This is a genomic window from Glaciimonas immobilis, assembly GCF_011947285.1.
Taxonomy (GTDB): Bacteria; Pseudomonadota; Gammaproteobacteria; order Burkholderiales; family Burkholderiaceae_D; genus Glaciimonas; species Glaciimonas immobilis.
This window is the reverse complement of sequence record NZ_JAAOZT010000009.1, coordinates 288,356-346,026: the sequence shown is the minus strand read 5'-3', so window position 1 is coordinate 346,026 and position 57,671 is coordinate 288,356. Positions and strand designations below refer to the sequence as shown.

General features: G+C 50.0%; 49 protein-coding genes and 1 pseudogene (2 of these 50 running past the window's edge). 19 read left to right on the top strand and 31 right to left on the bottom strand.

Annotation, left to right across the window (positions count from 1 at the left end; genetic code table 11):
- The 3 genes from metH to rocD form a co-directional block, all read right to left on the bottom strand.
- Window positions 1–3,221, bottom strand: the 5' portion of a protein-coding gene (gene metH / locus HAV38_RS15845) for a methionine synthase (RefSeq protein WP_168056338.1). Its footprint begins 538 nt before the window's first position; 3,221 of the gene's 3,759 nt are visible here — the first part of the coding sequence; its start codon is at window positions 3,219–3,221; its stop codon lies off the left edge, out of view.
- A 243-nt stretch (window positions 3,222–3,464) separates the two neighbouring features.
- Window positions 3,465–4,406 carry a dimethylarginine dimethylaminohydrolase family protein gene (locus HAV38_RS15840; protein ID WP_168056337.1) on the bottom strand — a complete coding sequence of 314 codons (942 nt, stop codon included), beginning with the start codon at window positions 4,404–4,406 and terminating at the stop codon, window positions 3,465–3,467.
- Entirely contained in the window at window positions 4,403–5,638 is a 1,236-nt protein-coding gene (rocD, locus tag HAV38_RS15835) for an ornithine--oxo-acid transaminase (protein ID WP_168056336.1), read from the bottom strand. Before rocD ends, HAV38_RS15840 begins: the two co-directional genes overlap by 4 nt.
- Before the next feature lie 117 nt (window positions 5,639–5,755).
- Between rocD and HAV38_RS15830 the strand changes: the two genes are divergently transcribed.
- The 3 genes from HAV38_RS15830 (at window position 5,756) to HAV38_RS15820 (ending at window position 7,355) form a co-directional block, all read left to right on the top strand.
- A complete protein-coding gene (locus HAV38_RS15830) occupies window positions 5,756–6,223 on the top strand; it encodes an Lrp/AsnC family transcriptional regulator (RefSeq protein WP_168056335.1) in 468 nt (155 codons plus the stop codon).
- A 201-nt stretch (window positions 6,224–6,424) separates the two neighbouring features.
- A complete protein-coding gene (locus HAV38_RS15825; RefSeq protein ID WP_168056334.1) occupies window positions 6,425–6,565 on the top strand; it encodes a hypothetical protein in 141 nt (46 codons plus the stop codon).
- 22 nt (window positions 6,566–6,587) lie between these two features.
- Entirely contained in the window at window positions 6,588–7,355 is a 768-nt protein-coding gene (locus tag HAV38_RS15820) for a class II glutamine amidotransferase (protein WP_168056333.1), read from the top strand.
- Between the two features lie 121 nt (window positions 7,356–7,476).
- Here HAV38_RS15820 and HAV38_RS15815 read toward each other — a convergent pair whose 3' ends face one another.
- Window positions 7,477–8,250, bottom strand: coding sequence for an exodeoxyribonuclease III (locus HAV38_RS15815; RefSeq protein WP_168056332.1), 774 nt, complete (start codon window positions 8,248–8,250; stop codon window positions 7,477–7,479).
- A gap of 135 nt (window positions 8,251–8,385) precedes the next feature.
- On the opposite strand from HAV38_RS15815, the gene HAV38_RS15810 reads away from it, so the two are divergent.
- Complete coding sequence (locus HAV38_RS15810; protein ID WP_168056331.1) at window positions 8,386–8,982, top strand: IMPACT family protein; 597 nt, start codon at window positions 8,386–8,388, stop codon at window positions 8,980–8,982.
- 130 nt (window positions 8,983–9,112) lie between these two features.
- On the opposite strand, the gene HAV38_RS15805 is transcribed toward HAV38_RS15810, so the two are convergent.
- Window positions 9,113–9,418: a DUF2917 domain-containing protein gene (locus tag HAV38_RS15805; protein ID WP_168056330.1), complete on the bottom strand. Its 306-nt coding sequence runs from the start codon at window positions 9,416–9,418 to the stop codon at window positions 9,113–9,115.
- Between the two features lie 189 nt (window positions 9,419–9,607).
- On the opposite strand from HAV38_RS15805, the gene HAV38_RS15800 reads away from it, so the two are divergent.
- Window positions 9,608–10,522 (top strand): transcriptional regulator GcvA, encoded by a 915-nt coding sequence (locus HAV38_RS15800; RefSeq protein ID WP_168056329.1) that lies wholly within the window; start codon window positions 9,608–9,610, stop codon window positions 10,520–10,522.
- A gap of 79 nt (window positions 10,523–10,601) precedes the next feature.
- Here the strand turns inward: HAV38_RS15800 and HAV38_RS15795 are convergent, their stop codons facing one another.
- The 6 genes from HAV38_RS15795 to HAV38_RS15770 all read right to left on the bottom strand — a co-directional run bounded on the left by HAV38_RS15795 (window position 10,602) and on the right by HAV38_RS15770 (window position 16,092).
- Window positions 10,602–10,892: a DUF493 family protein gene (locus HAV38_RS15795; protein ID WP_168056328.1), complete on the bottom strand. Its 291-nt coding sequence runs from the start codon at window positions 10,890–10,892 to the stop codon at window positions 10,602–10,604.
- 100 nt (window positions 10,893–10,992) lie between these two features.
- Complete coding sequence (locus tag HAV38_RS15790; RefSeq protein WP_168056327.1) at window positions 10,993–11,862, bottom strand: D-amino acid aminotransferase; 870 nt, start codon at window positions 11,860–11,862, stop codon at window positions 10,993–10,995.
- 328 nt (window positions 11,863–12,190) lie between these two features.
- Window positions 12,191–13,345 (bottom strand): D-alanyl-D-alanine carboxypeptidase family protein, encoded by a 1,155-nt coding sequence (locus HAV38_RS15785; RefSeq protein ID WP_168056326.1) that lies wholly within the window; start codon window positions 13,343–13,345, stop codon window positions 12,191–12,193.
- Window positions 13,346–13,653: 308 nt separating this feature from the next.
- Window positions 13,654–14,289: an alpha/beta hydrolase gene (locus tag HAV38_RS15780; protein WP_168056325.1), complete on the bottom strand. Its 636-nt coding sequence runs from the start codon at window positions 14,287–14,289 to the stop codon at window positions 13,654–13,656.
- A 235-nt stretch (window positions 14,290–14,524) separates the two neighbouring features.
- Window positions 14,525–14,893, bottom strand: a complete 369-nt coding sequence (locus HAV38_RS15775; protein ID WP_168056324.1) for a (2Fe-2S) ferredoxin domain-containing protein — start codon at window positions 14,891–14,893, stop codon at window positions 14,525–14,527.
- A 47-nt stretch (window positions 14,894–14,940) separates the two neighbouring features.
- Window positions 14,941–16,092: a VanZ family protein gene (locus HAV38_RS15770; protein ID WP_168056323.1), complete on the bottom strand. Its 1,152-nt coding sequence runs from the start codon at window positions 16,090–16,092 to the stop codon at window positions 14,941–14,943.
- Window positions 16,093–16,254: 162 nt separating this feature from the next.
- Between HAV38_RS15770 and HAV38_RS15765 the strand changes: the two genes are divergently transcribed.
- The 4 genes from HAV38_RS15765 (at window position 16,255) to HAV38_RS15750 (ending at window position 19,215) form a co-directional block, all read left to right on the top strand.
- Window positions 16,255–16,479, top strand: a complete 225-nt coding sequence (locus HAV38_RS15765) for a hypothetical protein (protein WP_168056322.1) — start codon at window positions 16,255–16,257, stop codon at window positions 16,477–16,479.
- 227 nt (window positions 16,480–16,706) lie between these two features.
- Window positions 16,707–17,636 carry a biotin--[acetyl-CoA-carboxylase] ligase gene (locus HAV38_RS15760; protein WP_168056321.1) on the top strand — a complete coding sequence of 310 codons (930 nt, stop codon included), beginning with the start codon at window positions 16,707–16,709 and terminating at the stop codon, window positions 17,634–17,636.
- An 11-nt stretch (window positions 17,637–17,647) separates the two neighbouring features.
- On the top strand, window positions 17,648–18,445 hold the full coding sequence (locus HAV38_RS15755) for a type III pantothenate kinase (protein WP_168056477.1): 798 nt from the start codon (window positions 17,648–17,650) through the stop codon (window positions 18,443–18,445).
- A gap of 26 nt (window positions 18,446–18,471) precedes the next feature.
- Window positions 18,472–19,215: an SPOR domain-containing protein gene (locus HAV38_RS15750; RefSeq protein ID WP_168056320.1), complete on the top strand. Its 744-nt coding sequence runs from the start codon at window positions 18,472–18,474 to the stop codon at window positions 19,213–19,215.
- A 98-nt stretch (window positions 19,216–19,313) separates the two neighbouring features.
- Here HAV38_RS15750 and HAV38_RS22320 read toward each other — a convergent pair whose 3' ends face one another.
- Window positions 19,314–19,523 (bottom strand): cysteine-rich CWC family protein, encoded by a 210-nt coding sequence (locus tag HAV38_RS22320; protein ID WP_375791668.1) that lies wholly within the window; start codon window positions 19,521–19,523, stop codon window positions 19,314–19,316.
- Between the two features lie 76 nt (window positions 19,524–19,599).
- Between HAV38_RS22320 and HAV38_RS15745 the strand changes: the two are divergent.
- Window positions 19,600–19,983 (top strand): annotated as a pseudogene (locus HAV38_RS15745) (polyhydroxyalkanoate depolymerase); the annotation flags it as partial.
- Window positions 19,984–20,244: 261 nt separating this feature from the next.
- Entirely contained in the window at window positions 20,245–21,147 is a 903-nt protein-coding gene (gene argB, locus HAV38_RS15740) for an acetylglutamate kinase (RefSeq protein WP_168056318.1), read from the top strand.
- A gap of 135 nt (window positions 21,148–21,282) precedes the next feature.
- Here the strand turns inward: argB and HAV38_RS15735 are convergent, their stop codons facing one another.
- Window positions 21,283–22,005 (bottom strand): pseudouridine synthase, encoded by a 723-nt coding sequence (locus HAV38_RS15735; RefSeq protein ID WP_168056317.1) that lies wholly within the window; start codon window positions 22,003–22,005, stop codon window positions 21,283–21,285.
- 495 nt (window positions 22,006–22,500) lie between these two features.
- Complete coding sequence (ycaO, locus tag HAV38_RS15730; protein WP_168056316.1) at window positions 22,501–24,222, bottom strand: 30S ribosomal protein S12 methylthiotransferase accessory factor YcaO; 1,722 nt, start codon at window positions 24,220–24,222, stop codon at window positions 22,501–22,503.
- A 438-nt stretch (window positions 24,223–24,660) separates the two neighbouring features.
- Between ycaO and HAV38_RS15725 the strand changes: the two genes are divergently transcribed.
- A complete protein-coding gene (locus tag HAV38_RS15725; protein ID WP_168056315.1) occupies window positions 24,661–25,848 on the top strand; it encodes an acyl-CoA dehydrogenase in 1,188 nt (395 codons plus the stop codon).
- A 233-nt stretch (window positions 25,849–26,081) separates the two neighbouring features.
- On the opposite strand, the gene HAV38_RS15720 is transcribed toward HAV38_RS15725, so the two are convergent.
- The gene (locus HAV38_RS15720) at window positions 26,082–26,660 is read right to left on the bottom strand and encodes a DNA-3-methyladenine glycosylase I (protein ID WP_168056476.1); all 579 of its coding nucleotides are present in this window, start codon (window positions 26,658–26,660) and stop codon (window positions 26,082–26,084) included.
- A gap of 489 nt (window positions 26,661–27,149) precedes the next feature.
- On the bottom strand, window positions 27,150–28,133 hold the full coding sequence (locus tag HAV38_RS15715) for a response regulator (protein WP_168056314.1): 984 nt from the start codon (window positions 28,131–28,133) through the stop codon (window positions 27,150–27,152).
- Window positions 28,134–28,654: 521 nt separating this feature from the next.
- On the opposite strand from HAV38_RS15715, the gene HAV38_RS15710 reads away from it, so the two are divergent.
- The 3 genes from HAV38_RS15710 (at window position 28,655) to HAV38_RS15700 (ending at window position 30,901) form a co-directional block, all read left to right on the top strand.
- The gene (locus tag HAV38_RS15710; RefSeq protein WP_168056313.1) at window positions 28,655–29,314 is read left to right on the top strand and encodes a helix-turn-helix domain-containing protein; all 660 of its coding nucleotides are present in this window, start codon (window positions 28,655–28,657) and stop codon (window positions 29,312–29,314) included.
- 92 nt (window positions 29,315–29,406) lie between these two features.
- Window positions 29,407–30,147, top strand: coding sequence for a VUT family protein (locus HAV38_RS15705; RefSeq protein ID WP_168056312.1), 741 nt, complete (start codon window positions 29,407–29,409; stop codon window positions 30,145–30,147).
- Window positions 30,137–30,901: a metallophosphoesterase gene (locus tag HAV38_RS15700; protein ID WP_168056311.1), complete on the top strand. Its 765-nt coding sequence runs from the start codon at window positions 30,137–30,139 to the stop codon at window positions 30,899–30,901. Before HAV38_RS15705 ends, HAV38_RS15700 begins: the two co-directional genes overlap by 11 nt.
- On the opposite strand, the gene HAV38_RS15695 is transcribed toward HAV38_RS15700, so the two are convergent.
- Entirely contained in the window at window positions 30,894–31,412 is a 519-nt protein-coding gene (locus tag HAV38_RS15695) for a hypothetical protein (protein ID WP_168056310.1), read from the bottom strand. The two genes, HAV38_RS15700 and HAV38_RS15695, sit on opposite strands and share 8 nt — an antisense overlap.
- Before the next feature lie 671 nt (window positions 31,413–32,083).
- On the opposite strand from HAV38_RS15695, the gene HAV38_RS15690 reads away from it, so the two are divergent.
- Window positions 32,084–34,747 (top strand): PepSY domain-containing protein, encoded by a 2,664-nt coding sequence (locus tag HAV38_RS15690; protein WP_168056309.1) that lies wholly within the window; start codon window positions 32,084–32,086, stop codon window positions 34,745–34,747.
- A gap of 71 nt (window positions 34,748–34,818) precedes the next feature.
- On the opposite strand, the gene HAV38_RS15685 is transcribed toward HAV38_RS15690, so the two are convergent.
- Window positions 34,819–35,565 (bottom strand): hypothetical protein, encoded by a 747-nt coding sequence (locus tag HAV38_RS15685; RefSeq protein ID WP_168056308.1) that lies wholly within the window; start codon window positions 35,563–35,565, stop codon window positions 34,819–34,821.
- Between the two features lie 284 nt (window positions 35,566–35,849).
- Window positions 35,850–36,554, bottom strand: coding sequence for a hypothetical protein (locus HAV38_RS15680; protein ID WP_168056307.1), 705 nt, complete (start codon window positions 36,552–36,554; stop codon window positions 35,850–35,852).
- 435 nt (window positions 36,555–36,989) lie between these two features.
- Here HAV38_RS15680 and HAV38_RS21680 point away from each other — a divergent pair, with 435 nt between their 5' ends.
- Window positions 36,990–37,223 carry a hypothetical protein gene (locus tag HAV38_RS21680; RefSeq protein WP_209216769.1) on the top strand — a complete coding sequence of 78 codons (234 nt, stop codon included), beginning with the start codon at window positions 36,990–36,992 and terminating at the stop codon, window positions 37,221–37,223.
- The gene (locus tag HAV38_RS15675) at window positions 37,220–37,921 is read left to right on the top strand and encodes a PilC/PilY family type IV pilus protein (RefSeq protein ID WP_209216767.1); all 702 of its coding nucleotides are present in this window, start codon (window positions 37,220–37,222) and stop codon (window positions 37,919–37,921) included. The genes HAV38_RS21680 and HAV38_RS15675 overlap by 4 nt, the downstream gene beginning before the upstream one ends.
- Here the strand turns inward: HAV38_RS15675 and HAV38_RS15670 are convergent.
- From HAV38_RS15670 to HAV38_RS15660, 3 genes are all read right to left on the bottom strand, one after another.
- Complete coding sequence (locus HAV38_RS15670; RefSeq protein WP_168056306.1) at window positions 37,856–38,143, bottom strand: TFIIB-type zinc ribbon-containing protein; 288 nt, start codon at window positions 38,141–38,143, stop codon at window positions 37,856–37,858. The two genes, HAV38_RS15675 and HAV38_RS15670, sit on opposite strands and share 66 nt — an antisense overlap.
- A gap of 127 nt (window positions 38,144–38,270) precedes the next feature.
- On the bottom strand, window positions 38,271–38,957 hold the full coding sequence (locus HAV38_RS15665; protein ID WP_168056305.1) for a Bax inhibitor-1/YccA family protein: 687 nt from the start codon (window positions 38,955–38,957) through the stop codon (window positions 38,271–38,273).
- 23 nt (window positions 38,958–38,980) lie between these two features.
- Window positions 38,981–39,382, bottom strand: a complete 402-nt coding sequence (locus HAV38_RS15660) for an HPF/RaiA family ribosome-associated protein (RefSeq protein WP_168056304.1) — start codon at window positions 39,380–39,382, stop codon at window positions 38,981–38,983.
- 98 nt (window positions 39,383–39,480) lie between these two features.
- Here HAV38_RS15660 and nhaR point away from each other — a divergent pair, with 98 nt between their 5' ends.
- Window positions 39,481–40,449, top strand: coding sequence for a transcriptional activator NhaR (nhaR, locus tag HAV38_RS15655; protein WP_168056303.1), 969 nt, complete (start codon window positions 39,481–39,483; stop codon window positions 40,447–40,449).
- A 123-nt stretch (window positions 40,450–40,572) separates the two neighbouring features.
- Here nhaR and HAV38_RS15650 read toward each other — a convergent pair whose 3' ends face one another.
- The 9 genes from HAV38_RS15650 to HAV38_RS15610 all read right to left on the bottom strand — a co-directional run.
- Window positions 40,573–41,385, bottom strand: a complete 813-nt coding sequence (locus HAV38_RS15650) for a quaternary amine ABC transporter ATP-binding protein (RefSeq protein ID WP_168056302.1) — start codon at window positions 41,383–41,385, stop codon at window positions 40,573–40,575.
- Window positions 41,382–42,263, bottom strand: a complete 882-nt coding sequence (locus tag HAV38_RS15645; RefSeq protein WP_168056301.1) for an ABC transporter permease — start codon at window positions 42,261–42,263, stop codon at window positions 41,382–41,384. The genes HAV38_RS15650 and HAV38_RS15645 overlap by 4 nt, the downstream gene beginning before the upstream one ends.
- Window positions 42,263–43,384 (bottom strand): ABC transporter substrate-binding protein, encoded by a 1,122-nt coding sequence (locus HAV38_RS15640; protein ID WP_221313794.1) that lies wholly within the window; start codon window positions 43,382–43,384, stop codon window positions 42,263–42,265. Before HAV38_RS15640 ends, HAV38_RS15645 begins: the two co-directional genes overlap by 1 nt.
- A 166-nt stretch (window positions 43,385–43,550) precedes the next feature.
- Window positions 43,551–44,558, bottom strand: a complete 1,008-nt coding sequence (locus tag HAV38_RS15635; RefSeq protein WP_168056300.1) for a leucine-rich repeat domain-containing protein — start codon at window positions 44,556–44,558, stop codon at window positions 43,551–43,553.
- 306 nt (window positions 44,559–44,864) lie between these two features.
- Complete coding sequence (locus HAV38_RS15630; protein WP_168056299.1) at window positions 44,865–45,680, bottom strand: leucine-rich repeat domain-containing protein; 816 nt, start codon at window positions 45,678–45,680, stop codon at window positions 44,865–44,867.
- A 587-nt stretch (window positions 45,681–46,267) separates the two neighbouring features.
- Complete coding sequence (locus HAV38_RS15625; RefSeq protein ID WP_168056298.1) at window positions 46,268–47,065, bottom strand: NEL-type E3 ubiquitin ligase domain-containing protein; 798 nt, start codon at window positions 47,063–47,065, stop codon at window positions 46,268–46,270.
- Window positions 47,066–47,380: 315 nt separating this feature from the next.
- Window positions 47,381–50,137, bottom strand: a complete 2,757-nt coding sequence (locus HAV38_RS15620; RefSeq protein WP_168056297.1) for a glycoside hydrolase family 18 protein — start codon at window positions 50,135–50,137, stop codon at window positions 47,381–47,383.
- Between the two features lie 415 nt (window positions 50,138–50,552).
- Window positions 50,553–55,583 carry a DUF11 domain-containing protein gene (locus HAV38_RS15615; protein ID WP_168056296.1) on the bottom strand — a complete coding sequence of 1,677 codons (5,031 nt, stop codon included), beginning with the start codon at window positions 55,581–55,583 and terminating at the stop codon, window positions 50,553–50,555.
- Between the two features lies 1 nt (window position 55,584).
- Window positions 55,585–57,671, bottom strand: the 3' portion of a protein-coding gene (locus HAV38_RS15610) for a peptidase associated/transthyretin-like domain-containing protein (RefSeq protein ID WP_168056295.1). Its footprint extends 4,657 nt past the window's final position; only the last 2,087 of its 6,744 coding nucleotides appear in the window; its start codon lies beyond the right edge, outside the window; it ends in the stop codon at window positions 55,585–55,587.

The following is a 57,671-nucleotide window of genomic DNA, read 5'->3' as shown; positions in this document are numbered from 1 at the left end:
AGACATTGGTTAGGTCTTGCAACGCCATCAATCACCGGTTTTACGGTTTGTTGACGGGTGCCGTAATAGGTGAAGGCGACCTTCGTGCGGGTCTCGTCGGTATAGACTTCAATGTCGTCATCATTGACCGTATTTGCCGGTAACAAGGCGATGACACCGTTGGCGGTCAGCCAGCGACCATCAATAACTTTTTTGAGTAGCGCCTTACCTTCTTCAAACACTTTGCTGGCGGCGTCACCGACAACTTCATCGGTCAAAATGGCCGGATACGGTCCTGCCAGGTCCCAGGTTTGGAAGAACGGACCCCAGTCGATGTATCGCGCCAAGGTACCGAGGTCGACATTCTTGAATAAACGGCGACCGATAAATTTTGGCTTTACCGGTGCAAAATCGAGCTTGGTGCGGTTTGCTCGTGCATCCGCCAGCTTCAGCATTGGCACTGCTTTTTTGTTGGCGTGCTGGACGCGAATACGTTCGTAGTCGACGGCGATTTCGGCAACGTATTGGTCGCGCTGTTCTGGCGTCAGCAGCGATTGTGCTACCGAGACTGAACGTGATGCATCGGGGACGTAGACTACCGGGCCTTCATAATTCGGCGCAATCTTCACGGCGGTATGGGCGCGACTGGTGGTCGCACCACCAATCAAGAGCGGCATTTTTACGCTGCGGAAATACGGATCGCGTTGCATTTCTTTGGCGACGTAGGCCATCTCTTCCAGCGACGGTGTGATCAATCCACTGAGACCGATGATGTCGGCGTTTTCCGCTTTGGCCATTGCCAAGATCTCGGAACACGGGACCATCACGCCCATGTTGACGACTTCAAAGTTATTACATTGCAGGACCACCGAAACGATGTTTTTGCCGATATCGTGGACGTCGCCTTTGACCGTGGCGATGACGATCTTGCCTTTCGGTTTGGCGGCGATGCCGGTGCGTTCTTCATCAAGGCGTTTTTCTTCCTCGATGAACGGAATCAAATGGGCCACCGCCTGTTTCATGACGCGCGCGGATTTGACAACTTGCGGCAAAAACATTTTGCCTTGACCGAACAGATCGCCAACCACGTTCATACCGTCCATCAACGGCCCCTCGATCACATGGATCGGACGACCGCCGTTATGCAGCAATTCCTGGCGTGCTTCTTCGGTATCTTCCACGATCCACTGCGTAATGCCCTGCACCAGCGCATGCGATAAACGTTGCTGCACGGTGCCGCTGCGCCATTCCAGCGTTTCTTCTTCTTTCTTCGCGCCAGCCTTTAAGGTGGAGGCGATCTCGATCATGCGTTCGGTCGCATCATCGCGCCGGTTCAGCACGACGTCTTCGACCCGCTCGCGTAATTCGGCTGGCAAACTGTCATACACGCCCATCATACCGGCGTTGACGATGCCCATCGTCATGCCCGCTTTGATCGCGTGATACAAGAACACGGTGTGGATCGCCTCGCGTGCGGGATCATTGCCGCGGAAGCTGAAGCTGACGTTGGACACGCCGCCGCTGATCTTTGCGTACGGCAGATTTTGATGAATCCAGCGCGTGGCGTTGATGAAGTCTACGGCGTAGTTGTTGTGCTCTTCGATGCCGGTAGCGATGGCAAAAATATTGGGATCGAAAATGATATCTTCGGGCGGTATGCCCACTTGCTCAACCAGAATGTCATAAGCGCGTTTGCAAATTTCGGTCTTGCGTTCGTAGGTATCGGCCTGACCTTTTTCATCGAAAGCCATGACGATGACCGCGGCACCGTAGCGACGACACAATGTGGCCTGACGGATGAATTCCGCCTCGCCTTCTTTCATCGAAATCGAGTTGACGATGGCTTTGCCCTGCACGCATTTTAGACCCGCCTCAATCACCGACCATTTGGATGAGTCGATCATGATCGGTACGCGGGCGATGTCCGGCTCGGAAGCAATCAGATGTAAAAAGCGCGTCATCGCTGCTAACGAATCCAGCATCGCCTCATCCATGTTGATGTCGATGATTTGGGCGCCGTTTTCTACCTGCTGCCGCGCTACCGTCAGCGCTTCGTCGTATTGCTCATTCAGAATCAGCCGCGCGAAAGCTTTCGATCCGGTGACGTTAGTCCGCTCGCCGACGTTGACGAACAACGAACTGTCGTCGATGGTAAATGGTTCGAGGCCGGACAGGCGCATCTCATGCGTGGTCTCGGGCACTTGACGCGGCGCAATGTTGGCGACGGTATCGGCAATCGCTCTGATGTGATCGGGCGTAGTGCCACAGCAACCGCCAGCGATGTTAACGAAGCCGCTTTCTGCGAAGTCTTTGAGCAATGATGAGGTCACATCCGGTGTCTCATCGAAACCGGTATCGCTCATCGGATTGGGCAAACCAGCGTTCGGATAGATACAGACAAAGGTATCGGCAATCTTGGATAACTCTTCGGCGTACGGGCGCATCAGCGCCGCACCCAATGCACAGTTAAGACCCACGGTGAGGGGATTGGCGTGGCGAATCGAGTTCCAGAAAGCCGGTACCGTTTGCCCGGATAAAATACGGCCGGAAGCATCGGTCACGGTGCCAGAAATCATGATCGGCAAGCGCAGACCGGACTCTTCAAAGAAGGTATCAATCGCGAACAACGCTGCCTTACAATTAAGCGTGTCGAAAATGGTTTCGACCAGCAACACGTCGGCACCGCCTTCGACCAGCGCACGGGTTTGCTCAAGATAAGCGGTGGCGAGCTGATCAAAGGTGACGTTACGTGCTGCCGGATCGTTGACATCGGGTGAGATCGATGCGGTTTTAGGTGTCGGTCCAAGTGCGCCAGCGACGAAACGCGGCTTGTCGGGAGTCGAGTATTTATCGCAGGCGGCACGCGCCAGACGGGCGGAGACGACGTTCATCTCATACGCCAGATGCGCCATGTGATAATCGTCCTGCGCTACAGTGGTGGCACCGAAAGTATTGGTCTCGATCAGGTCGGCACCGGCGGCCAGATACTGCTCATGGACTTCGCTGATGATGTCCGGCTGGGTTAGCGACAGCAGCTCATTATTGCCCTTGACGAACAACTCGCGCCCGGTACCTTGAAACCCGATAAAGCGCCCTTCCGGACCGCCCCGATAATCTTCTTCCGTCAGCTTGTATTGCTGAATCATGGTGCCCATTGCGCCATCCAGTATGAGGATGCGCTGCGACAATAACGTGCGCAGATGGGTTTCGGTTGGAGAGGTTGCGGTGACGACGGGCTTCATAGGCTTACTTTAGTCTTTGAAATGGTAATGATCCGATGTTAACAATGCAAAAAACCCGGCCGCCAAAAGCGCCGGGCTGAACATACGGTAGTTAGGGGAAATTATACGTTAAATCAAGGGGTTATGTCCTTTGAAACAATAGTTTGGGGACGGTGGCCCATTGACCGGAAATACTGTGTTTTGCGCGTCTGGATGGTGACACGAGGCAAAAACCAGGCACCAGTATGGCACCATCATCCGAATTCAACCAAAATCAACGGTATCCACCATCTTCGCAGAGCGCACTGAATCCGCGTTAGAAAACGGTTCATTTAGTTTCAAAGTCAGACATTTAGCCGCACCACCAGCCTTTAAAAACTCCGTAAGCGGCGTTTGATGCGCTTGATAACCATGTGCCATGAGCGTCGCCACCAATGCCGGGGTGGCTCGGTTAAGAAAAATGTGATTGCCACAATTGACGCTGTTACACGCAAAATACAACGCGTCCGTCGCGCTTACGATGATCCGTCGATGTGCCGGAACGCGTGCGGTGATAACGGCCTGAGATGCGGCATCGAAAGCATCGGGGAAATACATGACCTCGCCGCCCTCAAGTGGACAGAAACACGTATCAAGATGATAAAAACGCGGGTCCACCAAACGTAGCGGCTGCACTTCAATGTCCAGCAGTTGCGATAGCGCGCCAGCGCATGCCACATCGGATCGGTGTCCGTGACCAAACCATAACAACGCATCTTTTCGGTCGAGTAATGCGTCCCCCGCTCCTTCAAACGGCAGGTGCGGTGCCAGCCTCAACACTTCAAAACCGCGCGTCAAGAACCAACGGGCGAAGTAGATTTCTTCGGCCTCCCGCTCAACATGCCGAAATCTGGAAAGGACTACTTTGCTCCCGCGCACGACGCCGCCATTGGCGGTAAACACCATGTCGGGGACGCCGGGTCTGCCCTGTATCAGTTGGATATTTGCGACGGCAGAGATTGCAGACGTTAATGCGTTCCATTGCTGCGATGCAACAGTGCGATCTGCGTGTGCAATATTGCCTGCCATCCATGGATTAATGATGTAGGAAACCTCGAAATGATCGGGTGCACACATTAGGTAGGTCGATCTGCTGCTCGTCCTGATTTCCGAGAGGGTGCCCAGTGTCGGGTTCGAGGTTTCGCCCGATCCTCCGGTCGCCCTCATGCGGCACTCCGCTCGGCGGGTTCGGTAACGGTTGGTATTGCCTCAAAAGCCTTCCGAATAATGCTGAGTGCGGTATCAATTTCACCCGCACTAATCGTCAACGGCGGTGCAAACCGCACCACGGTTTCATGCGTGTCTTTGGTCAGCAAGCCGAACTCCAGCAACAATTCGCAAAACGCCCTTCCCGAGATAATGGCTGGATCCAGTTCTACGCCGATAAGCAGGCCTTTGCCGCGCACCGCACGTATCGCGGGATGCGAGATCGCGCGCAATCCACTTTGCAAACGGCGGCCCATGCGTTCCGCGGCAGCGGGCAAATGATCATCGCGCAAGAGCGACAGCGCGGCGTGACCGACCGCAGCGGCAAGCGGATTGCCGCCGAAGGTGCTGCCGTGATCGCCGGGCGTAAATACCGCCATGACGTCTTCACGCGCTAAAAATGCCGACACCGGCAATAAGCCGCCACCGAGTGCTTTCCCAAGAATCAAGCCGTCCGGCACGACGTTCTCATGATCGCAGGCCAGTAATCTGCCGGTACGGCCCAATCCGGTTTGCACTTCGTCGCAAATGAGCAGAACATTATGGCGTGAACAGATTTCACTGCATGCTGTCAGATAGCCTTCTGGCGGCACGATGATCCCGCCTTCTCCCTGAATTGGCTCGACCAGAAACGCGGCAGTATGCGGTGTAATCGCGGCTTCCAGTGCCGCGGCATCACCGAATGGGATCGATACAAAGCCCGCTGCGAAAGGACCGAAACCATCGCGATATTGCGGTTCGGACGAGAAGCCGATAATGGTCGTAGTGCGGCCGCCAAAGTTACCTTTGCAAACGATGATTTCAGCGCTGTTATCGGGTATCCCTTTAACCTTGTGCCCCCATTTGCGGGCGGCCTTAAGTGCGGTTTCGACTGCTTCTGCACCGCTATTCATTGGCAGCGCTTTAGGTTGCCCGGTCATTTCACAGAGTAGTTGCAGGAATGGCCCCAATTGATCGGTATAAAACGCACGCGAAGTCACCGCGAGCCGGTTGGCCTGACGGGTCAGTGCACTGACCAAGGTGGGATTGCTGTGTCCGAAGCTGACTGCCGAATACGCGGACATCATGTCGAGATAATGCTTGCCCATTTCATCGATCAGCCACACCCCGCGACCACTGCTGAGGACGACCGGTAATGGGGCGTAATTATGAGCGCAATAGCGTGTTTCCAACGCGATGGCAGGATTTTTCATGATGCGCTCCGGTCGTTAATTATGAATACATGATAGTCACAAAACATAAAAATAATTGTGCATAATGGAGCATATTTTTAAACTTCGGCGCACGAATCGTGCATAAAATTGGAAATAATGGAAAACCTTGATCGCTACGACAAAATTATTTTACGCATGCTGCAAGCCAATGGCAGGGCATCCAATGTGGAGTTATCGGAACAGGTAAATTTGTCGCCGCCGCAATGCTACCGGCGCGTACATCGGCTGGAAAAGGAGGGCATTATTCGCGGTTATGCGGCACAGGTAGAACCCGCCGCGATTGGACTGGGTGTGACGGCGTTTGTCAGTCTGAATATCGCTCGTGAACAATTCAAACAGGTGCGAAAGCTCGAAAAAATCATCCGCGCTTTCCCGGAAATCCTGGAGTGTTACGCCATTTCCGGCGATTTCGATTATTTGCTTAAAGTTGTCGCCAACGACTTGAAATCGCTATCCGGATTTCTGACAGATCGGCTGATGCAGGTCCCGGGCGTGGCGGGCGTTAAATCGATGGTGTGCCTGGAGGAAATAAAGTCGCCAAGTCCGTTGCCGTTGGCGGATTAAGGCGATAACAATCTTGATCACTAACGCGCTGGCATCCTTGAGTCCCCCAAAATTCAAGCGGATGAATACTTCTCTTTATTTCAGAAAGAAGTTTAACCGCCACCATGCATACGTCATATTCTGCTTGCTGATTGACCCGAAACCGCGCTCGCATAGTGAAGTACACACCAAACCGCCGAGTCATATCAACGGTGATCGGGCATGTTGATATCACCGGCCAAACGTGCATTGGTGATTCTCATAGGCCTGATGACCCGCAATATTTATTTTTCCGACGGCTATCACGTGTTACCGTTATCCGTGGGTTTCCGTTACATTATTTCGCTGTTAAGCGTACTTTAATTCCTTATTCTATTCTGAAATTATGTGCCAGTTACTTGGAATGAACTGCAATGTACCGACCGACATTGTGTTTAGTTTTACCGGTTTTTCTACCCGCGGCGGCCAAACCGACCATCATAGCGATGGCTGGGGCATTGCCTTTTTTGAAGGCAATGGTGTGCGCCATTTCGTTGATTACCAGGCGGCAGTCGCGTCGCCGGTGGCGGACTTAATCCGTCGCTGTCCGATTAAATCCAAAAACGTCATTGCCCATATTCGCAAGGCGACACAAGGGCAAGTGGCGCTGGAAAATTGCCACCCTTTCGTTCGCGAGTTATGGGGACGCTACTGGGTGTTTGCGCACAATGGTGATTTAAAAGAGTTTGCCCCGCAACTGAACGGCGCGTTTCGCCCGGTCGGTACTACCGACAGCGAGTTGGCGTTTTGCTATATTTTGCAAGAACTGCGACAGCGTTTCGGCGAGACGTTACCGTCTACGTCCGCGCTAACCACGGCGTTGCAAGAACTCACCACCGAGATCGCCGGGCACGGCACGTTTAACATGATGCTTTCTGACGGATCGGCTTTGTTCGCGCATTGCTCCACCAATTTGTATTACATCATTCGACAATTTCCGTTTGCTGAAGCCAAGCTTTCGGATGAAGACGTGACTGTGGATTTCTCTCAGGTAACGACGCCCAAGGATCGCGTTGCCGTGATCGTGACCTCGCCATTGACCACCAACGAGGTCTGGGTGCAGTTTGGCGCGGGGGAATTGAAGGTGTTTGTGGATGGAGAAGTGCGGGTCTGAGGACGGGTCTAAAGACGCGCCTAAATGCGGCGCTGGAATGCACTGAAAATGGTGAAAAAATAGAGGCGCACATCGCGCCACATTGCTTCACCATTGGTTATGTTATTGGTTATGTTATCGATTAAGCGTCCGCATAATCAATTGTCAACGGCGCGTGATCAGAAAATCGCTCGTCCTTGTAAATCGCGACCGCGTGCGCCTTGCCGGCGATGCCGGGCGTTGAGATGTGATAATCGATGCGCCAGCCAACGTTTTTAGCCCATGCCTGACCGCGATTACTCCACCAGGTATATTGCTCGGCACGCGGCTCAACTACGCGAAATACATCCACTAGCAAAACTTCATCAAACAGCTGCGTTAGCCACGCCCGCTCTTCCGGCAGAAACCCGGAATTCTTCTTATTGCCTTTAAAGTTTTTTAAATCGATCTCATTATGGGCGATATTCCAGTCGCCACAGATGACCACTTCACGGCCACTGGCTTTGAGTTCTTGCAGATGCGGCAAAAAGGCTTCCATGAAGCGAAATTTAGCCAGCTGCCGCTCTTCGCCAGACGATCCCGAAGGGCAATACAGCGAAATAACGGTCAGATCGCCAAAATCGCATTCCACATAACGCCCTTCGGCATCAAACTCGGGATTTCCAAAACCAATCCGGACTGCATTGGGCGCACGTTTGCTGTACAGTCCAACGCCGGAATAACCCTTTTTTTCTGCATAGTGAAAATTGCCGACATATCCTTCCGGTGCCAGCATTTCCGGCGACATGTCAGGGGCCTGCGCTTTTAACTCCTGCACGCAGATAAAATCGGCGGATTGCTTGTTTATCCACTCGAAGAAACCTTTTTTGGTGGCAGAACGGATGCCGTTAAGATTGGCTGAAATAATTCTTGGCATAGAGTGATGTACTAGGATATTTGCGTTGAAAGAAGAATGGGAAATCGGCAATACAAGTCGACCAATGCCCGAATGCGTTAGGATACCCGATCCAGAGGTAACCGCAAATTGAGATATCGGATATCAAAGTACACCATGGCATTTAGCTTAGCTCAACCCGCGTACAGCAAAATCGATATCAAGAAAAGTACCTTCATTGGATTCGTCACTGCCGTGGCGGGACGTCCGGAAGCCTTGACCGAAATTGCACGTCTGCGGGCTGAGCATCCCAACGCCGCGCACGTTTGCTGGGCACTGCTGGCCGGCGGCCACTCCGGCGCGTCAGACGATGGCGAACCTGGCGGCACTGCCGGCCTGCCCATGCTAAACGTATTACGTCATCAGGATCTGGAACAGATTTTGGCGGTGGTGGTCCGTTATTACGGTGGGATTCGCTTGGGGGCCGGAGGGTTGGTGCGCGCTTACACCGATGCGGTGGCGCAAGCGTTACTGGGCGCGGAGAAGATCGAACTTGTCGCGACCATCACGTTGTGCGCTACGGTGCCTTATGCACTGGAAGGGACTTTGCGCCGATTGCTACAAAACAACGGAGCCACGCTGGGGGAAGTCAGGCATAGCGAGGCGGTCAGCATGTGTTTTTCGCTACCACTCTCCGCCGCATCGGCGTTACAGCACGACGCCAATGAAGTCTGTCACGGTGCCTTGCAATGGCATTCTCCCGATGACGCTTAAAAGACGCTGGCGTAAATCACCATAACGTATCGCAGGCGGTCAATTGCCGCCCTGCGTGCGTATCATGGCAGGCTTTATGCGCGTTGATTCACGCATTGATGCGTTTGTATTTGTTTTCATTACACGCAACTCAGTGCACTTGGACAGCTACCGGCATCCGGCCTGACGTCACAACGCGACTCACCGCTGGTTTCTGTAATTGTACTTTAACTACGCTTTGACCCTGATCGGCCTCAAGCACTATGCGACTACCCGCCGCGACATTCAGATGGTCGCCAGCACTGAGCCAATAGTCGTCGCGCTCGCCCGAAATCGTCACCCAGACGCGACCACTGGTCACTTGCAATGTTTCGGCTCTTTTTGCCTGCATCGACAATACCTGGCCCGCATTCAGCGCTAATGACTGTTCTATTCCTTTTGTGAATAATGCTCTCATGATGCTTCTCCGTTGGACTACTGGTATATTGCTAAAATTACTCCGGATTCTTTTCCATTCCGTAATGCCTACCACGCATAATGTTGGAAAATGTTCCGGTAACAACATTCTAGTCAACAGTCCTGCTAGAACAAAACGAGTAATACAACCTTGTCTTGCTAATTTTATTCATATGAACGAGGAGTCGTGATGGCAGATTTGCGCAAGCTTCCGCCGCTTTCCGCGTTGCGTGCATTTGAAGCGGCAGCGCGCCATGATAGTTTTTCCCGCGCTGCTGAAGAAATACATCTGACGCCCGGCGCGATCAGCCATCAGGTGCGGGCGCTGGAGGAGGAACTGGGACTGGCGATGTTCACCCGCCATGGCAAGCGCATCACGATTACCGACCAAGGCCGACGCTTTGCCGCCACCATACGCAGCGCGCTGACCGACATCGCAAACGCCGCAGAAGCGCTAAAAGCCGATGCGCGGCAAAAGCGCCTGACTATTTCGGCACTGCCTTCGTTTGCCGCGCGCTGGCTGGCACCGCGTTTATGGAAATTCATTGATTTGCATCCGGATACCGAAGTGGTCCTTCAATCATCGAGCCAGCTTCAGGATTTGCGGCGTGAGCAGGTTGACGTGGGCATCCGCTTTGGGGTGGGCCATTACCCGGGAATGATGGTTGAAAAATTAATGGATGACTACTATTATCCGGTCGTCAGTCCGCACTATCGCCAAGGTCATTTACCCGAATCACCGCAAGCCCTGGCGCAATGTACATTGCTGAGGATGGATACGGACGAGTCCTGGCAACCGTGGTTTGATGCAGCTGGCATCTCAATTCCCGAACCGAAGCGCGGCCTGCAAATTGAAGACGCGTCATTGCTATTGCGCTCGGCCTCGGACGGCTTGGGCATTGCGCTCACGCGTCATGCCATTGCGCTGCAGGAAATCGCCTCAGGAGAACTGATTCGCCTGTTTGATATTGTCATACGCTGTCCTAATGCATACTATTTTGCATGCCCGCCTGAAGCGATGAACAAGCCACAGGTTCAGGCATTCCGTTGCTGGTTAATGGAAGAAATCAGGCAATTTAAAGCACAAAGCAGTTGGCCGGGATAACCGGACCAACTGCTTTTGAGTGATTTGAGGCGAACCTGAGCGAACCGCCAAGGTTTAATGTGGCGGAACCGCCATTTCTTTATAACACCATTTTTACCATTGGATGGGTCGATAAGGCACTGTACAAATTGTCCAGTTGCTCGCGACTGGTAGCTTTAACCGTCACCGTTAAACCAGTGTAATTACCCTTGGCAGAGGGTCGTACTTCCAACTTATCAATATGAAAGGTTGGATCGTGCTGCACCACCACACCTACGATCGTTTCGGCAAAGGCGTCGTGGGTCGGTCCCATAATTTTGATGGGAAAATCGCTCGGATAAACGATCAGGCTATCTTCTGGAGGAATGATCGGAGTGGTCGGGGTTGTCATAATAGTTACTCTCTAATAATCAGACGACATGCAAAAATAGCATGGTGCTGAGGAAAATACAGATCAGGATCAGGCACTCCACAGACACCAGCGATTATTGCTAAAGAGCGGCGTGAACGGCGTTAGCAAATTTTGCGCCTTGATATGCCTGATATAACTGCTGATAGATGGGGCCGGGTTGACCGTTTCCAATGGTTTTGCCATCAATTACAGTAACCGGCAAAATCTCCTTGGTCGCCGACGACAGCAGCACCTCGTCAGCCTCCATAACTTCTTTACGCTCTATACGGCGCGCTACGAACGCGATGTTGTTGGCAGCGCAAAGCTCTTCAATCAAGCTATAGCGTATGCCCTCCAAAATCAAATTATTCTTCGGCGGTGCCATCAACACGCCATTGTTAACAATCCATACGTTGGACGACGATGCTTCCGTCAGAAAACCATCCCTAAACTGAATTGCTTCGACCACGCTATGCTCTGCCGCATGTTGTGCTGCCAACACGTTGCCCAGCAACGAAATCGACTTGATTTCGCAATGCAGCCAGCGCTGATCCTCCATGGTTACACATGATACGCCTTTGTCGCGCACTGCATCACTTGGCAGTACCAACGGATTGGTCATGATAAAAACAGTCGGCGTCAGGGCCTCTTTAGGGAACGCATGACCACGCTTGGCGACGCCACGTGTCACATGTATGTAGACCATCTGATCGTCTTTGCCATAAGGCGCCACCACTTGATTAATTAACGCCATCCACTCTGGCTCGTTATGCGGATTTGGAATACCTATCGCGGCAAGACTACGAAATAATCGCGCCATATGATGCTGGGCGCGAAATGCGTTGCCAGCATAAATAGGGATAACCTCATACACGCCATCACCAAAAATAAAGCCTCTGTCCAGCACGGGGATGCGCGCTTCGGAGAGGGGCGTCATAACGCCATTAAGATAAACGATGGAATCTTGCATGATGGTTTTCTTAAAAATAGGTGAGGATTCAGTCTGCCACAGGTGCGATTGGGGCGGTATGCAAAAAAAGTATGTAAAAAAGGAGCGTGTGGGAAACCGACTTGACATGCATTATAAAATCACGTGGGTATTTGGAGGATTGCAATACCGCGCACCGGTCTGTGGCCAGCGCCCTAAAGCGCGCCCCTTTGGCTGTATTCGATAATCGCCCCACCGCGCACTGCAAGCACCCGCTGAAAAACAATTGCGCCCCGGTCATAAGCAATGACAGGGGCGCAAACGATGGATTAAGCAATTGCTCTATTTCAGATCGTGCAACGAGAAATAATTAAAGCCGCTTGAAGAACAAGCGGATCGAATCCCAGATCCGACCGAAAATACTCGCCTGACCGACCTCTTCCAACGCCAATACGTTCAACTGTGTCAACGCTTTATCGCCGACCATAATCTTCAGCGTGCCGACCTTGTTACCGAGGCCGATTGGCGCAATCAAAGGATCCGTGCGCTCCAGAACCGGCTTGATTTTGTCTGCTACACCTTTTGGAACAGTGACAAAAATATCGCGGTTAAATCCCACTTTGATTGCGCTTTGTGAACCTTTCCAGACTTGCGGCGTGGCGACGGCCTGACCTTTGGAATACAACTTAACGGTATCGAAGTTCTGAAAACCCCAGTTCAGCAACTTTTGCGCTTCCTGAGTACGGGTCTGGTCTGAGACAGTACCGACTACGACGGCTAGCAGACGACGCTCGCCAGTACCATTAGGCCGTTTGGCTGAAGCAATGATCGAATAACCGGCGCTACTGGTGTGTCCGGTCTTCATGCCGTCGACCGATGGATCGGACCATAGCAGGCGATTGCGGTTAGGCTGTTTAATCTTGTTATAAGTGAAAGATTTAGTTGAGTCGATTTTGTAAAATTCTGGAAAATCGTCGATGACATGCGCCGCCAATATCCCAAGATCGCGTGAGGTCGTATAGGTGTCGGCACTTGGCAAGCCATGCGGATTGCCGAAATGCGTCGATTTCATTCCCATGCGCTGCGCTTCGCGATTCATTTGCACGACGAATGCGTCTTCAGTCCCGGATACAGCTTCGGCCAACGCCACGGCGGCGTCATTACCCGAGACCACCATCAGACCGTACAACAGGTCGTTAATCGACACTGGCGTGGCCGGATCAATAAACATTTTAGAGCTACTAGGATCTACTTTCCAGGCACGTACGGAGACGTTAACCATCTGATCCAACGTCAATTTCTTGTCTTTTAGCGCACCAAATACGACATAAGCCGTCATGATCTTGGCTAACGATGCGGGCTCGACCCGTAAATCGGCATCTTGCGAGGCTACGATCTGATCGCTGGTTGTATCCAGCAATAGCCATGACTTGGCAGCGACCGACGGCGACGGCAACGTGGTCTGGGCGAAAGAAATCGTAGCGGACAACAACGTTGCAGCGAATGCTGCGATTATTTTTTTCATAAAGGTAATTAATAAAGTCGGTGTGAACGACGTTGGCACGACCGGCAGCATTCGCAGCTAATATGCCGCTAATTTGCCGCTATCGCGCGGTTGAACAAGGAGTAGAACCAAGGAAGCAGAATCGGGAAGCAACGTACCACAAGACTACGGCACAACGGCACTACAAAAAAATTAACTAACAATGAACCGGAATTATAGCCTCCTCGGTATGCAACAAAACCTCTGGCGCTACTTCTAGACCACATCACTATCATCCATGAGGTCGGTAACCTGCTATGTTGGTCGCCTCCGCTTTTGCCGGAAGCCTGTCAGCGATGCCACATTTCGACCATCAAAGTCTTGATATGTTGCAACTTGCGATGAAAAAAATGATCCGCGCCCGGAATGACGATCACCGGGATGTCTTGCGGACGCGCCCAGTCGAACACGGCGCTTAATGGAATTGTCTCATCGAGCTCACCGTGCACCACAATACTGTTGGCGGCCACCGTTGGCATCGGCCATTTTCCCGCTGCGGTTCCGACCAGTACCAGACGCTCGGCTGGCGCCCCGGCGGCAATTAAACGTTGTTGTAATTGGGATTGCACGAAGGTGCCAAACGAAAACCCGCCCAGCGCCAGTGGCAGCGTCGGATATTGCTGGCGCATATGCACCAGCAAGGCGGCCATATCGTCCGTCTCGCCGCGGCCCTCATCGTAGACGCCTGCGGACTCGCCAACCCCACGGAAATTCATCCTCACCGCCACATAGCCGAGTGCCAAAAAACCACGCGCCAGAGTGTGCGCCACCTTATTGTCCATGGTGCCGCCAAATAACGGATGTGGATGGGCCACCAGCGCCAAACCCCGCGGGGTCGGAAATAAATCAACGTCTGGCAGATCCAGTGCGCACTGCAGGGCACCAACCGGTCCGGCGATAGAGAAAGGCGAAGTTTGTGCGTTCATAACTTTTAGTTTAATGGTAACTAACGGATCGGCGGGCAGTAGCTGCCATCGTTGTCAGTCATCCCGTCCTCTCCGTAGCGTTGAGGTAAATTATTTGCGGGGATTAACAATTGGACTGGGTAGACGGCGCATGTCTTATCGCGTGTTGTCAATTGGGCTACTAGTTATAAAAAGCTCTATTTATGCCCATTGCCTGCGAGGGTTAAAGCGAAGACTAAACAGCGCCAACCGTCGCTCAGATTTTGAGACGCTCGACAATTTTCCCGCCCACAATATGCATATCGATAATTTCATCAATGTCTTCATTATCGACATAGGTATACCAGACGCCTTCTGGATAAATGACCAGTGCTGGCCCTTCTTCACAACGTTCCATACAACCCGCTTTGTTGATTCTGACCTTGCCTTCACCGGCGAGGCCAAGCGCCTTAATACGGCGCTTGGCGTGCTCCTGCGCTGCTTGCGCGCCGCTGCGGGCACAACAGGTGCGATCACCGGGAGGACGCTCGTTAAGGCAAAAAAAGACATGGTGCGCATAAAACGGCGCTGGTTTGGCGGTCTCGCCGGAGGGTTCGCCCGGCAGGTCGGATAGGATATCGCTCATAGCTGTAAGGATTTATAAGTTAATTGAAGTAAGCAAGTAGACTGGAATCATACACCGGAGTCGATTTTTTTCGCACGGTGCATAGGATGAAACAAAAACCAAAGCGTAAAAAATGGCCACAATAGCGCCAAAAACTGCGCTGCACCATTGAAGTTCAGAAATTTGCCCAATGACCAGGTTTGTACGGTTTCAATAAAATAAGGATTGTCCGGCACTACATTCACAACGGTCAGACTGACGATGACGGCCACCGCTGCGACCCACCGTTGCAACCGCCGTCGGGCAAACCCCAATGCGATCAGGACGACTGTGCCAATTAACAAGCCGGTTACCGCCCCCGGCGTCATCCAGATCAGCATGTTGTCAGGTGTAAACAGCAATGCCGAAGCGAAAGTCTTTACTGCTAGCGTGAGCATTATCATCAAAATAACGAGCGTAATTCTGGGCGCTTTTTTTCGCAACAGTATAAGCAACGTCAATCCCGCCGCGATCAGACCACAGGCACTGATCACCGTTTCTGTCATCCAGTACTGGACCGCCGATAGTTGGACATCATCGGTCATCATGGCGGCTAGATCCATGGGCTCTGCGAACCAGTCGGATAGCCAGGTCGACAGCATCGACGTTACCTGGCCGAAGCCAAACAGGTGATTCAATGGCGCAATCTGCGCCAGCGGCCATAACGCAACCATGACCATGCCGTGGCTGGCCTCACGATTAAACCAATGATCACGCAGCAACAAAAGCTTACTCTGCGGTCCGAACCGGTAGCGAATCACCGCACCGGTAATGCTTCCCAGCAGCGCGCCGATACTATTGGTCAACAGGTCCAGATTGGAGGAAACCCGGGTGGGGAGATAGGTCTGAACCGCTTCCATTAAACCCGAGAACAAGACGCCGCCCACCGTCACCAGCAAAATCGTGACCAATAGCGGAATTCTGCGGGGGAGCACCAGGACCGTTAATAAACCTAAGGGCATGTAGCCGACCACATTGGTCCATACGTCAAATACGGTCCAATAATGGGGCAACGGCGCGAGCAGGAATGCCCAAGGCGTCAAACCGACGTCGCGCCAGCCACTGAACGGATACCAGCTGGCGTAAATAATTAACAGCAGGTATATCAATAAACTGACACGCGCAAACGACGAGGAATGCGACGCTGAACGGCGTTCTGCAGCCGAGGTTGAACCCGTCATAAGAACTGTCTCATTGCGCAATTGTAAAATGCCACAACATAAATTAACTCTCCATGGATTACGTTTTTTGTTGCGCTTTCTGACGGTGGATGGTTCTACCTTCTGGAAACGCGATCACTTGTTCGGGGCATGCTCACCAACCATCCTATCAGGTCGTCGTTTATGCCATCACTTGCGATAGAAAAGACTCGCATGTTGGCGGCATCGGTCAGTGTCGGCGGCGGTCGACCGCGCAATCCTCGCACCGACGAGCGCGCCTCGCTAGCCAGCGCGTTAAACCGGGCCAATGTATTGTATGGGATGCTATCAGCCACCGAACCGGCGTTAGTCACCCTCACGGATAACTTGGTCGTCGGTCCAGCGAGTTTAAGTGAGAAATGCAACTAAATCTCCTAAATGCACTACTTTTCTAAATGAAAGTGGTTTAACGCTACTTTTTACAGACTATACGAAGTCGTTTTGATGTGGGGCTTACCCAAATCGGCCGACAACCACCTTGCCTACGCTGCCGATGCAGGCATTATGCGTACACCATGCTGCGCAGGTGGCAGGAAAGCACAACGACGCTGGGGCAATTTTGCGTAAGTCCTGCGCCATCCGCTACAATGCGCGGCATGACCTCCTCACCATCTTCACCGTCCTCACTTTGCGCAGAACGCATCTCGTCACATGTCCGATCGCGTACCGCGTCACGTTCCGATCAAATCAGCATTGAGGTCGTGGCCGAGACCGGTTCCACCAATGCCGACTTACTCGCGTATATTCAACATTCGCAAGGACCGCAGACTTCGTGCTTGCCTAAACTACTCATCGCAGAGCAACAAACTGCCGGGCGCGGGCGGGCGGGCCGCAGTTGGATTTCGGCGCCGTCAGCAGCACTGATGTTTTCGCTAGCGTGGCGCTTTGAGCAACCATTGCAAAAGCTGGTCGGTTTGCCATTGGCGGTGGGGGTGGCGATTGCTACCGGGCTGAATGCGTTTTTGCAGCGCGCGATTGACCCTGACGAGCATCCCAATGCATCAGGAACAGATTCCGGGATCAGACTAAAATGGCCTAACGATCTGTTATTAGGGGACAGCAAATTAGGCGGCATTTTGATCGAAACTGTCAACGCTGACACCACAGGCATGCACGCGGATCGCGCCACCTGGGCGGTTATCGGTGTCGGTATTAATATTGCCATGCCGACTGATCTGCAACACCAACTCGGTCGCAGCGTCGCCAATCTGCCGAAGGTCATCTCGCAAATCGGCGCGCCCGAAGAATGTGACCGCAACCTGCTGATGGCAAGTCTGTTAGTCAGTCTCATGCAAGCGCTGGAACAATTTGAGCAAGCAGGCCTTGGCGCCTTTGTAACGCGCTGGAATCTGCTCCACGCGCATGCAGGCCAGCAAGTGGTTATTTTGGACCAAGGCAAGATACTGAATGAAGGCACCGCGCTCGGGATTGACGATATCGGTCGATTTTTACTACAAACCACAAGCGCAGCGCGCCCCGTCGCTATCATGGCGGGCGACGTCTCGCTACGGGTGAAAGAAATGTAATGAGTAAGATAATGGAAAACAACACCCCCGGTGTGCGCTCAGGTCTACTTCTAATTGATGCGGGAAATACGCGCATCAAATGGGCCTTCACCGATCTTCCCAGTCCTGATGATTCCGCCGCAACGCCAATCTGGCGCGCGTCCGGTTCCGTCGCGCACGCAGACGTCTCCGACCTGTCGACCGCATGGAGCGGCCTTACGGTAACGCGCGTGCTGATTTCGAACGTCGCAGGCGAGGCCATCGCTGAGCGCCTTCAACATCAATTGCAATTAGTTTTTGGCAAGAACATCTCGCCCGAATGGTTTGCCTCGTCGCAACAACATGCAGGTGTGCGCAATGCTTACCGCAATCCGAGTCAGCTAGGCTGTGATCGCTTTGCGTCCGCTATCGGCGCGCATCGCTTATATCCGCAGCAAACGCTATTGCTGGCGACTTGCGGTACAGCAACTACCATCGACCTGATCGAGGCCGACGGTGTATTTATCGGCGGCATGATCCTGCCGGGGCTGGGCCTGATGGCTAGCGCATTGGCGCGCGGGACTGCGCATTTACCCATGATTCTCGATCAGGTCGTCATTTCAAGGCCGTTTGCAGACAACACGGAGGATGCGATCATTAGCGGTTGCATCGCCGCTCAGGTGGGCGCGATTTCAACCGCGTTAGCATTTCAGCGTCGCGATCATCCGGCAACAGAAATAACCTGTATTCTCACAGGCGGAAGCGCCCCTGTCATCGGCCCTCATCTGCCGATGCCATATAAAAGCGTCGATCATCTTGTCCTGATTGGGTTATGGACTAGCGTTATCTGAAACCAAATGCTAAACCACACAATGCTATGTTGAAAATATTTTTCTGGTTATTACTGTTATTTAATATTGGCCTGTTTGCGATGCAACAGGGCTATCTGGATAAAACGGGTCTCAAGCACAGCGGAAGGGAGCCAGCGCGACTGCTCAACCAGATACAGACGGACAAAATCAAATTAATCCCGGCAACAGAACTTGCGCAGCAAGCACTTGCCGCAAAAGCGAACGAAGACCGCGCTAGCAATACAAACAGCGCATCTTCCGCCGCCACGAGTACCAGCTCTGTCGCCGCGGCAAGCGTTTATTCGTGCACGGAAATAGGCAATTTCACGGCAGCCGAAGCCCGACGATTTGCCAGCCAGCTGGCGGAACTCGCACCCTCAATCAAACCCACACGCCGCGAAGTGCAAGAGATTGGAAGCTACAGAGTTTACCTGCCGTCGTTTGGGAGTCAGGATAACGCCAACAAAAAAGGCGAAGAACTACTCGGCATGGGTATTAACGACTTTTTTGTGATTCAGGATGCCCCACCGCTACGCTATGGTATTTCGCTGGGCACTTTTAAAACCGATGAGGCATCGCGGACACAGGTCGCCCACCTTGAAGAAAAAGGGCTCACCGGCATGCGGGTAGAAGCCCGTAAATCAACTTTCGGCAAGATCGCTTTTCAGTTAAGAACGTTGACCACCCAAAACCACACGCAGTTTGAGAAAGTCGCCGCCAGTTTTGCCAACAAAGAAATACGCGATTGCGAAGCGCCCGCGCCAGACTAAAGACAAATAGTCAGAGAGCGCTGCCATGGCGCCGTGGATACTGGCAACTGTCCCCAACCCCTATTGCCTCTAGTGCACATAAGGAACCGTTAGACTGATCAGGGTGTTGACGTTAACGTGATGCAATCCAATAAAAGTCTTAGACATACAGGGCAAAAACATGCACTTTTGTTCACAGGTTCAGCAATTTTGGATGCCGTTGGTACCGCCATCAATGCGGGCAGCCCCTGACACCAACAGTCCTCCAAACAGTCCACCGCGCAACCAGTGGCAACGCCGCAAGAAAATTGTTGCTTGCAGAGGGACATTACACCGTGAATTGCTCCAATAAACACCCTGTCGTTGCACGCATGAAAAATTTAACCTGATCATTGGCACTCGCTTATCATGGCCGAAGATAATAACCCCGCGCAACCGCATAGCCTGACACTCATGGCCAGCCCCATCGACACCCGCATTAATCCGACTGGCGTCAACGAACTCGCAACCAGCAAGCCCTTTGAATGGTTTGAAAAAAACCTCATTAGCACCGTCCCGCAACGCCATCCGGGTGCCGGCCGCCGCGTGTATCCAGAGTTTTGGCAACTCTCAGCGATCATGAGTATGAACCTGCAACGCCATGTTAATGCGTTCAAGGGACTATATTCAGACCTTGTCGAAGGCGATCTGGAAAAAGCCAATACGACCCGCGCTTTCTATCAGGAATATTTTGCAGTACTGGACCTGACCGAGGACTTTTATCTGGAGACGATCCGCGATGTCTTTCAGCGGTCGCATCAATAACGATCTGACAACAAACGGTCGTCGCAAGATGCCAACAAGGCACTGATTTACAACTCAAAATGGCCGTTTGTGTGTTTTATCCTAACATCGCCGTTTTGCAACCAACAAGCTCCGACTTTTCCATGTAAAATCGCGCCCATTACCGTGTCCCTAAATGCGGATTGCTGGCGGCCAGGTCTGGCCCGACTGACATCCGCACTTATTCCCGGTTCTTCGTTCACTTTTCAGACTCTCGCAGGATTGCCCATGCTCGACTTCACCGATGAACTTGCCAATATTCCTCCAAAAGTAAAAGCAGGAATTCTAGCGGAGGCGTTACCGTATATACGTAAATTTCATGGCAAAACCATTGTCGTCAAATACGGTGGCAATGCCATGACCGACGAACGCCTGAAACATGGCTTCGCACGTGACGTGATTTTGTTAAAACTGGTCGGAATGAATCCCGTTGTGGTGCACGGTGGTGGCCCGCAAATTGAAAACGCGCTCAAAAAAATCGGCAAACAAGGTATCTTCGTTCAGGGCCATCGCGTCACTGACGAAGAAACCATGGAAGTTGTCGAGTGGGTATTGGGCGGCGAAGTCCAGCAAGACATCGTGATGCTGATTAATCACTACGGCGGTCAGGCAGTTGGCTTGACCGGCAAAGACGGTGGCCTGATTAGGGCGCGCCGCATGAAAATGCCGGATAAGCAAAATCCTGGTCAATTTCTCGATATCGGATTCGTTGGTGAAATCGAGGCGATCAATCCAGCAGTCGTAAAAGCATTGCAGGACGATGCCTTTATCCCGATCATTTCACCTATCGGATTTGGCGCAGACGGTCAGGCTTACAACATCAATGCCGATGTTGTAGCGGGCAAGATTGCCGAAATTCTGCACGCAGAAAAACTGATCATGATGACCAACATCGCCGGTGTCCAGGATAAAGAAGGCAATCTGGTGACGGATTTGTCAGCCCGTGAAATCGATGAGATGTTTGAAGACGGCACGATCTCAGGCGGCATGCTGCCCAAGATTTCATCGGCACTTGATGCGGCCAAAGCCGGTGTGAACGCAGTCCATATCATTGATGGCCGGATCGAGCACTCCTTGCTGCTTGAAGTATTAAGCGAGCAAGCTTTCGGCACTATGATCCGCTCGCATTAAGCATTAAGCATTAAGCATTAAGCCTAAGCACAACACAGGTAGCAAACCAGTGCTACGCTGAAGGCATCAACGAATAAGGGAGCAACAGCGCGATGCTGTTGCTCCATTTTATTTTTGGTTGAATCGGTAGCGTGCTTATGCGGTTGTAGGGGCTAGCAATGCGCATTGTTCGGGTGTCAGATAGCACCAGTCGCCCTCTTCCAGCGCTAACGATGCCAATGTCATGGCGCCAATCGCGGTCCGCTGCAATGCGACGCAATGGTTGCCCGCTGCGACCAGCATGCGCTTGACCTGATGATATTTACCTTGCTCCAGAACGATTTCGATATGCTGTTCGTCAATCATTTTACAGCTTATGGCCCTCAACGGAGCTGGTTCGTCGTTGAGTTGCACGCCGCCAAGTAGTTGTGCGACTAGTTCCGGGGTAACCGGATCGTGGGTGGTCGCGACGTATATTTTAGGAACGTGCCGTTTTGGTGAAGATTGGGCGTGGATGAAGCTGCCGTCGTCGGACATTAGCAATAAACCCGTCGTGTCGTGGTCTAGCCTGCCAACTGGCTGCAGTTCGCGCCAGGTGAATTCTTCTGGCAAAATTGATAATACGCCGGGGTGATGGCTGGGCTTGCGGGAGCATTCGATGTTGGGGGGTTTGTGCAGGGCGATGTAGACGCGCTCGCGGTAAATCCATTCTTCGTCGAACAAGACGAAGACTAAGCCGTCGGTGTCGAGCTTGACGCGGTAGTCGTTGATGATTTCACCATTGATGGTGATTTCGTTGTCGTCGATTAGGGTGCGGCAGTATTTGCGGGTGCCTACACCTTGGGATTGGAGGATGCGGTCCAGGGATAATTTGGTCATGTTGTTGATATTTAACGATGATGATTAGGGCGTGTTGATATTCGCCGTTATTGATTTAAAGATTCTTATTTTGCGTTGGCGCTGTAGGTCGCGTGCTCAATAACTGAAACGGTTTGTGCTCCGTGGATACTAGTCGGGGTGGACCGACAGCCAGTGCCTTTTTCTTGCTTCGGCTAGGCGCCCCCGCAGAAAAAAGCACCAAAAAAAAAGGCGACCGCAGAGGCGTCGCCCGCCGTTGGCGGGTCCCCGGTTATTTCGACTATCAGTCGGGTCGAAATACCAACTCGCTGGCGCTCAGATATGTATTCCGACAATTCCCGACTGACAGCCAAAATAACCGGCAACGACAACTTCAATGGCACTTTTATGCTGACTTACTCATAGGCAGCACGGGCAACCGGTTTATCAACCACGCTAACGCATACCGTGGGTTCGTACCTGCCCGCGCATCCTGCAAGGAAAGCACAACGCTGGGGCGATTTTGCGGAAGTCCGATTATTTGGCCAGCTGGACTTTGGCGTATGCTGCTAACCAACGCTGATGCATGTCGCAACCTTCGAGATTCAGACCTGGCGATTTGATGCCGAAAAAGCGTTGTTCGCGGTTTAGCAGTGCATGTGCTTGCTGGACCGTGGCAGCGCCGTACAAGAGTTGCAGGGCGTCGGTGTAAGGTGCCGGATCGTCCAGACCGATCAGACTTTCGATGCAACGATAAACCAGTTGGCGATCTGCGCTGATTTGATTGAAATGGCGAATCCAGTCGCAACCTTCGCGGACGGCTTCATGGTCGCCGATGGCTAATGCCAGCAGCGTTTTCAGTTCGCCGACCCGTAGTTCTTTCCATAACGTATCGACATCAGCGACCAGACCGATCAAGGCCGCGACCGGGCGCTGATCCGCCAGGCCCAGTTCGTTTAGCTCTGCTAGCAAGTCGGTACATTCTTCGTCATCCAAATCTGCCAGGAATAAAATCGGTTCGCGGATTCCGTTACCGACGCTGACATTATCCCATTCCAAATCTTCGACAGGGTATATATCCGACATGCCGGGCACCAGAATGCGGCAGGCATATACATCCAGATGGGTGAAATCTGCGATATAGATTTCGTGACCTTTGGCGTGAATCGCGGCAATCGACCATGCGTAATCTTCGGCAGTGGTGTTGCTAAAGTTCCAGTCGCTGAATTCAAAATCTGGCGTATCGCGCAGGAAGTTCCAGCTAATGATGCCGCTTGAATCAACGAAATGGATCTCGAGATTTTGTGAGTGCGCAATTTCTTCCAAATCGAACCCCGGCTCTGGAAAGCCACCTAACGCGTCCAATGCGCGACCTTGCAACAACTCAGTCAGCGCACGTTCAAGGGCGATCTCAAAACGCGGGTGTGCGCCAAAGCTGGAGAAACAACCCTGATCGGTCGGGTTTAATAATGTCACATTCATGACCGGATATTGTCCGCCGAGTGATGCGTCTTTAACCAATATCCCAAAGCCAGCCGCACGCAAGGCGCGGATGCCCGACGCGATGCGTGGATAGCGGGCGATGACTTCTTCTGGTACGTCCGGCAAGCACAGGCCGTCTTTGATAATACGGAATTTGACATCGCGCTCGAAGATTTCCGAGAGCGCCTGGGTGCGGGCCTCGGCCTGAGTATTGCCGGCTGACATACCGTTGCTGGCGTACAGATTGCCAATAATATTGACCGGGAACCAGACCGTCTCACCATCGCGTTCACGCACATACGGGATGGCGCAGATGCCGCGATCCTGATTACCGGAGTTGTAATCGACCAGCATGGTAGCGTCAACGGTGCCTTCCGGATTGTAGAATTTTTGTAGTTCGGGGGTGAGCAAACCTGCTGGCCATGCTTCACTATCGTCGTTGAGTTCAAACCATTTTTCGCGCGGATAATGCACAAACGGGCCATTCGCTATTTTCTCGCCAAGGTAAAAATGGGTCCAAAAATAATTGCATGACAAGCGCTCAAAAAATTCGCCCAGCGCGCTGGCGCGTGATGCTTGCTCGGTTGCGCCTTTTCCATTCGTGAACAGCAACGGGCAATCGCGGTCCCGAATATGCACCGACCAGCAACCATCCACCGGATTGAGCCACGAACGTTCTTCAATATGGAAACCAAGCGCCTCCAGCTTTCCTTGCATCGTGCTAATTGACGATTCTAGCGAGGCATCTTTGCCCGGAATAAAGTGTTCTGTTGACATGTGAAATCCTGGAAAAGTAAAAAGAATTTGGGTGTGGCGCTGTCGACGCTATCCAATGTAACGCGCTGGAACGGTCGGACAGATGCATGGCGCAACGAAAATAGCAAAAAAGACAACTACCCTCAGCCTATTTTTGCGAATGTCGTGATGATACATCGTGTGCATGCGCACGGCAAAATTCGATGAAAAATTGCGCAAAATGAAGTCCAAACCAATCAAGGTGGGGCAACGACTGCAATCAAAAAGCCACTTTTAAGGAGTCGCTGCAATGCGCAAACGTAGCGACTACAAACCGCTGCTTAACTGGTTGGCCTAAAATACCCCTAGCGGTACGTGCGCTTGAAACCTCAGGCCTTTCGCTAGCCACTTCGCGAGATCGTACCATTCTGGACGTCAGGCGTCGGCACCCATCATAAACAGTCATCAGGAAAGCAAACAATGGCACAACCTAAAGCAGTATTCGATTGGTCCGACCCACTTTTAATCGATCAACAGTTAACTGCCGATGAACGCATGGTGCGCGATGCGGTGCGCGCATACGCGCAAGATAAACTTGCTCCACGGGTGCTGAAGGCTTTTCGTCATGAAGAGACCGATCCGGGTATCTTTCAGGAGATGGGCGAACTGGGTTTGCTCGGCGCCACGATCCCGACAGAATACGGTGGCGGCGGGCTCAGTTATGTCGCCTATGGTTTGATTGCGCGCGAAGTCGAACGGGTCGACTCGGGATATCGATCCATGATGAGCGTGCAATCCTCGCTGGTGATGGTACCAATTAATGCGTTTGGGTCGGAGGCGCAAAAACAGCAATATCTGCCAGCGCTGGCAAGCGGTAAAACTATCGGTTGCTTTGGCTTGACGGAACCAAATCATGGCTCTGATCCGGGCAGCATGATTACGCGCGCTAAAAAAGTTGATGGGGGCTATTCGTTATCTGGCTCCAAAATGTGGATCACCAACGCCCCGATTGCCGATGTGTTTGTGGTCTGGGGCAAGACAGAGGATGATGTCATCCGTGGTTTTATTTTGGAAAAGGGATGGAAAGGACTCTCAACGCCGACGATTCACGGCAAAGTCGGTCTACGTACCTCGATCACCGGCGAAATCGTCATGGATCAGGTATTTGTGCCAGAAGATAATCTTCTGCCGGGCGTAAAAGGACTCAAAGGTCCATTCACCTGTCTGGATTCAGCGCGTTTTGGCATCGCCTGGGGCGCACTTGGCGCCGCCGAAGATTGCTGGCACCGCGCCAGGCAATACGTTATAGATCGCCAACAATTTGGCCGCCCACTCGCCGCAAATCAGCTGATCCAACTTAAATTAGCCAATATGCAAACCGAGATCACATTAGGTCTGCAAGGTTGCCTACGGCTTGGGCGCATGAAGGATGAGGGAACGGCCTCGGTGGAAATTACCTCGATGATGAAGCGCAACTCTTGCGGCAAAGCGCTGGACGTCGCCAGACTGGCGCGCGACATGCTGGGTGGGAACGGGATTTCAGACGAATACGGCGTTATTCGGCACATGGTCAATCTGGAAGTGGTCAATACCTATGAGGGCACACACGATGTCCATGCATTAATTCTCGGGCGGGCACAAACGGGTATTCAGGCGTTTTCTGGTTAATTTGATTAAATTCAAGGGGAAAAATTGACGTTGCGCTAAAAACGTAAAGCTTACATTTTCAATCTTCCAAGTTTCAATTTTAGTGTTGACATGCATCGGTGCGAGCGCCGCACCGGTCGTCATTTGCCATTTTCTTAAACGGCATATTAACGTTGCAACGGTCAACACTTCACACTTCGCATTCGGTGTTTTAAGTTCGCCAGGCACCGCCCCGGAACGAATCCATGGATCCGCTATTTTCCGGCGGCATGATGGCGAAAGCATTCGGTCGTGTGATCGTCTATCAACCCTACCCCCTGAAGATAAGCGTAAATTATCGTTGAACCGACAAATTTGAATCCGCGCTTAAGCAAGTCTTTTGAAATTTGATCAGATAGTGGCGTTTTTGCGGGGCTGGGATTCCCGTTAAACCAATTCCCTTGCAAGGGCCTGCCCTCAACGTAAGCCCACAAAAACGCGTCAAGTCCACCCACCTCTTTACACAACTGCAAATAGGCTTTGGCGTTGTTAATGGTGGCGGCAATTTTGAGCCGATTACGGATGATTCCGGCATTCGCCATCAGTTCGGCCACCTTGTCGGCATCGTAGCGGGCTATTTTTTTCGCATCCCAGCAATCAAAAGCTACACGATAATTTTCTCTTTTATTGAGAACGGTCTCCCAACTAAGTCCGGCTTGCGCGCCTTCAAGATTAAGCATCTCAAATAACCTTGTCTCGTCATGACAGGGTACGCCCCACTCCTCGTCGTGATAACGCAGATAGAGCGGATTTTTTAAGTTTACCCACCCACAGCGGGGATTCGTGGGCGCAATGCTGCCACCATCGCTGATGCTCTTAATGTCATGGCTAGCAATCTCGTCGAGCGCTTCTTTTGCTTTTACGCTGTTAATCGTCATAGGTGCGTGGCGGTAGTTGTGCGGCGGTGGTTGCACAATAGTACGTAAAAGATATGCAATAATTAAGCAGAATTTTGGAAAGATAATTCTCTGGGTACTCTCAAAGTATGTGGCCGTATTGTTTCTTTTTTGCCTCTGCTCCGAAATAGTTGATGCCTTGTATTCGCCGCCGTCGCTAACGTCCTGTTTAATGATATCAATGTTGGCATTAATATAAATGTCAAATCTGGCATCAGCGTTAGCACCAATAATGACGGTAACGACCACATTCAGCAGAGCGCCGGTTCGCGCTCAGGCCATTACGATGGCAACCCGTCAGAATGCAATAGGCCATTACGATGGCAACCCGTCAGAATGCAATAGCCCATTCTCATGTATCGCAGGCCGCCTTTGCCGTAATGTAAGTCATCCGCCAGCAGTCAGGGCCAGCTTTTTCCATCCCCTTGCGATCTCTGCCCTAAGGCGTCGGTAAGCCTGGTAACGATAGATAAGATGCGGGCCCTGATCAATCTGAAGAAAGTTCTCAAATTTTTCGATAGCTACAACAATCATACTTATCCTGAGTACCATCGCAGCACCTTTTAAACGATGTACGCGCGCGGCAATGAGCGCGTGATCGTTGGATGCTAAAGCCTGTCCAATTCTATCTAAATCGTGTTTGACACTCGCACGAAATAACGCAATGATTTGCGGATCTATAGCATTGTTTTCTGTCACTGGATTCGCAGAAATTGGCGAGCTCATTACGTCTGTGCAATTATGTAAAACGCTACCAACTTCCGATTTGGCCATCTCAGAAAAATCACGTGTCGTATGCCCCATGATAATCTCCGCCCTTGCAGCTCTCCCACTTATCCTGAAGGTCTCCATCGTCGCACAGCGCAAATCGGGCTTCTTAAGCCGTCTTTTGTCGGTGCGTTTGATCTTTATAATCAGGGCGTTTAAATCTTCGCTCCGAAGTGGTTTTTTTAACACCGCGCTCATGCCCGCATCAACGCAACGTTGTAGATGGTGGGCGTCAGTCGCAGCAGAAATAGCGACAAGCGGCGTCCGATGGCGACCTTTGGATTCAGCTTTACGCACTTCTTGCGCAATTTGATAACCGTCCTTGCCCGGCATATAACAGTCCAAAAGGATGAGAGAAAATGATCGCTTCGCAATTAGCGCTAACGCTGCGTCACCATCACTAGCTTCCACAACGTCGCAATCCAAAGCTTCTAACTGGCGTTTAATGCTAAAAAGATTGATAGCGTGATCATCCACCACCAAAACGGAAAACCGCGACTTGCGTTCAGTGAATATCGCATCAGGCGGTACCTGCCCATAGGGGTTTGATTGCTGATGAATAACATTGCATACCGGTATCGCTGTTTGAATAAAGTAACTCATCTCTGCCACGTTCTAATAATTAAAAATAATGTTAAACAAACGCGGAGCGCGATCCCATCGGTTTGCGCCTGGCGGCGCGTCGTATCCGTGCGCGATACTGCCAGTAAGGCGACGGTTTTGCCTACTTGTTTGCAGCCCAACATGCCACACGCATATTTACTGGCACGGTGCGCGCTTTGAGGCCCTGCCGAGGGCGCCATCGCAAATCAGATAGCCCCCCGCTCCGGCCCTGCGTCCTGCCTCAACTTCTCGCCATCACGCAGGCCATGCGTGGCAACTACCCGCCAGCCAGCGTGCGATCCAACGTATGCGCTCACATACAAAGGCCAGCGTAATCGCGGTTGATTCTAATTTATAAATGCTATGGAAAATCCTTGAATATCACAGCAATTTTCGAAGGTCTACTGATAGTGACCCCTCTCATGCAAAACGAAATGCGCCAAAAGCAATAGATATCCACCAAACGCCTGAGAGATACTATATCATCTATTTAATATTTAAAAATCAAACAATAACTATATATGATCGAAAAAATCCCCTTACCATCGAGTGGCGACCACAACGCAGTTGCGCTCACCGCGAAAAATCTTACGTATCTGATCGGTAAAAAAGGCGTAGATGCCGCTGCTGTATGCCAGGCAACGGGGCTCGGAATTGCTACTTTTAACAGTCTACGCAGGGGAGTTGGCAACCCTACTCTCTCTACATTGATGGGTTTATCAAATTATTTTAATGTGAGTGTGGGTGAATTAACTGAAATAGATTTATCAGAGAAAAAATTAAAACGAAGTTCTGCTAAAACTATACCTCTCATAAAAATGAGCGATTTATGCATGTATCTTGAACAGAAACATGATAAATATGACACATATACTACCGAAATTGAGGAGACAAGCGCAAAAGGTTATTTTTCTATTCTTATTAATAACGACTCGCTCTATCCGGGATACTCTTCCGGAACGGTTTTCATTATTTCTAAAGACGACGAGCCATACGACGGGGATATAGTATTAATAAAAATTGGCACTCATCGCCCCTGTTTCAGAAAAATTTTTATTAATGGCGATAATTTTATATTCTCGTCTATCACATTGGAAAGCGATATCTCACCATCAATTTATAAAGACTATCAAATGATAGGTGTCGTACTTAAATCAATTAAAACGTTTTCCCAAAGATAACGTCGAACGACCGCCGCTAAAGTAATTTATAAACGCAAATTAAAATATAAGGATGACATTTTCCATTGCTAGATGCTATGGAAAATAAAACGATGAAAGAAAATCAACGACGAGACGGCAATTTTAAACTATATGGATTGATTGTTGGTCTCACTGTTACGATAATGATTACATGTGACACATTGGTGTATAAGACAATTAGTTTTTATGATTTCAAAATAACGGCAAGTGGCATAATATTTTCACTTTGTTATTTATTATCTACCATTTCAACAGAAGTTTACGGTTATAAATTGGGTGGCAGAACAGTATGGATACTCGTTATTACTCAGACGGTTTTTGTACTATTAATAAATGCGGCATCAATTATCCAAGTAAATAACAACGACATATCGAAGCTGTACTATGGTCTGTTTCATGAATTTTGGCTAGTAATGATTGGTACGTGGATATCCGTTCCTGCATCCTATTTTTGCAATGGCTTAATAGTTTCAAAGCTAAAAATATATTTTAATGGTAAGTTGTTTTTCATACGATTTATAATTTCATCAATGATTTCCCAAGCCGTATTATTATTAACAGCCTATCCAATTAGCTTGTCTTCAAAATATAGCACTACCGACCTTATTAATATAATAGCCACGACATGGTCTTATAAAGTGTTAATGTCACTCATATTGTTACCAATTGGAATATATTTAGTTAAGACTATTAAGAAAATTGAAAAAACTGATTATTATGATTGGAATATTTCCTATAACCCATTTTTAGTTTTTAAGGAAAATAAGGAAGAAGATGATAGGAATTACTTTGGAAGAGAAAATGAAAAATAAAAATGTTATAAATATCTTGCAGATTACAGATATGCATTTATTCTCAGACAAAGCAGCCACGCTGCACGGGAATTGCACCTACAAATCATTCTCTAACACCGTGGATCATATAATTTCTTGTTATAACGAAAAGTTTGACATCGCTATAGTAACTGGCGATGTTTCGCAGGATGAATCCCTGGAATCCTATGCATTAGCCTTACATCAACTTGAAAGACTAGGCGTTCCCATCTACTGGATTTTTGGTAATCATGATGACGAGTATAAAATAAAATCCATTTTCAATACTTCTCGTGTCCTAAAACAATTAACAAAAATTACGACAGGATTTTGGGATTTTATTTCTTTAAATACTAGCAGACCCGGTACAGCTAAAGGATATATCGATAGCGCTGATTTTTCTATATTTGCAGAAAATGTAAAAATATCACAGTTAGCCGGTAAAAATATTGCGATTATTATGCACCATCATCCGTATCCGGTTAACACGCCACTTGTTGATGAATGTATGTTACAAAACGACGAAAATTTCTTTAGATTAATCACTGAAACAGAGCAGATAAAGTTGATTATTTGTGGACATGTGCATGGCGATTATAAAATATTAAATAAAAATCATGTATTGGAAACTTGTCCTGCAACATGTTTTCAATGGAATAAGGGTACCGATAATGTTGAAATTGAAAACAGGAGTGGTTTTAAAATCCACAGATTTAATAAAAAATCCCATAGATCATCAACAATTTTTATCTAATATATTTATTGTCCAAATAGGTCACATTTTCTGAATTTATCTCTTTAATTTCTTCTTTTGATTCATTTACCAATTCATTTATTTCAATTGAAATTCGTCTACCCTTGTTGAATCCCGACGTATAGGCTATTTTAAAAATATCCGACACGGATATATTATCAAACATATCTATATTTTTGCATATATGCTCCCCTGAATATATTTCTTCAGTAGCGTTATTGGATATTTTATATAAATTATTCCGTAATACTTCTTTTATCCTGTATGAATCCAGTTCTTTTTTTAGAATATATTCGTTTAGATGAATGTCCATTAAATTTTTTGGATTGATTGCTTGCATAATACTTGAACTACCTACAATATCGTTATAAGTTATTTTTATATAATCATGGCTTCCATATTGTTTGAAAATGTAAATTGTTTCATTCGATAACTCACTCACCATTTTCTCGCTTAGGGTTAATTGATACGGCGGATTGAAAATAGAGCTCGCCCATTTTTTTAATGACATAAATAATTTCATAATTTCATAATTTCATAATTTCATAATTTCATAATTTCATAATTCTCTACAATTTCGCTTAATTGACAAATAACCTCGCGTATTTCGTGAGGCCCCAATAATTTCTTCTGATATCTGGCTTCCATGTAGGACACTCTACGCCCTACAGCAGGCCCCTTGCAGGTATCCGGCCCGCTTCCCTCTATTAACCATAAATTTAGTTCGGTTAGTTATAAGAACACCAATAAATATATCTCAGGATAACTGTATTTACATACAGTATTATGCCTAACAAATCCTGCACTGTTACCCGATTTTATATAGTTAGGTGTTTTACTTAGTTGAAGAACTTTTTTCGCCTCAAGTGTCGTCCACATTAACGCGTGCCGCTCACGATAAGTTCCGGTTCTATGTAGAGCACGCCCTACTTCCAATGCAAAATTGCACAAAACAATAAGCTTCCTGACCGATTTAAAAATATGTAATACGAATGATAATGAAAATCATTATCATATAGTATTATAATAGCCAATAAATAATGGTCTCGCACCTACAGGATTCAGCCACGTCGGGCCTTCGATATCCTTTGCAGAAGGAAGTTACCAAATATCGCAAGCACGTAGTCGATGCATCAACTTTGCTAGTTCTCACTGATTTCCGGCTCTTCCTGCTTACTTTTTATGTTTAAAAATATTTTATTTCAGATCCATTGGTTTATCGGTATCACCGTAGGTACGTTGCTGATGCTCATCGGCCTTTCTGGCGCGATATTGTCGTTCAGAGAAGAATTGCTGGATGTCGTTAATCCCGGCGTGATGACGTTGGCTTTAACACCCAATCCGCTCCTTACTCCCGATGAATTGCTCGGCTCAATACAAAGCTTGCAGCCGGTTCATAAGGTTGCACAAGTGACGGTATTTGCTGATCCGCATAGGCCAGCGCGGGTCAACTTTGCACCTGCACCGGGAGCAAAGCGCGGTGAGATGCGATATGTCAACCCGACCACCGGCGCGTTACTGCCGCCGTTGCAAGGTGATGAATTTTTTGAATTTGTCGAGCGCTTCCATCGCTACTTTTTGCTCCCTCGCGATATCGGGAGGGTGCTAGCAGGGTGCGCTGCGTTGGGCCTGATATTTTTGGCGCTCTCTGGACTCTACTTACGCTGGCCCCGGCGCCCGTTGGCATGGGGCAATTGGACCACTATAAATTTCGCGCTCACCGGCCGGTCGTTTTTGTGGAATCTGCATTCGGTCTTTGGTACATGGGTGTTAGTACTCTACCTGGTACTTAGTCTGACTGGTTTGTATTGGGCCTTTGACTGGTTTAAAGACGGTGCAAACAAGCTGGCCGATGAAACGTCTGGTGCCCGACAGATGCAGCCAAAACAAGGTGATGTTCCGCCTAAGTCCAGGATCGCCAGCGGCGATAAATCTGCACTGCGACCGAAACAAGAAACTAAAAATGCCTCAGATATACCACCGGCCGAGGCCGGACATTTGACCATTGCCTGGCAGGTATTTTTGCGCGAGTCAGCTAAAACTGCTGGCTATAGTACCGCACGTTTGCGTGTCCCCGACCAGGTCGGCAAGCCTGTTGAGATTACCTACCTTGACGCAAATCCTGCACATGAGCGCGCCCGTAATCAAATGAAGGTGAATGGGCTGACCGGCAGCGTTATGCAAGTTGAGCGGTATGCCGATAAATCTATGGGCGGACGCTTGATTAACAGCGTGTACCCGCTGCATATGGGGACTTACTTCGGATTGACCGGACGCATCCTTATGACCCTGACTAGCCTTGGACTGCCCCTTTTTGGCATCACTGGCTGGATGTTATATCTGGATCGTCGACGTAAAAAACACCTGGTGCGCCTCGGACGTGCCGCGCTAGCGGACGATGCTATTCCTGCCGTCCGAACGTCGGTCACAACAAACACACTATTGGTCGCCTTTGCCAGTCAGACCGGCTTCGCCGAAAGTGTTGCGTTACGCAGTGGCGCGGCATTGCAAGCTGGCGGCATGTCGGTAACGATACAATCATTGTCAACGCTAGACCCGGAACGCTTGCGCCACTTTCATCGGGTTCTGCTGATTGTCAGCTCCTTTGGCGAAGGCGAGCCACCCGATAGCGCACGCCGCTTTGCGCGCCAATTGACTAAACAGGTCGGGCAATTTCTGCCGCATCTGCAATATGCTATTTTGGCGCTGGGTGACAGTAGCTATCCTCAATACTGCGGTTTCGGTCATACCCTTCAGCACTGGTTCCAAAATCAAGGCGCACAGGCATTTTTCCCGATGATCGAAGTTGATAATGGCGACGCCGCCGCTTTGTCGCGCTGGCAGGATGCATTGGGCAAACTGACCGGCACAGCGGTCACACTTGCTGCGATCGCGAACGCCCCGGACGGACCACTGGCAATGGATTATCAACGGTGGCGCTTGAATGCGCGCAAGCAATGCAATCCCGGCAGTCAGGGCGACCCGATTTTTCATCTGGAATTTGCGCCACCGGATCAATCCCATAAGCACTGGGTGTCGGGAGCGTTGGTGGAAGTCTTACCGCGTCACTCCGTCGAACGGATCAACTATTTCTTGCGGCGTTCGGGACTGAACAACAGCGTTCCCGTGAATTACGAGGGAAAGCAATACGCAATCGGAGAATTACTAGCGTCCAGCAACTTGCCGAACATTAACAAAGACAGGCTACCAATAACTGCGCAAGAATTAGCCGATCAATTGCGGCCATTAGGAACGCGTCGCTATTCAGTCGGCTCAATTCCTGAAGATCGCAACGTCCATCTTTTAGTCCGGCAAGTTAGCCACGATGACGGCCTTGGACTGGCATCTGGATGGCTGACTGAGCACATTCCGCTCGACGACGAGGTCGAGATGCGCTTGTTACCCAATCCTTCTTTCGAGTTGATCAGTACCGACACACCATGTATTTTTATCGGTAACGGTTCCGGCATTGCTGGCTTGCGTAGCCACCTACGCGCAAGAGCGCTCAAAGATCAACGCAAAAACTGGTTACTCTTCGGAGAGCGCAATCAAGCGCATGACTTCTTTTACGAAGAGGAAATTCAACAATGGCTGGTCAGCGGCATCCTGTCCGATGCAGATTTCGCATTTTCACGCGATCAGCCAGAAAAAATCTATGTGCAGGATCGGTTACGTCAGGCAGCGGATAAGTTACGCGTATGGATCCATCGAGGCGCAATCGTCTACGTTTGCGGTAGCCTTGATGGGATGGCTGCAGGCATAGACAGCGCCCTCACCGACATCCTCGGCGAGGCAGGGTTGGACGATCTGATCGCGGCAGGACGTTATCGTCGGGATGTTTATTAAATTGTGCACGCGCATCCGTGGTTGGGGCACGGATGCACCATGGCATCATGATTGGTTGACTGGCGCAACGATTAACGCCGCTGATCCTGTCGCACTTTAGATAATTCAGAGGAGAGCGCACTAACGAATTGAATTTTCTTATCGGAAGTCAGCGAGACCGTACCCACAGAACCCGAGAAAAAATCCGAAATTTCAGGCACCGACAGAAGTCGCGCCTTCCCGGTCTGGTCATTCGTTGCATAACAATATAAATGCTCAAAATATTCAGGCTCTGCGAACGTTTTTGGCTGCGTTGTCCCGATTAAATTTTGTTGTTCAGATGGACTCAACATTTGCAAAAATGGATCTATCAAATGATGCTGGACCTTTTTATCTTGTGGGCTCCCGCAGATACGGACAAAAATGTGATTAAGGTAAAGACCTTCCATAGTGCCCTTAATTGAACAAAGCTGTACAGGGTGAGGATAGCCATTTTCAACTATTGCGCGCGCAGCGATCATACAAAGATCACCACAATTCCCCATTTTTTCACTGAGTACTGCGCTAGTCAGTCGCATAAAATCGTCTGTAGTAAACTCATTTACAGGTTTTTCATAAGTGTCTGCGGAGCGATAAAGGTCGAGTTGCTGTTTCTTCAACTCCTCCGGGCACTCGCCTCGCAGAAGAATTTCTAAATTTACACTTTTCGTTATATGTGCCTTAACATAATCCACGCCGAACCTTCCGGCCTCACTAGGTGTCGCACGCGAAAAATTGCGCTGCCCTACACGATTTGGAACGGCACCTGCGCCAATTTTAAATGCTCCTGAAACTTCCATGCGTGACTCCTTGTCAATGGCAAAAAAACCATCCCAGCAAAATCACCGCAATGTTGGACCTTATGATGTTATTCGATGGTCATTTAACTGCCGACCATGCAGGAGAGTCGAATTATCTGCCGGATACTATCGGTACGTAAATCCACCACATAAAAGACTGTATGCAGATGCGACACTATCGCGATGCCAAATCGGAATTATCCGCCCGACCGCAGTTGGTTAATCCGAGCGACCTATTGATCATCGGTCTATTGCGATGCGGTTCTCAATAGCCTTACCGAAAGTTAAACTGGGTAAGGAAAGTATTGAATTTTACTATCGGCGTCAAGAGAAACCGTAGCAACAGGACCCATTCCAAGTTTCGAAATATCGGGTAGCGATAAAAATCGTCCCTCACCTGTTTTTTCATCAAGTCCCATACAATATAAATGACTTACGCAATCATCCATTACGAACGTTTGAGGCTGAGTAGCTCCAATTAAACTCTTTTGCTCGTCCTCGCTTAACATTTGTATAAGTGGATCTATCATATGACTTTCAGCACTCGACGATTTCCGGTTCACATGGATGAATAAAAAAACGTGATGCAGCACGAATCCTTCTGCGTCACCGTTAATTTGGTATATGTGAACGGGACCAGGATACCCATTTTCAACTATGACGCGTGCAGCAAGCATGCAAATATCAACGCTGTGGCCGATTCCACGACTGCGCACGCCGTCAGTGTGATCGATAAAATTTTCTGTGGTAAACGTATGCCAAAATTTATTGTAAGTGCCCGCACACAAATAAACGTAACTTTGCTGCTGTATCAATACCGTCTGATCTTGTCGCCGCAAAGCTCGCAAATGAAAACTATCTCTTATGTGCGTCTTAAGATAATTCACCGCGTACTTTCCGACCTCAGCGGCTGTTGAGCGCGAAAAATCAGGTCGCGGTTCACGATCCGCAGCGGTAGCTACGTTGAAATTATGGGGCGAAACGAACATGCTGGTTTCCTTGTTTATGCCTAAGAAAGAGTCTCACCGCAGTATTTGGCGTTATCAATGCCATCACTCGCGATCCCAAAGGTGTCTAGAATATTGGTTAGTACCAGCAGGTTAAAAACGTACTGTTTTGGTTCCCACCTAAGATGAATCCATTGCTGAAATACTTTGCGTATACACAGGCCCATAAGTTTGCAGACAAACCCACAACGACATAAATATGCTATTGGATGCATCGCGCTGTCGATATCAGACCAGAACTAAATGTTTCTCTTATTAATAGGATTGGTACGAATTGGGACGACTAAAAGGTAACTTGCCGCAACGATAATCATTGAAAACGCAAGGCGTTCTACTACGCGAGGTTGATATGGGACGACTGCACGAGCGGTTAAATGATGGGGATACACCACCCGACCTCTGATAGCCGCAGCCGGAATGTCTTCTTCAGATGTCGTCCCCGCTGCTTGCAATAGTAGTTTGCCGCAGGAACTATTCACGGTCGCCGTCGGCAATATAGACGGCCTGCAGGGGCAGCCGATTACGCAAGTCTATGCAGGCGATTTACAAGGCAATCTTTGGGCGATCGATGTCTTCAATACTGACGCTACCAAATGGACGGTGCGACTGCTGTTTCAGGCCCGCGATGCGCTGGGAATATCCAACCAGTGACGGCAGCCCCGGTGGTGTCACTGCATCCAAATTACCCGCGCTTGTTGGGTGAGTTCGTGATGTTTGGGACCGGCCAACTATTGACGTCGGCAGATTTGACCAATCAGTTGAAACAAGCCATTTACGGCATTTGGGACAAACCCGTAAACACCCTTGTGCCAACCCGCACCAATTTGCAGGCGCAGACACTGACAGCGGCGACCGGAGGGATGCTGACGGATACCACTACAGCCGTCAATTGGAATACTAAATTCGGCTGGTACGATGACTTACCGGTGGCAGGACAGCGCGTCGTCACTGCACCCGGCCTGTTAAACGGCGCGTTTATGGCGACACTTAATACGCCCCGGCAGCAACCACTTGCACTTACTGCTAGCGCCGTCGGTACCCAAACGAAGGATTTGACCTGCGCTTCATTAACGGTTCATCAGGCCAATCAGCAGTCCGCATTGAGCACTACCGCGTCTCGCAAACAGCCGCATGCTGGCATCCTTAATGTTTTGGTAGTGCGCTGCACTCACGCGTGCTTTAGGAATATCGCGCAATATCCAAATCATAAAAAAGGTGCCAGGCCTATTTGCCAGCACCTTTTTGCTTTCTTTTTTCCGCGTCGCAGCCCCACCTGGCCGACCTCAGTCAAACAATTCCTGCCAGAAGCTTTCTTTCTTTTTAGGACGATGGCGATACCCGTCGGATGACGATTCTCGGTCGTGATGTGCCATCCGATGGTCGAGCTGGTGTCGCCCCGATCTTTCCGGCGGCGCATTCACGGGGGTCAATTCCTGCAGTGATTGATCAATGATTTTATCGAGCTCGCCGCGATCCAGCCAGACGCCGCGACAACTCGGGCAATAATCGATCTCGATATTTTGGCGCTCACTCATCACGAGTTCTTTTTCTTTACATACGGGGCAATACATGAAAACCTCCAATGATCAGCAGTGATCAAAAAAACGATGAACGCGATTTGCAGCAGATGTTGCAACAACTATTGCAATAACATTACGGTAACGAATACCTGAAAATTACGCAGCAGATATTTCCCGGTTACTCCTTATTCACAAAGCCGAGCAGGTGCAATAGACTGGTGAAAAGGTTAAAAATCGACACAAACAAACTGACCGTCGCCATCACGTAATTAGTCTCGCCGCCACGGACGATATTGTTTGTTTCATATAAAATCATTCCTGACATCAACAGCACAAAGACCGCAGATACTGTCAGCGATAAAGCGGGTATTTGAAGAAAAATGCCTGCCAGAGCGGCGACAAACGCCACCAGTACGCCGACCGTTAATATACCGCGCATGAATGACAGATCGCGCTTGGTGACCAGGGCGTAAGCCGACATTCCGAGAAAAATTGCTGCGGTGCCGCCCAGCGCCATCATCACCGTCAACGTGCCATTTGGCATCTTTAAATAAACGCTGATAACCGGTCCTAGCGTGTACCCCATAAAACCAGTTAAAGCGAAAACCAGCGCCACGCCCAGACCCTGGTCCTTGTATTTAGTCACCAAAAATAAAAGGCCGAAATATCCCGCAATCGTGATCAGAATCCCCGGTCCGGGCAAGTTCAGCGCGGCCGTGACGCCAGCGGTGATAGCGCTAAAGCCCAGACAGAGTGACAGCAACAGATAAGTATTGCGCAAGACCTGACGCGCAGCGCCGTCCATGACCGTCGTGGTCGAATACTTGGGAGTGCTGTTTCTGAGCGTGTTGTAACGGTTATTCATACAAGCCTTTCATTTTTAGTCGGTTAAGTAATCCGACCCGTGGGTGACGGATCGTTAAGCAATAATTCCTTTGCAAGCGGAGCCACCGCTTCGGTGCGTGGGCTAAATTTCACCCGCCGAATCGCTTTTGTCCGCGCTAGCAGACGATCCACGCTTTGCGCCGCGCGTTGTGCGGCCAAGTCCACCATGGCGGGTATATCACTGCCTTTTTCGGTCACCATGACCGTTGGAAACCCCGCCATCGTCAAATGTATCTGGCAATGCTTGTCGACCCCGCCTTTAGGACCATTTTGATCGGTGATGCGTACTTTTAATGTCTGAATGCCGTAATGTGCACGGTCAAGCGTCAGGCCGAGACGATGTGCTACATACTCACGCAAACGGCTACTTAGCTTTACCCCTTTTGCAACGATTGTCGGTTTCATTGATAACTCCAATTCGCTTTAGGAGTAATAATGATAGCGTCGTGCCGAATATTTAAAAAGCGAAGATAATAGAACTATTACTTCGTAAAAACAGAACAATGAAAACCACCGGACTGAACTTTCGCCACCTCCACTATTTCTGGGTAGTCGCCAAAGAGGGTAGCGTTACGCGCGCCGCCGAACGCCTCGGCGTTGCAGTGCAGACCATCAGCATGCAACTGGCCCTGCTGGAGCAAGCCATTGGCAAGGCACTGCTGGCACCGCAAGGCCGACGACTGGTATTGACAGAAGCGGGACGCCTGGCGCTGGTCTATGCGGACCAGATATTCCTATTGGGCGAGCAGATGCAAGAGGCGCTGGCCGCAGCCAACGATGATCGCACCTTGCGTTTATCGGTTGGCATATCGGACTCGCTGCCTAAACTGATCGCCTCGCGTTTGCTGGACGCCGCCCTACGTCTGCCGGAGCGGGTAAAATTGGTATGTTACGAGGATAAGTTTGAGTCATTACTAGGTGATTTGACGGTACACAAGCTCGATGTAGTACTGACTGACCGGCCCGCGCCCTCCGGCACCACGCTGCGGGTATTTAGCCATTTGCTGGGGGAAAGCGACATCGCATTGTTCGCCACGCCTGAACTGGCCCAACGTTATCGCGACGATTTCCCCACCAGCCTGAATGGCGCACCGTTATTGCTACCGACCCGCAACAATCTGATACGTGGACGGATTGATCACTGGTTTGAGGCACGTGGTTTGCGGCCCAATGTGGTGGGTGAATTTGATGATAATGCGCTGTTGAATACCTTTGGCCGGAGTGGGTTGGGCTTGTTTCCTGCGCCGTCCGCACTTGCCGCAGATGTTGAAGAGCAATTTGGCGCCGAACACATTGGCAAGCTTGATCAGGTGCACGAGCAATTTTATGCCGTCTCAAATGAACGCAAGATCAAACATCCCGCCGTCGAAGCGATTCTTTCAGCAATCCATGGGCGAGTATTTACGCACCTCAAACCTGCGGCCAAGCCGCAAACTAAGCCACAGATCGAATCTAAAACTAAACGCAAATAAAGCACCCGGCTAAATTTACTACATCAACCAGATCAACTAAATCGGCATGAAAAAAATAATTTGGTGCGTGCCGTACCCATCATCACAATAATCTACACCTATTCCAAAACTAAATTAATGTACCTAAAACACTTCCCTTTTTTCGACAAAACGTCTTACATAATCGTCAGCCGGATTTTTCAAGATCTCAGCGGGTGACCCTTCTTGCACCAATTTTCCATCGCGTAAAATGGCGATCCGGGTGCCAAGACGCAATGCTTCATCGAGGTCATGGGTAATAAATATGATCGTCTTCTGCAACGTTGCCTGCAGGTCCAGCAATTGCGCTTGCATCTCGCTGCGAATTAATGGATCAAGCGCACTAAAAGCTTCGTCCATCAATACAATATCGGTGTCCATCGCCAGCGCCCTGGCCAAGCCAACGCGTTGCCGCATGCCACCGGAGAGCGCGTCCGGATAATTGTTCTCATACCCAGAAAGTCCCACCCGCTCAATCCAGTCGCGTGCAGTCGCCAGACTTGCGGCACGATTATCGCCGCGCACCAGCAAGCCATAAGCCGTATTCTCCAGCACGGTCTGATGCGGCAACAGACCAAAGTTTTGAAACACCATGCTGATACGGCGGCGGCGCAGATCGCGCAATCCGGCGGCATTCAACGTCAGAATGTTTTGCCCATCGACAAATATTTCCCCGGCAGTTGGATCGATAAGGCGGTTGAAATGCCGTACCAAGGTGGATTTGCCGGAACCGGACAAACCCATGATGACAAAGATTTGTCCCGCAGCGATTTGTAAACTGACGTGATCCAGACCGACATTGCAATCATTTTGCTGCAAGATGTCTGCCTTGCTCTTGCCGTTGCGCAATTGCTTTAGCGCTTCCTGTTCGCGAGGGCCAAAGATTTTAACGATCTGACGCGCTTCGATTTTGATCATTTAAGGATTTGCTCTTTGGTTTGCGGATGCTTCAATGCAGTCCGCTGGCGCCGCGTTAAGCCATATCCCTGGCTGATGCGATCAATCACAATGGCGAGAATCACAATGGCAATACCGGCCTGCAAGCCGGTGCCGGTGTCCAAAGTCTGAATACCCTGCAATACATCCTCGCCCAGTCCGCGTGCGCCGATCATGGACGCAATCACGACCATGCCGAGCGCCATCATCGTTGACTGATTAATCCCCGCCATAATACTCGGGCGGGCCAGCGGCAATTGCACGCCAATCAACAGTTGCCATTTGCTTGTCCCGAAGGACCACGCAGCCTCGGTCAGATCGGCATCGACCTGACGAATCCCGAGATCGGTCAAGCGAATTAGCGGCGGCAACGCATACACCACGGTCGCAAAAATCGCCGGTACTTTGCCCAGACCAAAGAGCATAAGGACCGGAATCAAATACACAAACGTAGGCAAGGTCTGCATCACGTCCAGCACTGGCGAAAGAAATTTACGCAACCACGTACTGCGCGACATTAATATCCCCAGCGGAATCCCCATTGCCAGCGTGATCGCCGTCGATACCAGCATCAATGCCAGCGTCTGCATCAGCTTGTCCCACAGGCCAAAAGCACCAATCAGGTACAGCAGAGCAACCAGCAAACCACTGGTAACCAGACGTCGCGTTGCATGCCATGCCAGCAGCCCAATTGCGAGCAAAACGAGCCATGCCGGGGCCGCCCGCAGGGTGGTTTCAAGTGGCACCAGTACCCACGTTAGTACTGCATCACTAATCGCATGGAAACTATCGCCGTAATGCGTCACCAGCCATTCGACACCCCGATTAATTATCTGCTTTAACGAAAGCGAAAAAAACATTACTTGACGCTAGCCGTAAGTTTGATCGCTACATCGTTGGGCACCCATTGTTTCCATATCTCCGGGTACTGCTTTAGAAAATTATGCGCTACCTGGCGGGCCACTAGTTTTTGGTCGGCCATTTCTGCGAGTGACTTGTTCAAGACATCAAGCGGAATATTGACCCTGGACAAGAACGCGCTGAGAACCGGATCAGCATTCCTGAAAACGCTGGAAACTCCCGCCTGAATCAGCGCCTCGGGGGCTGCCGAACCGCAAGGATTGGCAGCCTCTTTATCTGCTAATGTCTTAAAACACACAGCATTAAAAGCTGGCTCCTGCAATTTGATAAATTTGAACTTCCCCATTAGCGCGTTCGGTGCCCAATAATAAAACAGCAGCGGTTTGCCGCGCTGATAGTCCGACGTGATGGCCGCATCCAGCGCCGGCCCGGTGCCGGGACGAAAATTAACATAACTATTGGTGAGCTTATAGGCCTTCAATTTCTGCGTATTGACACCTTCACAGGTCCATCCGGTCGGACAGTTTAGAAAACGCCCTTTCGATGGTTCTTCTACGTCCTTAAACAATGCTTTATAAGTTGGCAGATCCGCGACCGATTTAAGCGCGGGTGCCATGGGCTTGATACCACGGCTGGCATCGCCCTTGATGACATATTCCGGCACATACCAGCCTTCGGTTGCGCCTACGATGACTTTGCCGAGCGGCACTACGCTACCAGCCTTAGCCGCTGTATTCCAGGCATCGCTGCGCCCGACCCACTCTTCGGCCAGCACCTGAATATCGTTCTTTGACAGCGCCACTTCCATCGCTACCGTATTGCCGGGAATGCTCTCCGTTTTACAGCCGTATCCTTGTTCCATGACGGTGCGCATTACTTCGGTCAGGACGGAGCCGCTCTCCCAGTTAAGGCCGGCAAATTTGACGGTCTTGCCGCTAGCGCACCAAGGCGAGCTTGTAGTCGCTGAAACGGGTCCGGGCACAACTAATGTCGTCAAGGGGGAGGGGGATGCCGCATAGGCGGCATAGCTGCCTGGCAAGGAAATACTCGCCAGCGTTAGTACAGCACGTTTAATAATACTTTGAAGCAGTAGAATCCGCTGGATCTGCTTGATCGTCATCTTTACCTCTGCCTTTAGATTGTGCCAGCTACCTCGGCTAGCCATGAATGGAATATTTAACCAGATAACATTCCGTTCAGCAAGTCAACCCGCGACTGTCGTCCCCATCTGTCCGCTCGCGAATTTGCTATAAACCAGACCATCGTAACAAATATTTCGCTGTCCACTAGAAATGAAGTTGGGATTTCGAGCCATCCGGCCCACCGGCCTCCAATAGCAACTGCAGATACTGTCGCGAGTCATTAGAAAGCGGATTGTCAGCCAAGCAAAGTAGCCCGTTTGCAGACAGCTCCATTACCCATTCAGGAACATCTACGATCGAATTCCTGTTGGCCGTTAATGTCGTTAGGGACCCGGGCCGAAATTTTGGCAGACCGGTTAACCAGGTATCGTTGGCATGTATTGCCTCCACTGAGTGGGGCAAGTACTCCGATAAATATTTCAATGGGTTATCGTTGATATAAATCTTGATCAAACCCTCGACCAGTTGGTCTGGCAGCACTTGTATCCTGTTACGATCAAGATAAACATACTTCACAGAACTGGACAGGACCGGCACCTCTGTCAACAAATTTCCTCGGGCGCGGATCGTCTCCAGACGTGGCAACATCAACCCCTCCAGACTAGTGAGTCGGTTATTATCAAGGTTAATTTCCCAGAGATTAACTGATAACTTATCGGTGATAAGTACCAAATTATTATCGCTGACATCAAGAATTAGCAGGGGGAAAGGTAGCGCCTTCGACAAACTGCTCAACAGATTGTGAGAACCGTCAATTACTATCGCGCAAGGAGGTAAGTCGTCCCCAAGCTCCGTTAGCTCATTATAACTAACGTCAAGATGCTCGATGAATATCGGCAGGCCTGTCAAAGAGGTCAGTCTATTATGACTAATATCCAGCTCGGTTATGCAAAGTAACGCGATATCGGGCAAACTGCGCAGGTCAAGATGACTTAGGCTGAGCGTAGTACCGTCTCGTTCATAGCAGTCTTTGACATTGGCGACCGCTACATCACGCTTCTCACGGGCACCGGGAATCGCCTTTTTTTCCCACGCATCCAATTCGGCAAAATATTTTTCCTTCTTGAATTTTGCTCGTTCAACCGAAGTTAACGGAAGAGCCTGAACCGACCGGGAAAATGGAGTTTTAAAAGATGCGAGCAGGCTGATCATGGGAATACTCTCGTTTGAATAGACAGTTTCCTTTATAAAATATGCGCGCCAAACGCGCCTTCATATTTCGATCATTAGCCTTACTTTACAGATGCAAAGACTTTCGTCGGAACTTAACGAGCGTGGTAAACAATGCCCCTGCGCGCAGTAACGGGAATGATCCGTAGCCAATGAGGAGCGTAAGCATCGGCATCCCGTTCGAGGTTTTCCGTGGTTGCAACGTTCACAAAGATTCCCAGTGGGGTCTATTGCTCCATATCTAAAAAAATTGCGCTTAGCCTGATGTTGCGTTTACTTTGGACGTTTTTAAACGCCTATGAATTTCACCCGATAATAACTCGGATTAAAATCCAGGTCATGGATAGCTCGCTGTACGTTTTCAGGAAAAGGATTATGCCTTACATAAAATCGCGCAGCCCCCGCAAATGCTATTATTCCCGCAGGAATACGCGTAATTTGATTGTAGCTAACATCGCATGTTCTCAGCGAAGGGGAAAAGTATTCTGGCAAATCCTTTATCTGATTATTACTGACATTAATTTCGGTCAGATAAATAGGCGAGACCGACAGATGAGTGAGGTAATTGTTGTAGGCAATAATGACCTCGATAAAAAAAGGTAAAGAATCGGACAAGCTCTTCAAGCGATTATCTGAAACATCAAGGTACGTTAGATTCGTAGGCAATATCTTTGGTAATTGTTCCAATTGATTGAAATTCAGGTGAAGTTCTATCACACCGGCTGGCCACACTTCTGGCAGGTGAGTCAAAAGATTATGGTCGGCATAAAGAAATTCAAGAAGATCAGGCAAGGTAGGCAGGCAGGTCAAACAATTATTACTGAGATTCAAATACTTGACGGAAGGCGGCCAGCTTCCGGGCAAGCTGGAAAGACCGAGATCATTCAGTTCTAGCCAAACAGCATCCCTTTTTTTACAATCTTCCATTCTGTTGCACGCTATCTCTCGATTTTTACCTTCTCCAACCGGGGCATTCATTACCCACAATCTCCATTCTTCGAAGAGCTTTTTTTCTTTATCCGCGACTACCTGTGTACTTGATGTTGATCGATTAAAATCAACCGAAGCGGTGGGTGATGGTTGCGAAGATCGAATGGTCAGCATAGTAAAACCCTGGTGCGGATGGGGGTCTTCTTTTTACAATCTATGCGCAATACGCGCATTCATATTTCAATCATTCATTACCTTTGCTGAGGCACTACAAGAAAAATTAAGGCCTGTACAGAACGGGCCTAAAAAATGAGGGGCCCATTTTTAGCGAGAATATCTCTGGTGCACCGGATATTTATTTCGCACGACGCAAGGACGAAATAAGTTTGCAGCTTACCCCCGGACACATTGCTAATTACCAAGTGTTACGCCATTTGAGGGCGCACGTCATTGCCGAGGATCTGAGAGACCATTCAGTTCAAGCCGGGTTGCTCGCCTTTTATGGCAGTCCGGCATTCTATTAAATGCTATAACCCGGTCTTCACCGGCTCCATCAGGAGCGTTCTCTACCCACAAATTCCATACTTCGAAAAGCTTTTTTCTCTATTCGCTTCTGACTGAACGCCAGAAGTTGATTGTGTCGGGCCGACTGACGCCGTGGATGAGGATCGCGAAGGATTTACCGGCAACATGGTATACCTTGAGCAATATCGGAGTACTATTTCTACGCTCCAGATGCCGCACGCGCATTCATATTTCGCTCATTTCAATGGCTTTGCAAATGCACTAGCGTCCACGTACGACAACAGATTCTCGCCCTTCCAGTATGGGTCCAACAGATTCAGCAGGTCTTTTTTAACCAGAAAATCTTGCGTAAAGCGCATCCTGAGCTGCTGAGATAATTTTTCCTCGATTTCCTTACTTTTGATTCTGATGGCGTCAGTGTCCAAATTCAAATTCAGCTGCTTCAGTTCAGCAATCGCTATCGGCTCAATCGTTTCCAGCTGTTCGTACAGCGCTTTTTTCATTTGAACGTAAAGCCGTTCATCCACGCGTCGCATGACACCTTCCCATGGTACCCATTGAAGTAACCATGTCAGAAACCCACTATTTTCTTTGCTTTTTACCTGTTGTCCGGCGATCTTGAAGTCTTCTCGCTTGACGCCCGACATATCAAAAAACCGCATTGCTTGTACCGGCAGGGTCAATTTCAGTACGACCCGCAGCTCGATAAGATAAGCAAAACACACCTCAATTTCATCTTTAAACTTTGGCGTAGCCGCATTCGCCCGAGCGATTTGTTCCAGCTTATCCTGTCGAAACATATTTCTGCCGATGTCAATCAATGCAGGCAAGTCGCAGTCATATTTGTCGCTTTCCACCGCAGCGAGTACACGGGCGTTTTGCAGATCCACTGGCAACGTCGGGAGAGTGGTGAGTTTGTTGCCATAAAAAAACAATTCTTTAATCAAAGGTGGCAAACTACATAGTGCGAGACACACCAGATTGAGGCATGCAGCGCCTAATTCGAGGCAGGCTTTCATTCTGAGGACTGGCATATCGCGATCTTCACCGGCGCCAGGAAAGGCATTTAAGGCCCACAAGTCCCATTCTGCGAAATATTGCTTTCGTCCATTGCACCTGTTCGCCCGAGGTTAATTTGACGGGCCACGCGCTTGACTAGACTGAATCGGCAGGATCATGCCACCATTTTTACATTCCAGGGAAGACGCACTTTTATATTTCGATCATTTATCAGTGCCTGTAGACACATAATTTGCCAACGATTTATAGGTAAACCCAGCGTCGGCGTCTGTATTTCTCCCTCGAGCCTTTGCCCGAGAGAGGAACATACATCATCAATCAGGGTTTATTTACATCTGTCGCGGCTTTGCAGTAGGGTATATTTTAGTACTCGCTTTTAGTCCATACGTATTCGTCACAGTCAGTTCAAAGCCGAATTGCGTATTTTTGTCAAAGGGACGGAACATCAGGTTGGCAGCGCCATCTTTTTCATATCCTCTGAAGTCCAGCATTGGCCCAGAGATTTGCCGCCAGCTATAAGTCAATTTTCCTGCCATCGTGGTGTTTTTAGAGTTCGTACCGTCTAGTACGAGCGTGTCGAAACCACTATCCACATTGGATGAAAATTTTGCCGTGGCAACGGCTACCGGATTTTTGACAGCCACTGGCGTCCCAATTATTTCGATCTCATCGGTGGCTGTCAGACCGGCCTTATTTTTTACCGTCAACTTAAATTTAAGCTTCGTATCCGCTTTGATATCTCTCAAATCAAACTCCAGGTTACGTTTGCTTTTTCGGTTCGCGTAATCGAGATTTTGCTGCGGCCCTGAAAGCTGAGTCCACAGATAGGTTAAGGCGCTGCCATCTGCACTACTGGATTTTTGACCTTTCAAGGTGACGATATTTCCCACAGTAAAAACCTGGCGATAAGATTCGATAATCACATTTATCGCCGGAGGCGTTCCGGGCTGGGCAATTACCTTGATCGTCTTTTTATGCTTAAGGCCAGTTTTTTGGTGCGCCATTTCAACTTCAAATTCAAATGTCGTTTTCTTATTTACCGCCGGAATAAGCACATTTGCCATTTGCGAAGCATGGGAATTAATCGTCAGCTTAGGATCACCAGTGATTTGCGTCCATCCAAACTTAAAATCACTGGCCAGCGCGTTGGAAACATCCACCGATAATTTCACACTAGTCACTGCAGTCACCGTGCTATGCGAAGCATGAATCTCAAAGATTGGGTCTTTGCCTATGCTGGCACACTCTTGCGCAGTCAGATTGATACCACAGGTCGCATACAACGCTTCACGTTCCTGCACTGAGGTAAACTTGTCTTCCAGTTTGTTGCCCAAACCTTCGTTCATCGCATTGACACTGTATCCCAAATGATCTTGCTCAACTGACCAGCTAAACACACCGCCTAGTCCCATCTCCTTCGCATACTGCGCCTTGCGATAAGCTGTACGCGGGGTATCGATACTAAAATACACTTGGCTGGTTGGATTGTAGTAATAATCGGCGTCGTATTTTTTATCGGTGAACAACGAGAAATTATTTTTCCCTTTAAGATTTTCGCCGGCAATGTTGGCGAACAAATCAAAGCCTTCCAGGACTGTGGCCTCATGCGTACCGAATACCTGATCGGCACTTACATTAATCGCTGACGCTGGTTCACCCGGACGTTGAATTTCTCCTTTTTTCCCGCGCGAATAGTTTGCCACGCCCAAGATAATTTTTTTCTTTGGTACGCCGTATTCCTCTAGAAGTTTAATCGCTTTTTGCGCACTAAACTGTGCATCAGACGGCCCGGATAAATTAGTTTGGTGACCCAGGTCACCTGACCATGCACCCCAAAAGTCATAGTTCATCAGATAAATTTTATCCAATGACCGTGCGAGCCGCGCGTAGTTTGCGTGACCCACGTTGTTGATGTATTGCTCGGTCGCACCCACTGCGCTGGAGATGGTTACGGGCTGCGCGACGCCGGCTTCGAGTGCAACTTTCAGTTCCTCGACCAGAATAGCAAAGTTGCGGCCCTCTTCTTCTGATTTTGGAAACTCCCAGTCAAGATCGACTTCGTCTAATTGCCATTTGTAGACAAAGGAAACGACTGAGTCAATAAATACCTTGCGCTTCTCCGAATTAGCAGCCAGAACAGGGAACGGTGTAGAAAGTGTCCATCCACCGACGCTTACGGCGATTTTTAGATCTTTATTTTGTTCTTTCAGATGCAGCAATTGCCCCATCATTCCGCGCACATTGTAACGATTTAAACCGTCGTAATTCTTTTTTAGAATTCCTGAGTATGCATATTCGTCCCACGGATAATCGGCCTGCCTTTTACTTATCGCAGATTGAAATCCACCCCACACGTCAAGCGGGGTTATTTCAAAGTCCTTGCGTTCAAGCTCAGTACAAGCCTTGCTGACGGTCGCGTGTTTTTCACCCGTATCGCCGCAAATGCCGACAAACGCGTAAACAAGATTGGTGTAACTGCTGGCATCAAGTTTTTCTACATCGAACTTACGACCATATTGTGCCCACTCCGATACATAGCCACCGACGACGAAATTTTCGTCACGGGAGGAAACAGGCTCAGTGCCTAAAAATCCCTCTTTATTTGGAACAACGGCTTTGTGGGTAAGACCGGTAACTGAATTGGCATAATCGAATGAAACAACCGGCGTGCCAGCGTCGAAGGAAATTGTTTCAGTTTTGGTCGCACATTCTCCGCCTTTGCAAAGTTTGGCAGTGAGGGTGTTGTTACCCACATTTAAACTGGATTCGGGTATTGTCCAGTTCACATAGTAAGCAGCGCTGCCCCAGGCCTCAGCGGCCGTCATCTCAATGTCCATGTTACCTGCCGCTGTGCTTTGGCAACCGAGAATGGCACTATCAGTGGCCGCGGCGCCTTTGTACCAGCAGACGGAATCGGCGAGCGGTGCCCAGTTTGTCACGGTACGGATTTTGGCATTATTGACGGAGGAATTAACCGCTTCAAGCTGATCTATTTTTGGGGGCGCTGCCAGTGTTTGGCCAGACAGCATCAATAATATCGGAAAGGCGGTGAACCCAATCGCAGGCAAAAATTTTCTTTTTTTCATAGTCGTTTTTAGATACATTAATGTTGATTCTCTTTGGTGTTGATGTGGATGTGGATGTGAAATTATTTAAACAATGTTTCTCGCTATTTTTTCCCTCCAAAAAAATGATTGACGCAAAATTTTTTTCTGCATTACAAAATAATTTATGATCGAAATCTTGGTAGCGAAAATGCTCTCATTGGACCGGCGAGCGGGCGTATATCGCGTGCCTGGATTTTTGAAAAGTGTAAATAAAATATTTAAATCAGACACACCAACGTAAGCAGGCCGCAGGTGAATAACCATGCGCAAGACGTTTTTTTGAATAGAAACTGGGCGCACTAAAATACAAACGCTGTATATAGAGTTCGTTAAAACTACATTACATGCACCCTAAAGGCTGTTGCGGTTAGCAACCGCAAAATTGCTGTTTCGGCTAATGTAAATCGATCGTCGCACTATATCCAACCGACCCCGATGCACCAGCCGGCAACTGTCCCGAGAATCTCCAGATTGCTGCCGCTTCGCTTTTCTGGAGCGTGCAGGTTATTCCTGCCGGTATATTTTCTCCGCAGGTTACGTTTTTCAGCGTCATGCGTGAATCGATAGAATCATGAATTTCTTGCATCGCTATAAAGCTGCTGGAGGTATTGCTAAATTTGATTGTGTAGTCCAGCGTATCGCCCTCGTTTGCGGCAACCTTGTCAACACTTTTCACCAGCTTTAGCACACCTTGATCGGGAACCAGGCTCACCACATCATCGACACCAAGGTCCTCCATACCAGTTGCACCCAAGACAACCCGACTTGCGACGGAGATCTCAGCGTCGGCTTTTATGCGTACAGGAATGCGGATGTTAAACGTTTCTTTTGCGCTCAACTTTCCACCCTTAGTCAACAGTTGCGAATGCGATGGCGTGCCGTCCCAGTCCGGGTTCAACACGACACCGGGGTTCGCGCCTGCTCCCAGAATAAGCGGGCCGTGCGCTTCCAAACCAGCGGGCAGCTTATAGGTGAGATTTACATTTTCAGCGTTACCTTTTTTTCCAGTTACCGTAATGCTGTAAGTGAACGTGTCCCCGGCAAACATTTGACTACCTGAAGAGGTACTTATACGTTTTCTCCCGACGTCTGCGGGACCGCTCCGCACAACTTGGTGATCGACATTACTGGCCGACGATTCCCAATTGGTACGGGTTACGCCCAATTTGATTACAGGGGCTGTTACGTAGGGTTTCAATAATTTTGGCGTCTGGTTGCCAGCCCGGTCGGTAGCGATTATCTCGACCTCCACGGTCCAGTGCTGATGTAACTGTTCTGCGGTCAGGCCGAAGGCAAACGTACCGAACGAAGCCATGTCCGTTATCGACTCTGACCATTGCTCCTCTGGTCCGGTTCGCCAGCGGATGTTGATTGCACCTTTACCGTCGCCATTGGGACCGAGACCGGAATTGTTATCGACGGCGGTGCCGGTAAGCGTGTAATGACCATCATCCGACATTGCCTGCTGAAGGTTGTCTAAAACTGGCGCAAGCCTGTCAACATGGATAGTTCGAATGTCCGATACGCTTGATTCCAGGTAGCCATCTTTCTTTTTGACGTGGAACCAAACAGCATACGTCGCGCCATCCTTCCAGTGTTGGCTTGCCTCCAGCGGCACCCTAAAAAGGCCATCTTGCCCCGTGAAAGCCATATCCTTGTAACTGGTGTTACCGGCATCGGTGCCGTCTTCACTTTTCCAAAATATATTGATCTGATTAACACCCGGCACGGTCTTGCCAGCGATAAGTATCGGCTTGGCGGTCGATGGATTCTGCCAACTCTCTGGCACAGAGTCGGTCCAATTTCCTTTGAACGGCACGTGTATCATCCGGCCTGCCGACCAAGCGGACTGCCACCCTCCTCTTTTGACTTTGAATTTCACTTCGTAAGACTTGCCCGCTTCCCATTCGTCCGTGCGGCCAACCGGGATTGTGAATCGATTATTGCTGTCCAGCTTGATGGAGACTGCACCCGGATAGGTGTTGCCGCCGGCCACGACCTCCTGCCACCATACATGGACCTCATCAACGCCGGGGTCAGTCTCGCCGGTGATCTGCAGCAGATTGTCGTGCGACGGTGTGTACGTGCTGTCCTGATCCGGGCTAATCCAACCCAACGTAAATGGCACATTGATCATGCGGGAAGACGACCACTCGGACTGTACCCCGCCTCTCTTGACCTTGAACTGCACATCGTAACTCTTGCCGTTTTCCCACTCGTCACTGCGACCAACGGAAATCGTGAAATGGTTATTGCTATCGAGTCCGGTGGGGACTGCGCCCGGATAGGTGAACACGCCATCTGTACCGATTTCCCGCCAGCGTGCATGCACCTCATTGACGCCGGGATCCGTTTCACCGCTGATTTTTAGCAGGTTATCTTTGGACGGTATGTAATCGGTATTATTTTCCGGGCTAAGCCATATCAACGTTGTCGGTGTGGTGTACTGCGCGTTTATCAGGCGGGGAGCCGACCATTCGGACTGCAGACCCTTTCTTTTAACCTTGAATTGCACTTCGTAAGCGTTGCCAGCTAACCATTCGCCAGTGCGGCCAACGGGGATCGTGAAACGATTATTACTGTCCAGCGCCGTGGGTACTGCACCCGGGTAGATATACAAGTTTGAACCCGCCTCCCGCCAGCGTGCATGGACCTCATCAACGCCGGGCTCAGTCTCGCCGCTTATCTTCAGCAGGTTATCGTTCGAGGGAGTATAAAAGCTGTTGGCATCCGGGCCGACCCACACCAACATCGTCGGTTCGGTGTTGGGCACATTTATTTTGAGGTAGGGTGACCAGGCCGATACAAGCCCTCCCGGCCTGACAACCTGAAATAATAAGTCGTAAGCAGCTTCAGGTTGCCAGTTCACACTGCCGGGAATCGGAATATCCTTAAATTCACCGTTGGCATCCAGCGTGACCGCCACATCTGCCTCCGTCACGCCATCCGGACCGGAACCAGGACCTTTCCACCAGAGCCTGACCTGCTGATTCTCACCCAGATCGATTTTGCCGCCGAACCTCAGCGGATTATCCGTCGATGGCGTGTACGCACTGCCATCGGTCAAGCCCCTCCATGCCGGCGTGCCCGCAGGTGTGGTGTACGGCACTTTGAATGTTCTGGGTAGCGAAAAATCTGCCGATGAGATGTTATCTCTCCGGGAAAAGAATTTGACCTCATAAGTATTGCCCTCTACCCACTTATCGCTGTTGAGAACCTCAAGATCACTAAATCTGTTCTCGCTGTCGAGCTTGACGGCGATGGCGTTGTTCTGTGTGCCCGCACCGTCGCTACCCTGAATTTTTACAAGCGTCGTTATCGTGTTCACCCCGATATCAGTCTTGCCGCTTATCTTGAGATTACCGGTGGATGGTGTGTGCGAACTACCGTCGTCTGGACTGATCCACTCCAGATGCGATAAAGGACTTGTATAAGGCACATAGATGTTGAGAATCGGCGACCAGTCGTCGGCATCGATACCATCCCGCTGGACTTTGAATTTCACCTCATAGGTTTGACCTTCTTGCCAGTTCACGCTATCCGGGATACTGAGATTACTAAAAACGTTGTCCTTAAGCGTGACCCACGCCCCCTTTACGCTGGCCGTCGCATCACTTTTGCCTTGCATTTTTGAACGTGTTGTGACCTTGTTTACGCCAGCGTCGGTCTCTGCGCTTATTTGTAGCGGCTTATCGGTTTGGGGTATGTATTCACTATTATTTTCCGGACTTCTCCAGAGCTGTGTGGAAGGCGCCCGCTCTACCTTGAAGCTACGGGATATAGACCAGTTCTCACCTTTAACGCCATTGACTATGCCGCGAAACTGCACCTGTCGACTACCCTTGAGCCAAGCCATACTGCCGTCTATCGCAACAACAAACGTATTGTCACTTTTTAGACTGACGGGTACGATGAGCTCTTCCCATTGACCGCTCCCATTTAATCTGGACCAGACCTCGATACTTTTTACGGCAGCATCAGTTTGACCGCCGATGATGAACCGACCACCCGTCGCCGGCCAATACACAGTGCTCGCTGCCGGGCTGCGCCATTCGGCAAGCAATCTCGTATAAAAACGATACTCCGGCGATGGGTCTGATACTTGCCCCTGTCTTTTTACAACAAATTTCACCAAATAATCAGTGCCCAATACCCAATTTTTACTGGCAGGAATAACGAAGTCTTTGAAGATACCGTCCGCACCCACCTTCACATATTGAAAGTCCGTTTGCCCGCACGTACGACGATCTGCAGTACACCAACTTGCATTGATCTGCTCAACATCTGGTACGGTTTTTCCGCTGAGCTTAAACAGGTTGTCCGCAGATGGTCCATACCAGCTGTTACTAGTTGGGCTAATCCATGTCGGTGCTGGCGGCGTTTCGGGTAAGACTACATTGAAAGCACGATTTGATAAGGAGGACTGGAATCCATTGTTTCTTATCCGAACTCCCACATACATTTTTTTCCCTGGGACCCAATCCATGCTTGCAGGCACCGCAATTTTGAATTGATTCTTCTCATCAAGGTTCGCTTCTACTACAATATTTGGCGTGTCATCATTCATGCTTTCTTGCTCTGACCAAAACACCTGAACTCCTCCAATGCCGGAAACGGTTTCTAGAATAATTTCCAGTGGCTTGCCCTTTGATGGGGAGAAGGCACTATTGTTTGCCGGACCGATCCAAGTCGGAGGCGGCGCTGGAACAAATACGGCGACAGATTTAAGGAACGCGTAAGATTCGTCACCGCTGTTCGTTACGTAATAGCCATAGACATCAAATGTTTGCATGCCAACCAACTGCGGGAGCGTGGTCATTGAAAAGCGCTGGTTATTTCGGTCGCCGGTGATGGAGGGCCTGGATATTTCCGTTCCGCTTGCATCATAGATTCGGACTTGATTGGCACTAGGATTGATGGTGCCGGAAATGGTAACCGTGTTACTGCCTGTTGAAGTAAGGTGCGCTTTAGCAGTGCCCCCGATATCAATAATTTTAAAGGTCTTTTTGACAGAAAGACCCTCAACCCCGACGTATTTAGCAGAGGCGAGGAATTCTACTGTATCTCCGGGTTTACCCACCTTAGAATTAACGACGATTTTTTTTATACCGCCCCACGTGCCGATATTGTCACCGCACACTGCGTTAAAACTGTCACCATTATCTGTATTCCAGAATTCAAATTTCCCCGTAAATTCCCCTTTACATGACGTCAAAGTATACCCGCGCGCTTGTGCCATCATCTGCACTTCTACCATATCCCCCATATACGCTTCGGTCGGTTCAATTGTGCTGCGGATGTAGAAGTTCTGCGCTTGCGCCGCGTTACCAAAACATATCAGCGTCACTAACAACGTCGCTCGTAAAAGGGTTGAAGGCCGGCACAATCGTGCGACCGTTTTAATCATGGAAAATAGCGTTTTCATATTACAGACTGCTTTCATCAAATTTGTAACGCAGTCGGAAATACGTGCCACGCGAGGTGTTCGCCATACTGCTAAAATCCCGGTCTTCAAAACCGAATACGTTGTAACCAACCGAAATCCACAGATCGTCGCTGGCCTGATAACCAGCCTCTATACCCATGGCGCTCAAGCGTTCGCCGAGACTGCTGGCGAATAATGACCCCGCAACGCCCGCATCCCATTTGGTGGTAATGTCGCGAGTGACGCGACCAGACAGCAAGTGGCCTTGCATGGCGCTATGCTGACCATGACCGTTTTCTGTCACATGCTTAAAGGCGTAGCGTCCAGAGACCGTCAAGGCGTGATACGGTCTGTGGCTGGCGTGTGCGGAGAATAAATGCACATGGCGGTTAGTGTTCTGAATAGCGGCCAGACGACCGTTTTCTAATCGGTGTTCGTAATAGGCCAGCGCGTTGAGCGTATTGCGTTCGGTTTCCCGATAAGCGACGCCAAGCCGCTGACGGGCGCGTAGACCGTTGCCTGCGTTGCTGCCGTTTCCGTTTCTACCGGTAACGCGATACACCGCACTCTTGCCGAGAAAGGTCCAGTCAGGGTCAAGCTTGATCGCTACACCAAGGGTGTTAAGCATCGCATCTTCCTGTGGGCTGCGGCGTAACTCCAGACCGGCGCCGCCCTTCCAGCGCGTGTCGGCAAGATATTCCACTTGCCCGGTGACGGCGGTCGCTTCGTCGCTGTTGCTGCCGCTAAGTGCCTTGGTGCGCTCAAAGGTGGTATTAAGGCGCAATCCCGGTGCGACATTCCAGCCGTTACGCAGTCCGAATGCATTCTGTGCGGCACGTCCATCAATGGCGCTGCCTAAACGATATTCATTGAACAGACTTGCCTGCGGCATGTATTCAGTTTCAATACCCAGCACGGACCGGTAATTGCTGGTTTTTTGGGCATCACCCAATTCATAGATATTACCGAGGCTGGACAATGCTTCGTGTCGTCCATAGACCTTGGTGCCCGGCTGGATCTGATAGTCACCGCCGAAGGCAAGCAGACGCTTATCGGCGTCGCGCATATCGCGCTCGTATTCGGTGTAGATGCTGGCGCTGGGCAGACCGGGTACGCGCATTCCTACTTTGGTTCGCAATGTGTTGAGATTGAGGTCATCGGTGCCGCTGCCACCGTTGGCGGTAGATCCTTGCGCTGTGCCGCGCACTATCCGGCTGCCAACCTCGACTTGCACGCCCGCATCGAAGGCATGCTCTACCCCAATCAACACACCCTCTAACTTGGTATCGGGGGAAAGGTTACTGCCGTTACCGTTATTACCATTACCAAAGCCGCTATTAGAATCGTTACCACTTTTTGATAACGTTCTGGCGTGTACCAGTTCCCCCTTGAGGGTATTGCGCTCGTCGAGTTTGTATTCGGCCCCCGCACGTGCTTCGATCTGTCCACCTGAGGTTGGCGAGTTCAGGTTATCGAACTTCCCGTCGCTCTGGACGGCAGTTACGCCAGCCTTCAACGCGGCACTTTGGTGCGTAAGTTCTACCCGGCTACCACGTCCCAGACCCCGGACCGATTTGGTCTGCGCCAGTTCGCCTGCCAGCTTGGTACCACGGCCCAACTCTGCCTCTAGTGTCATGCCATGCAATGCACGCGGGTCTGCCGGATTGCGATCTTCTACCGCAACCGCACCCAACTTGATGGCATCCGTTACATTGACTTGTACCTCGCCGCCATACAGCCAGAAATTGGCGCCGTTACCATCCGACTCATAGGTAATGCGGATGGTATTCGGGTTGAGGTTAGCATCAGTGGACGGTTCGGGGCTTTTGAATAAAAGCGTCCCGCTCATCGTCTCTACTTCATAATCGGCGAAGCGTGCCAGCACACGCGTAGCAAGAATACGTGAAGGCATGCTGCGGTCATGGGTGATGATTTCGACCCGTTCGCTGTTCTCCAGATAGTCGGCACCAAATACTGAAAACGGTCCGGACGTGCCGTTTGGCCTGATCTCTACCACCCGTTGTGTCAGGTTGTTACGGCTAGCAAAAAGCGTTCCACTGACCCGTCCTCCAGCAGTCTGGAAGTGAT

Coding starts and splice junctions, on each gene's coding strand:
- HAV38_RS15780 (WP_168056325.1), bottom strand. CDS start 14,289: ATGAACGCACAAACTTCGCCTTTCTCTATCGCCGGACCGGTTGGTGCC.
- HAV38_RS15715 (WP_168056314.1), bottom strand. CDS start 28,133: ATGAGTTACTTTATTCAAACAGCGATACCGGTATGCAATGTTATTCAT.
- HAV38_RS15795 (WP_168056328.1), bottom strand. CDS start 10,892: ATGACAACCCCGACCACTCCGATCATTCCTCCAGAAGATAGCCTGATC.
- HAV38_RS15710 (WP_168056313.1), top strand. CDS start 28,655: ATGATCGAAAAAATCCCCTTACCATCGAGTGGCGACCACAACGCAGTT.
- HAV38_RS15615 (WP_168056296.1), bottom strand. CDS start 55,583: ATGAAAACGCTATTTTCCATGATTAAAACGGTCGCACGATTGTGCCGG.
- HAV38_RS15645 (WP_168056301.1), bottom strand. CDS start 42,263: ATGTTTTTTTCGCTTTCGTTAAAGCAGATAATTAATCGGGGTGTCGAA.
- nhaR (WP_168056303.1), top strand. CDS start 39,481: ATGAAAACCACCGGACTGAACTTTCGCCACCTCCACTATTTCTGGGTA.
- HAV38_RS15705 (WP_168056312.1), top strand. CDS start 29,407: ATGAAAGAAAATCAACGACGAGACGGCAATTTTAAACTATATGGATTG.
- HAV38_RS15735 (WP_168056317.1), bottom strand. CDS start 22,005: ATGACCAAATTATCCCTGGACCGCATCCTCCAATCCCAAGGTGTAGGC.
- HAV38_RS15755 (WP_168056477.1), top strand. CDS start 17,648: ATGGAAAACAACACCCCCGGTGTGCGCTCAGGTCTACTTCTAATTGAT.
- HAV38_RS15825 (WP_168056334.1), top strand. CDS start 6,425: ATGTTGATATCACCGGCCAAACGTGCATTGGTGATTCTCATAGGCCTG.
- ycaO (WP_168056316.1), bottom strand. CDS start 24,222: ATGTCAACAGAACACTTTATTCCGGGCAAAGATGCCTCGCTAGAATCG.
- HAV38_RS15760 (WP_168056321.1), top strand. CDS start 16,707: ATGACCTCCTCACCATCTTCACCGTCCTCACTTTGCGCAGAACGCATC.
- HAV38_RS15700 (WP_168056311.1), top strand. CDS start 30,137: ATGAAAAATAAAAATGTTATAAATATCTTGCAGATTACAGATATGCAT.
- HAV38_RS15840 (WP_168056337.1), bottom strand. CDS start 4,406: ATGAGGGCGACCGGAGGATCGGGCGAAACCTCGAACCCGACACTGGGC.
- HAV38_RS15765 (WP_168056322.1), top strand. CDS start 16,255: ATGCCATCACTTGCGATAGAAAAGACTCGCATGTTGGCGGCATCGGTC.
- HAV38_RS15640 (WP_221313794.1), bottom strand. CDS start 43,384: ATGACGATCAAGCAGATCCAGCGGATTCTACTGCTTCAAAGTATTATT.
- HAV38_RS22320 (WP_375791668.1), bottom strand. CDS start 19,523: ATGTCCCTCTGCAAGCAACAATTTTCTTGCGGCGTTGCCACTGGTTGC.
- HAV38_RS15630 (WP_168056299.1), bottom strand. CDS start 45,680: ATGCTGACCATTCGATCTTCGCAACCATCACCCACCGCTTCGGTTGAT.
- HAV38_RS15815 (WP_168056332.1), bottom strand. CDS start 8,250: ATGCCAAGAATTATTTCAGCCAATCTTAACGGCATCCGTTCTGCCACC.
- HAV38_RS15665 (WP_168056305.1), bottom strand. CDS start 38,957: ATGAATAACCGTTACAACACGCTCAGAAACAGCACTCCCAAGTATTCG.
- HAV38_RS15690 (WP_168056309.1), top strand. CDS start 32,084: ATGTTTAAAAATATTTTATTTCAGATCCATTGGTTTATCGGTATCACC.
- HAV38_RS15635 (WP_168056300.1), bottom strand. CDS start 44,558: ATGATCAGCCTGCTCGCATCTTTTAAAACTCCATTTTCCCGGTCGGTT.
- argB (WP_168056318.1), top strand. CDS start 20,245: ATGCTCGACTTCACCGATGAACTTGCCAATATTCCTCCAAAAGTAAAA.
- HAV38_RS15785 (WP_168056326.1), bottom strand. CDS start 13,345: ATGAAAAAAATAATCGCAGCATTCGCTGCAACGTTGTTGTCCGCTACG.
- HAV38_RS15725 (WP_168056315.1), top strand. CDS start 24,661: ATGGCACAACCTAAAGCAGTATTCGATTGGTCCGACCCACTTTTAATC.
- HAV38_RS15680 (WP_168056307.1), bottom strand. CDS start 36,554: ATGTTCGTTTCGCCCCATAATTTCAACGTAGCTACCGCTGCGGATCGT.
- rocD (WP_168056336.1), bottom strand. CDS start 5,638: ATGAAAAATCCTGCCATCGCGTTGGAAACACGCTATTGCGCTCATAAT.
- HAV38_RS15800 (WP_168056329.1), top strand. CDS start 9,608: ATGGCAGATTTGCGCAAGCTTCCGCCGCTTTCCGCGTTGCGTGCATTT.
- HAV38_RS15805 (WP_168056330.1), bottom strand. CDS start 9,418: ATGAGAGCATTATTCACAAAAGGAATAGAACAGTCATTAGCGCTGAAT.
- HAV38_RS15820 (WP_168056333.1), top strand. CDS start 6,588: ATGTGCCAGTTACTTGGAATGAACTGCAATGTACCGACCGACATTGTG.
- HAV38_RS15625 (WP_168056298.1), bottom strand. CDS start 47,065: ATGCCAGTCCTCAGAATGAAAGCCTGCCTCGAATTAGGCGCTGCATGC.
- HAV38_RS15790 (WP_168056327.1), bottom strand. CDS start 11,862: ATGCAAGATTCCATCGTTTATCTTAATGGCGTTATGACGCCCCTCTCC.
- HAV38_RS15770 (WP_168056323.1), bottom strand. CDS start 16,092: ATGACGGGTTCAACCTCGGCTGCAGAACGCCGTTCAGCGTCGCATTCC.
- HAV38_RS15775 (WP_168056324.1), bottom strand. CDS start 14,893: ATGAGCGATATCCTATCCGACCTGCCGGGCGAACCCTCCGGCGAGACC.
- HAV38_RS15810 (WP_168056331.1), top strand. CDS start 8,386: ATGGCATTTAGCTTAGCTCAACCCGCGTACAGCAAAATCGATATCAAG.
- HAV38_RS15750 (WP_168056320.1), top strand. CDS start 18,472: ATGTTGAAAATATTTTTCTGGTTATTACTGTTATTTAATATTGGCCTG.
- HAV38_RS15830 (WP_168056335.1), top strand. CDS start 5,756: ATGGAAAACCTTGATCGCTACGACAAAATTATTTTACGCATGCTGCAA.
- HAV38_RS15685 (WP_168056308.1), bottom strand. CDS start 35,565: ATGGAAGTTTCAGGAGCATTTAAAATTGGCGCAGGTGCCGTTCCAAAT.
- HAV38_RS15620 (WP_168056297.1), bottom strand. CDS start 50,137: ATGAAAAAAAGAAAATTTTTGCCTGCGATTGGGTTCACCGCCTTTCCG.
- HAV38_RS15660 (WP_168056304.1), bottom strand. CDS start 39,382: ATGAAACCGACAATCGTTGCAAAAGGGGTAAAGCTAAGTAGCCGTTTG.
- HAV38_RS15650 (WP_168056302.1), bottom strand. CDS start 41,385: ATGATCAAAATCGAAGCGCGTCAGATCGTTAAAATCTTTGGCCCTCGC.
- HAV38_RS15670 (WP_168056306.1), bottom strand. CDS start 38,143: ATGTATTGCCCCGTATGTAAAGAAAAAGAACTCGTGATGAGTGAGCGC.
- HAV38_RS21680 (WP_209216769.1), top strand. CDS start 36,990: ATGTCTTCTTCAGATGTCGTCCCCGCTGCTTGCAATAGTAGTTTGCCG.
- HAV38_RS15695 (WP_168056310.1), bottom strand. CDS start 31,412: ATGTCATTAAAAAAATGGGCGAGCTCTATTTTCAATCCGCCGTATCAA.